We start from the raw sequence: 53,679 nt of genomic DNA, 5'->3' as shown, positions 1-53,679 counted from the left end.
AGGCGGTGCTCACCATGCCGTACCTGCACGTCAACTGCCCGGTGCCGGCGCAGTGGACGACCGCCGCACGGACCCGCGGCGCGGTCTACGTCATCCTCGCCAGCCGCCCCTGGCCGCAGGCGGCCCCCGGCGCCGCGCTCACCGAGGAGCAGCTGCGCGCGTTCGCCGCGGACGAGGAGGTGCTCGGCACCGCCGCGCACTGCCTGGTGCCGGTCAGCACGGTCCGCTAGCGGCGTGACCGCACATGCGCAGGGGCGCCCCCGCGGTGGGGGCGCCCTTCGTGCCGTACTGCGGACAGCAGGCGGTGGTCGGCAGGCGGTGGTCGGCGGGCGGCCGACGGCAGGAGTACGGCTCCGATCAGCCGTTGACGATCTGGTTGCCGGCGCTGACCGCGTCGGAACCTGCCTTCACGGCGTCCTTGACGGCGGCGACCTTCTGGCCGACGCCGGTCTCCTGGGCGACGCCGCTGGCGACCGGCGCCGCCTGCGAGCCCACCGCGGAGGCGGTCACGGCGGTGCTGGTCAGCGTGCTGCCCAGATCGGCGGCCTGTGCGGCGGTCGTCGCGGTGGCGGCCAGCAGGAAGGAGCCGGCGGCCGCGGTGGTGAGGATTCGGCATACATTCATGATCGATACAACGTCCGGGCCCCCCGGCAGGGCACGCTCCGCACGCCATCCGTCAGCCGCCGTCCAGCGGATTCACCCGCGCGCGGGACCCGGGCGGCGGCCTGTTGCCGTGCCGTGACAGCGGGCGCACGCGGCGGCGACCAACGCCGGGCACGCTCATGGACAGCGCTGCTCGCGCCACCGCATCCGCCGCACGTTCCTTGGGGGAACCGCCATGTCCGCTCCGACCCGCCGGCCGCACAACACCACCGCCGCCATCGTCCTGACCGCGGGCATCACCGCGGGCGCGACCCTGCTGCTGTCCGCCTGCGGCCCCGAGGACACCGCGGGCGCCGGCGCCTCGCCGTCGGCCTCGCACAGCGCGACCGGGACCGGGACGAGCAGCGGCACGAGCCACAGCGCCAACCTGACCGCCGGCAACGGCGGCTCCGGCTCCGGCAAGCCATCGGGCAAGGCGTCCGGCAGCGGCGCGAAGCCGGCCGCGAGCGTCCCCCCGGCGGCCGGCACCGCCCCCCGCAACGGCACCGCCCACAACGGGCTGACGATCAGCGACGGCAGCCGCTACGTCGTCATGAACGGCACCCGGGTGGACTTCGGCACCCAGGTCCGCGACCTGTCCTGGTCGCCCGACGGCCGCAGGGCGGCCTTCATCGACGGCGACGGCGACCTCGCGGTCAGCAACCCGGACGGCAGCGGCCGGATCACCGCCGCCCGCAACCCGGGCGGCCAGAACTGGTCGCACCCGACCTGGCTGGTCCGCCCCGCCGACCACAGCACCGGCTACCCGGCCGCCAGCGAGCTGATCTTCTCGGCCCGCACCGGCAGCACCTCACGGCTGGTCCACGTCCCGACCACCGCCCACGACGCCACCCCGAAGCCGCTGCAGCTGAACCACGAGTCGGGCGAGGACGTCGCGCCGCTGCCGCAGACCGGGAACCTGTGGCCCAGCGCGGCCGGCGTCCACGGCATGTCCGTCTACGCCAACGCGGCCACCGGGGACGTCTTCATCCGCGACGACTACCTGCGCCAGCAGGGGTCGGCGCTGACCGAGGGCTCGGAGCCCGCGCTGTCCTCGGGGCCCGACCAGGACATCGTCTTCGTCCGCTCGGTCGGCGGCCACGACCACCTCTTCGTCGAGCACTCCACCGACAGCGGCCCGACCTACCGGGACCTCACGCCGCACGCCACCACCGACTACACCGAGCCCGCCTGGTCCGCCGACGGCCGCACCATCGCGGCCCGCACCACGCAGGGCGTCGTGACGCTGCCGGCCGACGGCTCGCACGCACCCGTGGTGACCTCCGGCTACCACGGCCTGCCCGCCTACCGGGCCTCCTGACCGCCCGCCACGTCCTGGTCCTGCCCGCGAGCGGCCAGTTCGGCGCGCAGCTCGCCGAGGTGCGCGTCGGACGTGTCGTGCGGCAGGAACTCGACGACGTCCAGGAAGCGGAACAGCACCTGGTCGGCGGTGACCGCGAACTCGTAGTCCGCGAAGCCCACCACCGCGCCCGTCGCGCCGCGCACCGCGCCCCGTACGACGTGCTCGGTCATCGGGTCGGGGTGCTGCGCGTCCAGCCCGCGGCGGGCGTTGGGACGGGCCAGGTAGGGGCAGACCATCGACGCGTAGAGCATGCACGCCCGGTGGCCCGGGCCTTCCAGGGTGGGCGCGAGGTTGCGGTACGGACGGCCCGCCGCGAGCGCCTCGCCGATCGCACCGCTCTCGGTGGCGCCCACCACGCGCCAGACCGGACCGCGCGGCATCAGCTCGCCGCACACCGAACACCGCCGCCCCTGGGCGCAGTCGGCGCTGCGCCGGCGGTCGGTCAGCGCGAACTGCGGCAGCTCCCCGTCCCACGGGGTGATCGCCGGCACCGGGTAGCCGCGCGCGTCACGCGGCCGCGCCCCGACCGCGGGCGGCACCGGCACGGCCTCAAACCGCACGGCCGCCGTCCTCGTGCGCCGGGCCCTGCCGCTCCCGCCACTCGGCGACGGCCTGCTCGACGTCGAAGGGCGCGAGGTTCAGCGGCGGCCCGTCCAGCGGGCGGCGCAGCGCCGCCTCGATCTTCTCGTTGAGGTCCGCGACGATCTGCCGCACCTGCCGCTCCGTGCGCGCCCGCGCCGCCTCGGCCATCGCGTCCTCGGCCTCCTTGCGCAGCACCAGGGACGGCGGCAGGAAGGACAGGCCCTCGCGCTGCATCTTGCCCTTGATCCACCACAGTTCGTCGTAGGGAGCGCTCAGCGACGGCAGCGGCTTGCCCTTGCCGGTCAGCCCCTCGAACGCGCCGCGCTCCTCGGCCTCCCGGATCTGCTTGTCTGCCCAGGTCTCGAAGGAGACCCCCGGTGGCTTGCGTTCGGTCATGTCTCACTCCTCGGCTTCGAGCGGCACCTCCGAGGGTACTGGGCGGCGCGGCGCCGGACCCGTACGGGCCGGTCGGAGCCGGTACGGGCCGACCGGTGGCGCACGGACCCCGAGCGGGGCGCGCCACGTCGCCGGCTCCGGGGAGCGACAGCGGAAGCTCTCTCACGGCCGCCCCGCGCCACCGGCGCCACCGCCGTCACCCCTGTTGCCGCAGCCGTCCGGGGGACTTCCGACATCAGGACCACCGCTTGATGCGACTATGTCACTTTTGCCACGATCGCATCGGAGCGCCACTGCTGCGCCCGCACAAGCCGGGCCGGTAGGCTTTCCGTGTGATCTTCAAGCGCATCGGAAACGGGCGGCCGTACCCGGACCACGGCCGGGTCAGCACGCGCGAATGGGCGGACGTGGCCCCCCGTCCCGTGCGGCTGGACCAGTTGGTGACCACCAAGGGACAGCTCGACCTGGAGACGCTTCTGGCCGAGGACTCGACCTTCTACGGCGACCTCTTCGCCCATGTCGTGAAATGGCAGGGCGACCTCTATCTGGAGGACGGCCTGCACCGGGCGGTGCGCGCCGCGCTGCAGCAGCGTCAAGTGCTCCACGCCCGGGTCCTGGAGATGGACTGACAATCCGCTTACGCTGCGCTCATGAGCATGCTCACCCCCTCCGGAATGGGCGGGAAGTACCGGGTCACCGGTAACGCCTACCCGCGGATGCGCCGGCCCCGGCGGCGCGGCCGGATCTTCGCCTCGGTGATCGCCTCGGTCGTCGTCCTCGGCTTGTTCGGCTGGGGGGCCGTCCAGCTGTTCCACGTCTTCAAGGGCGACGACGGCGACACCAAGGCGAACGCCGCGCCCCAGAACCCCGCGTCCTGCAAACCCGCGCCGACCCCCACGGCCACCGGCAAGCCCGCGCCCATGCCTCAGCCGTCCGGGGTCACCCTGAACGTGCTCAACGCGACGGCGCGCGGCGGCCTGGCCAAGTCCACCGCCGACGAGCTGGCCAAACGCGGCTTCAAGGTCTCGCGGTTCGGCAACGCCGAGCCCCCGTACGACAAGAAGGTCACCCAGACGGCGCTGATCGTCGCCGGTCCCGCCGGTGAGGCGGCGGCCCGGGAGGCCGGCACGCAGGTGGTGGGCTCCTCGGTGCGGATCGATCCGGCCCGCAAGGGCGCAGGGGTCGACCTGCTGATCGGCAACGGCTTCGCGGCGCTGGCCTCACCCGCCGACGCCGCCAAGGCCCGCGTCGCCGCCGCGAACCCGCCGCCGCCGAAGCCGGTGTGCGCGCCGGCCACCCCGGCGTCCGCCGGCAAGGCCACGGGCAGGAGCCCCGCCAAGGGCGGGGCGAAGAGCGGCGCGAAGAGCGGGACCTCCGGCCACTGACCTCCGCCACCGCCACCGACGACGGCCTGCCGGTCGCATGACGTCGTGAGACCGCCCCCGGGCGCGCGAGCCGCGTCCGGGGGCGGACCGTGTCACCGGGAGGCGGTCAGGCGACCGTGCCGTACAGGCGGTCGCCGGCGTCGCCGAGGCCGGGGACGATGAAGCCGTGCTCGTTGAGGCGCTCGTCGACCGCGGCGGTGACCACCGTGACCGGCTTGCCCGCCAGCTCGCGCTCCATCACCTCGACGCCCTCGGGCGCGGCGAGCAGGCACAGCGCGGTCACGTCGTCGGCGCCGCGCTCGATGAGCAGCCGGATCGCGGCGACCAGGGTGCCGCCGGTGGCCAGCATCGGGTCGACCACGTAGACCTGGCGGCCGGAGAGGTCCTCCGGCATCCGGGTCGCGTACGTCTTGGCCTCCAGGGTCCGCTCGTCGCGGACCATGCCGAGGAAGCCGACCTCGGCGGTCGGCAGCAGCCGCACCATGCCGTCGAGCATGCCGAGCCCGGCCCGCAGGATCGGCACGACCAGCGGACGCGGGTGGGACAGCCGTACGCCCGTGGTGGGCGCGACCGGGGTGCGGATGTCGACCTGCTCGGTCCGCACGTCCCTGGTCGCCTCGTAGGCGAGCAGGGTGACCAGCTCGTCGGCGAGCCGCCGGAAGGTGGGGGAGTCGGTGCGCTCGTCGCGCAGGGTGGTGAGCTTGTGCGCGACCAGGGGATGGTCGACAACGTGGAGACGCATGAGGAGGACTGTATCCGGACCCCGCGGGGGTGCGCCCGGCCCCCGTCACCCGCCGCCTTCTGCGTCCGCTGTGGGGTAAACCGCTCATCCGAGGGAAGCTGAGCCCATACGCCCGGTGCGCCTCCCGGGTGAACCGAACCGGTGGGACGGTGATCGCGTATGGCGGGCACTCCTGACAGGCACCGTGACGAGCGCGACCTGGAGCGGCGCAGGAAGCGTGCGCTCTTCCTGCGGGAACTGAACGAGGCCAAGGCGCTGCGCGAGCGGGTGCAGCCGCGGCGCGCCCGGGCGAACCGGATGCGGCAGCAGATGCGGATGCGCACCTTCCGCTGGTGAGAGAGCGCCCTCACGCAGGCCGCCGACCGGGAGACGGGCCCCGCGGGAGGGCTCCTGGGGTCCGCCGGGATCGGGTATTTACCCGGAAGTGACGAAGAACTGGCACGTCGCGGTGGCGAAGACCTCTCGCAAAGCCCGGGTTTCTGCCACGATGCCGATGGGTGGGACCATCGTGAGGGCATCAGAACATCATCGAGGCCCTCACGGACCGCAAGCAGCCCGCCCGGTCCGGACAGCCTGAGACCTGTGGGAGAGTCACGGTGTACTTCGCCGCACTGCTCGCGCGCACCGAGGACGGTTGGCAAGCGAGCGAACCCGATCTCGACGATGTGGAAACCCTCGCCGATCTGAGTGAACTGGCCCGTGCGGCCGGCGACGAGGAGGAAACGGTTCTGGTCTTCATCGAGCAGGAGGACGCCTGGTTCGGCGTCATCCGGGTCGACGGTGAAGAGGACCCCAGGATCTACGTGTCCGACGCGGCAGCCGCCGCCCGCAGCTCGTACGGGGAGATCCTGCTCACCGACGAGGTGCTGGGCCGCGACCCGGAGGACCTCGACGACCTGGTCGACCTCGACGGCACCGAGGACGGCGAGGACAACGACGACGAGAGCGTGCCGGGTCCCTCGGACGACCATGTGCCGATCGGCCCGCTCGGCGACACCGACCTGCTGGCGGACCTCGGTATGAGCACCTCCGACCTGCTGGCGCTCAGTGGTGACGGGGCGCTGACCGGTGAGGCGCTCGGCGAGATCGCCGACGCGATCGGCGCGGCCGACGTGCTGGAGGCCGTGCGCTGACGCTCTCCTCCGATCTCCCCGGACCTCCCCCGGGCGACGCCCCGGGGGACCCGGTCCGCGATCCCTGGGCGCCCGCGATGCGGCTGGCCCTGGCGGAGGCCGAGCGCGCCCCGCTCACCGGCGACGTGCCGGTGGGCGCGGTCGTGCTGGGCCAGGACGGCGCGGTGCTGGCGCGAGCCTGCAACGAACGCGAGGCCACCGGCGATCCGACCGCGCACGCCGAGGTCCTCGCGGTCCGCCGCGCGGCCGCGGCGCTGGCGGCCGCGACCGGGGCGGGCGAGTGGCGGCTCACCGGCTGCACGCTGGTGGTCACGCTCGAGCCGTGCACGATGTGCGCGGGCGCGATCGTGCTGTCCCGCCTCGACCGGGTCGTCTACGGCGCCCCCGACCCCAAGGCCGGCGCCGCGGGCTCCCTGTGGGACCTGGTCCGCGACCGCCGCCTCAACCACCGCCCCGAGGTGATCGCCGGCGTCCTCCCCACCGAGTCCGCCGCCCTCCTCACCCGCTTCTTCCGCCCAACCGATTACTGACCACTGCCCCCGGTGGGCTAAGCTCTCTCTCGGTAGCGTGTCCGAGCGGCCTAAGGAGCACGCCTCGAAAGCGTGTGAGGGGGCAACTCCTCCGTGGGTTCAAATCCCACCGCTACCGCTCTGAGCAGGACAAAGAGCCGACCGGAGAAATTTCTCCGGTCGGCTCTTTGTCGTCCCGTCTCAGTTTCCGTCTCACTTAGCCGGTACGAGGGCTCCGGCCGCGCCGTCGTCGCCGTCGTCCGAACCGCCCCACAGGGTCCGTCCGAGCCGATCGGCGATGTTTTTCAACACGGGGTCGGTCAGGTGCTGGTAGCGGCGCCGCATCGCTCCCCCCGGCTCCCAGCCCATCACGCCGTCCACGGCGGTGTCCGGGATGCCGAGGATGAGCAGCACGGTCGCCGCGGTGTGGCGAGCGTCGTGCAGCCGCCCGTCCCGCACCTTTGCGGCCCGCAGGAGACGCTTCCACTCGTCGTAGTCGAACCGGGGATTGACCGGCTTGCCGAGGGCATCGGTGAACACCCAGTCGTCGTCTTCGTGTACGGCGGTCCAGAGCTGCCGAGCGTCCTTCTGGGCGATTCCCTGAGCCGTCCGGTGCTTCTCCAGCATGGCGGCGATCTGCGGAGGCAGGCCGATGGTGCGCTTTCCTGCCCGCGACTTGGTGCCCTTAGCGGCCGGCCGGATCGGCTGTCGCTCCGGGCAGTAGCCCCCGTGTTTCTTCCCGCAGGTCCCGCCGCAGCCGTGCGCGTACTTCGGCCGCAGTCGACTGCGGCGGATGCGCAGAACGGCATTCGGCAGGTCCACATCCGACCACCGCAGTCCCAGCGCCTCGCCCTGGCGGAGCCCCAGAGCGAGGGCGAGATACCAGCGCACCGGGTGCCGACGATCCGCTGCCGCATCGAGTAGGCGCGAGATCTCTTCGAGGGTGTAGGGCTCGACTTCCTCTTCATCGAGCGTCGGCGGCTTGGCGAGCCTGATGGGGTTCTCGGTGATGTGCCGGCGGCGCACTGCCTCGTTTAGGGCGGTCCGAAACGTTCGGTGGACCTGGTGGACGGTGGCGGGCTTGCTCCCTCCGGCCTTCATCTTCGCGTAGAAGCGTTCGACGTGTTCCGGCTCCAACTTGTCGAGCCGGTGTGCACCCAAACCCGGCGTCAGGTGGACCCGTACGGCCACGCGGTAACCCGCGATCGTGTTCACGCTGACCACCGGTTCGGCGATGTTCTCCACCCAGTGTTCGAGCCATGAGGCGACGGTCCAGCGCTTGCCGGGCTTGCGTACCTTTCCGCCATCCCGCTGCTTTTCCAGCTCGCGAACGGCCTTGATGACCCCCGCTTCCGTCTTGCGCTCTACGTGACGCCTGTCCGGCGTGCCGTCATCCTTGGCACCGACGGTGACCCTTCCGTGCCACTTGCCGTCTTTGCCCTCATAGATGGACGACGCGCCATTCGGTCGCCGGGTGCGCTTCGGGATTTCTTCCACAGGTCACTTCCAAGGTTGTGGACAGGCACCAAGACGCGGTGGCGGTGGCCCCTTTGGGAGCACCGCCACCGCAGGTGTGTAGCTGTAGGGGGTTCAGGCGGCTCGGTGCGTCTCGCGCAGCCGTGCGACGTATTCCGGGAGGGCTTCGGCCGGGACGCGGCGCAGCGAGCCGACCCGCACGGATTCCAGCGCTCCCGAGCGGATGAGGGCGAAGCACGTCGTACGGGCGATCCGGAGTCGCTGGGCTGCCTCTTCGACTGTGAGCAGAACAAACTCCGGGTGGGTGATGCTGGTCTCGCTGGGGAACTCGGTGATGGCGGTGGTCACTGCGGCTCCTTGGCGGTGGTGTCCGGCCGGCCCGTTCGAGGGCGCGCTTGTCCTAGGTGCGGATTTCTGCGTCATTGCGTCATGTGCGTCATGCGGGCTTGTGACCTGCGGGTTTGCATGACGCAGCGGTGGGGGTCTGCGTCATGGCTTCGTCATGGGCTGCGTCATGGATGTCGCAGGCCATGACGCACATGACGCAGCATGACGCAGGGCTTTCCGTCTGCGTCATGGTCGTTGCCGCAGGTGGGGGCCGGTTTTTCGGTCTGTATGACGCACATGACGCAGCGTTTCCCCTCTTAGGACAAACGAGGGGGGTGTCCTGTAGTGGTCGGGTGTGCCTTCGAGCGTGATGAAGGAGCCGCTGCGCGGCGCGACCTTTGGGCGGCCCGTGGGGCCGAACAGCAAGAGGAGCACCCGGGCGGCGCGGCTGGTGCTCTTCTTGCTTGTCCGCCCGTACGGCGGTCAGAACGCTTGCTGTTGCTCGGGCGGTGGCGGGCCGGCGGGGCGGGTCATTTCGAGGTAGCGGCCCTCGAAGGTCCGGCCGCTGTCGATGATGACGCCGCGGGCGGCGAGGGTGGGTTGTAGGCGCTTGAGGCGGTCTGAGAGGACTTTGCCGGTGGTCGGCCAGCCTTTGGGCAGGGGACGGGTTTCCTCGCCGCTGTGGAGGCGGCTGAGGGCGTGCAGCCACTCGGTGGACGTCATCCGCTCTGCGGTCCCCGGCGCGATCGTCTCGGCGTAGCCGAGGACGGTCTGCGCGAGGAGATCGCCCTCGATCACGTCATCGTTCAAGTCGTCCAGGGTGGCCCGGTATGCGGCCAGCGCTCCGAGACCGGTTGCGGCGTCGAGTTGGGCGCACAGGTGCGCGAAGTCCGCCATGCGCAGGTCCGTGGGAGTCTCCGCGGTGGCGGACCGGACTTTGACGGTCAGGTCGAGCAGCGAGCCGAGGACGACCGGCAGCACTTCCGCGTAGTCGGCCCACAACTCCGCTTCGGTCCGTCGGACGGTGGGTCGGTCCAACCGCAGGGGGAGGAGCCGTTCGGCGAGGTCGGGGCGGATGACTCCGACGTCGATTCCGGTCAGCAGCAGTGGCCGGCGGTAGCCGACGCGGAAGACGTCTCCGTCGGTGAACAGGGCGCGCTTGACGTTCTCCGCGCCGGTGACGATGCAGCACATGGCGTCGGAGAGGTCCGGCGTCATGTGGGACAGGTTGTCCAGCGCCGTCACCCACCCGGCGGCCACCGCGGCAATGAGGTTCTCCTCGTCCTTCGGGGCGCGGCGCAGGTCTCCGCTCATGCCCTCGATGATCCGGACGAGCATCCGGCCGCCGGTGGACTTGCCCGCGCCCTGCGGCCCGGTGAGGAACGGCGCGGGGACGGGCACGGACGGTCCGAGGCAGCCGATCAGCCACGCGATAGCGAGGCATTCGGTCTCCGGGGTGGCGAAGTTGCAGAGCCGGAGCAGCAGGTCGATTCCCTTGCTGTCGGTGTCCTTGGTGGGGACGGGGAGTTCCCCGGTGAGCTGGGTGCGCCGCCAGCACACTTCCCGGGGGTCGGGGGTGAGGATGTCCCACCCGGTGGGGTGGATGCGCACCGACTGTCCGTCATCGCGTCCCAGGTCAAGCCAGGTGGCCCCGTCGAAGCCGGGCGCCACGCGGATGTGCACGGCGTGCATGTCCTCATACAGAGCGAGGGCCTCGATCAGGTCCAGTGCCTCTTTCAGGGCGGTGCCGTTGAAGACGCCGCGCCCGTCGCGGAACAGACCGACCATGAGTTCCTGCCGGTGGCTGCCGGTGGTGCCCTGCGACCGGATCGGGCGGGCCACGGGGTGGCCGTTGCGCTGCGCGTAGACGGTGCCGTCGGCGGTGCGGAAGTACCGGAAGTGCGACTGCGCGTACTCGGCGATGACCTCGCGCGCGGGGTTCTTCTCGTCCTCGGACACGGCTACACCCCCAACCGTGCACGGGCGTTGGCCCACGCGTCGGTGCAGTGCCGGACGCTCTCGCCCTTGGCCTGCGCGGCGGCGAACAGCCGTGCCATGTGGGTCTCGGTGAGGCAGCCGCACCGGCCGTGCGCGGCCAGCACCGCGAGGAACGTCCGGTAGACCGTGGTGTGCACCCCGCCGGATGCCTCGGTGATGGTCTGCTCTGCCATCGTGATGCCCCGCTCCAAGTACGCGGGCGTGCGGTGCGGGCACACCCCGGCCCCGCCGGGCGCGGGCACGCACGCGGCGACCGGCAGCAATGGGACGGGGGTCTTCACGACCAGGGCCCGCACGGCATCCGGCAGGGCGGTGACGGTCCCGGTGCCGGGCCCCAGCCACCGGGAGTAGGCCATGGTCGACTTGAGGTCCACGCTGGGGCGCACCGCGTTGGCGGACGGCATGATGCCCCGGTAGAGCCAGTGCTCGCCGCGAGTCGTCGGCACGACCCGCGTGGCGGGCAGAGTCGCGCGTGCCCAGGCGATGGCTTCGGCGTTGTCGAGGTCCACTACGGTCAGGTCGGCGCCGCCGGGGTGGTAGGCAACGCGGATGGCGTGCCGCCATGCGTGCGTCCACGCCGGTGAGGTCAAGACGGCGGGGTCGGTGGTGGCGGCGGCCCAACCGTGGCAGGGGGCCGGGCAGGTGCAGGGGCCGGGGGTTTTCATGTTCGGCCGGCCACCGCACGCGTTGCGGGCGCAGGCGGGGCAGTTGCCGAACGGCAGTTTCCCGGCGCGCAGGGGCAGCACCGGGACGCCACCCGCGGCGAGCCGCAGGGCGGTGCGCTGGTGGTTGAGATGAGCCATGCTGGTGGTCTCCAGTTCCTTGACGAGGTGCTGGTGTTCTGTGGGCGGTGGCGTTCCTTGGCCGGGGGTCGCCGCCCACGGGTGCGTTCACTCCTCGGCCGGGGGACGGTCGCCGCAGGCTTGTTCGCCGCCCGTGGCGGACGAGTTGTGGCCGAGATCGCGTTCTACGCGCGATGCGGAGGGGGAGTTGCGCCTCCTCGCGATTTTTTTTCGTGCGGCTAGGCACCGATCCGGATGCGATCTGAGCCGCAGTGCTCACGTCGCTGGCACGGTGTGCATAGATGCGGGGATGGCTCTCCGCCAGCGTTTTTGCAGGCAGGCTGAAAAAGGCGCCCTGCGGCCCCAACGGCGTTGGCACCGGGTGCCGTTGGTCGCGGCGACTTGTCGATACGACAACGTGTGGGGCGTCCGCGTTGCTGCGGCGGCGCGGCCCGGTAGCATCAGCGGATACCGAACTCGGGATCGAGGATGCCGGCGATGCGCGGGCCACCCGGGGGCCCACGAACGCGGGTCTCATCCGTCCGATTACGAGAGAGGGGCCCTCGTGGCCACCGAGAAGATGGGTGCGGAGGGTCGCAAGAAGCAGAAGCGGTCGGGCGCCGCAGAGCAGGCGCGCGAGGCTGCGAGATACCTGATGACGGTCGTCAAGGTCGGTAAGGACCTGCTCGACCTGATCCAGTTCATCGACCGGCACCTGTAACCGCTGTGGCCCCCACCGGGGGTACCAGTGAGGGCCACTTCCAGCGACCGGAGACGTCTCGCCATCCAGGGCTTCCAAACCAACGGGCGGCGGGGCGTTCTCCTTTTTGTACGCGGCGACTGCGCCACGACAATTGTGTGTGATCTAGGTCACGTGGGCTGGAATGCTGCCCATGGTGCCCCATTTGGGCATGCATGGCCACCGAATCCCGCCGCCGAAAGCTGGGGCGAGGGCTGCACGTGCTGCGATCACCGCAGGCCGCAAGCACGGAATGTGACCGGAGTCACATGGCGTGGAAGGGCGTGGACCATGGAATCTCGCTCATTCGGACGGCATTCCGAACTGGCGAACACGGTTGGCGCCCCCCGTGTTGAGGCCAACGGTGTCACATCATGCCACCAACCTGTACGTCCGGCTAGACGGCCATTCCGTGGGTCGTGCTTTCCAACCTGCGCAAATGCCCTAGCAAACGACCGGCGGGCGCGGTCTGGAGGAGCGGTACCGGTCGGGCGTGGGAGCGCGCCCTTGCGTCGAATCCCTGGTCACAGGGGGCTTTTACCAGAGGACGCCGACAAAGCAAGCCTGTTGCTCCGGGTTGTGATCACGTGAACGATTCGCAGATGTGACACGGCCAACATGATCCCAACGTCGTGGAAATGACATTTTGCGACCAACGCGGCCCGCGTGGCAGGTGCGGCGAGACGGTATCGCGGTGCCCGGCACCCGGTGCCCGGCACCTGTCAACGGCCCTCGTTCATGCTGCGCGGTCGTCGCCGGTAACCGGCTGGTCGACAGTGGCGCGGTCGACCAGGACACGCAGCGCGTATGCGGCCTGCTGGGGGACGACGCCGTTGCCGAGTGCCTTGAGCTGTGCGGTGCGGGACAGGCCCGGGACGGCGGTGACGTGTCCTGCCGGGAGGCCCATGAGCCATTCCACGAGGGCGGGGCTCAGGCGTCCCAGAGGGTCAACTGCCCCGGGGGCGGGCCGTCCGATGACCGCTTCCCACCGCGCGATGGCGGGGGCGTAGCGGCCCCACTCGTGTGGTGCGCCGCTGAGGGCAGGGCCAAATCCCCCTTGCTCCCGCGCTGGTTCGGGCCGCCCTTCTCCCCGGCCGACGCACGTGGCGTCGGCAGGAGCTTGACCACCTCCGTCAACGCCAGGCCGTAGCCCTCGCCGTACGGCGTCCCGTCCGCCCGCACCGACCCGCCCTCCGCGGTCGCGCGCGGCGTCGGCAGCAGCGGCAGCACCACCTGCGACAGCGGCGGCCGGAAGCCCTGCGACGCGCGCCGCCCCGGTGTGCCGGTGTCCGTCGCCCGCGGGGTCGGCAGCAGTTCGCAGACCTCCGCGGCCAGCGACAGGCCGTGCGTTCCGGCCTCCTGCGAGGGGGTGCGGCGGGTCTGCCGGTTCTCCCTCTCCGATGCGCGCGGGGTCGGCAGCAGGGCCGCCACCGCCGGCAGCCCAGGTGCCGGGGCGGTGGGCGAGGAGGAACAGGCGCTTGCGCTGGTGAGCCGCGCCGATCGCGGACGCCGGTACAACCAGCCATTCCGCATCGAACCCGAGGTGGGCAAGGTCGGCGAGGACGTCGGCGAGTCCGAGGGAAAGGTGCCCTGCGACGTTCTCAAAGACCGCGTAGCGGGGTCGTAGTACGCCAAGGGCGGTGGCGATGTGGGGCCAGATGTGCCGGGCATCGGCGGTTCCCTTCCTCTTGCCGGCGGTGCTGAAGGGCTGGCAGGGGTATCCGGCGGTGAGCACGTCCACGGCGGGGAGGGTGCGCCAGTCCAGGGCGGTGATGTCGCCGAAGTTGGTCAGGCCGGGGTGGTGGTGGGTCAGGATGCGGGCGGCGCCGGGGTCGTTGTCCGCGACCCAGGCGAGTCGTCCGCCGATCGCGGACTGGACGGCGATGTCCAGTCCGCCGTAGCCGGTGCACACCGATCCGATGCGCAGTGCGGGAGGTGCGTGCATGGGCGTTGTTCCTCTCCCGAATGGTTACTTTGCGTGCAGGGAGGGAGGCAAAGGGATGCCCGGGGGCCCGTGTTTTCGGGGGTTTCCGCAGGTCCGAGAGGTGCGCCTACCTGACTCCCTGTGTGGGTATCTGGGCTGATCAGGTCGGGGAGGAGGGGGCAGGGAGGCGGGTAGGGAGTTCTCCCTGCCTCCCTGACCGACTCCCTTACTCTCCGTCACTCTCGGCGGTGTCCTCGGTCGCGTTGTCGCGGTGGTCGATCGCCTCGCGCACGAGGTTGGCGGACACGACCATGACGCCGCCGGACTTGTACGGCGCGGCCCCGGCGTCGGTGAGAACGGCGGTGAGGTCCTGCGCGGTCCAGTGCGCGTAGACGGCGGGGTTCAGCGTGGCCAGGCCGTGCCGGACTTCGTCGGTCCGCATCCGCTTGGCGTCACCCATCACCGTGAGGATGTCCGCGAGGTGGTCCACGGTTTCGGTCTCGCTGCTGTCGGCGGTGGTGCGGGTGTCGACGCCGGCGCGCCGGGCTTTGATCCGCTCCGCGAGTTCCTTGGCTTGGTCCTCGTCGATGTAGTGCGTCCGGACCGTGATCGAGGGCTGTCCGGGGGCGAGCTTGATGCCGTCGCCCGCGACCACGACGACGCCCTTGTCCAAGCCCTGGCGGAGCTTGTGCGGGGCGGCTCCGGCGTCGATGGCGTTGTCTCCCAGCGCCATCCTGGCCTGCGACTCCGTGCCCAGGACCAGCGAGGCGCGGATGTGGTTGCCCTCGCGGGAGCGCTTGGGCAGGTTCTCGTTCGTCGGGTCTTGCGTGCCTTCCCAGATGGTGACGTTGACCGCGCGGCCCTGGTCGTGGATCTTCTTCACGGCCTGGAAGTACCGCGAGGTGGCCTTGCTCCCGCCATACGGGCGCTTGTCGGCTCCGATCGCGCCGGAGCCGTAGGCGACCTGCGCCTCGTCCACGATGATGACCAGCGGCGGGAACGTGCTACCGGCAGGGGCGAGCAGGCGACGGTTCATCTCCTGGACCCCTGCTTCGGCCATCTCGGTCACGTCGATGACGTGGTCGTCGGTCGGTCCCTCGATCAGGACTTCCGCGATCCCGGTGAACATGCGCCAGTCGCCGATGCCCTTGAGGTCGCCGATCCAGAACCGCACCGCCACGTCGTGCGCCAGCCACAGGGCCAGCGCGCGAAGCGAAGCGGTCTTGCCCTGGTTCGACAGGCCCGTGATGAGCAGCATCCGCTGATAGAGGCTGATCAGCGCGGTGTCCCCGCGCAGGTCAACACCCCACGGAGCGCGGCCCTTGATGTAGTCCGCGGTGATGTCGGGGTCCATGACCAGCGGGGACGGGCCGATCGGCTCATCCAGTGCCCCACTGTCGGCGATCCACGCGCGGACCGTGCGGGCGGCCGGCGCGATCGACAGGTGCACCTCGTGCTCATGGCGGCCGAGGTTCTCCGCGAGCTTCCGCCGCCGGTTCAGGACTTCCTCCGTGGACGATCCGGAGGGAAGCGTGATGTCCACCTCGACACCGCATCCGGCGAGCACGATCGGGGAGAGCATGCCCGCGCCGTTGTCCTCCATCGACTTGATGGCGTTCCGCAGAGGGGCGATGCCCAGGTCCCGCAGCGCCTTGACCACGATCGAGGGGGTGACCGGCTCCCCGTCGCCCCGCTCACGTGCGGGAAGCGCCCACTGCGGTGCCGCGCCGCGCAGGCGGCCGACGTTCCACAGGCCGAGGAAAGCGGCCCAGGGGGCGAGGAAGAGTGCAGGGCCCCACACGATCGTCACGATCGCCACGGCCCAGCGGATCGCGTCGATCGTGACCATGATCGGTGCGAGTACCAGGCCCGGGTCCTTCTCCGCGGTAGCGAGCAGCATGCCCAAGCCGAGGAGGCCGCCTGCGGTGGTGGCGGTGCCGACGACGAGGGCTTTGGCGGCGCGGCCGGGCATGGTCAGCAGGTCCATGCGCCGCTGGTGGCGCGCGGCCCGGAACTGTCGTCCGCGCTCCTCCCATTCCTTGGCTTCCTCGCTGTTGCCGGCGGCTTCCGCGATCCGCATCATCCGCTCATAGCGCGCGGCGGATCGGCCGTCCCAGGTCCGCTTGGCGAGCACGCCCGCGCCGCCGGCCACGTAGGAGCCGTGTCGGGCGACCAGGCGGGCACCGGTCTTGGTTCGCTCATGGGTGATGACGTGCCGCGTCACACCCACGGCACGCCGCACCCGCGCCCCACGCTCCGGCCGGACAGCGGTCTCGCCGGTCGCCGGGGCGGGGGTGCCGCCCGGGATGACGACGCCTTCGAGCACCTCGCGTGGCTGGTCGCCGCTGTCGTGGGCGGTGTCGGTTTTGGTCAGGTCGGGTATGGGTCGCGCCCTGCGCGCGTCCAGGTCGATGATCTCGGTCATGCTGGGGTCTCCTGCTTCCTGCAATGGGGAGTGGGGTGGCCCGGACCGGCCGGTTGTCTTGGCGGATTGGCGGTCGGTCCGGGGCGAAGCTACGTGCGGTTCGCGGCCCGGTCGGCGCGCTTGCGGGCGCCGACCAAGACGCGGTCCAACTTGGCCTGCAAGTCGGCGAGGTCGACGTCCTCACCGGCGACGCCGCGCTTGGCCATCCGGGCGACCAGCCACGCCACCCGGGCGGCTTCCCTGCCGGTCAGGGGCGGGTCGTCGCGGTGGGTGCGGATCACCGCGCACCACCGTTCTGCGGTGTCTGGTAGCCGTTGACGCGGTAGCTGGGCAGCACGTCCGGCGCCGTTCCCTTGCCGGTGACGGTGACGTCGGTGTCGGTGAACAGGTAGTAGCCGGTCAGCCGTTCCACGCCGGTCAGGTCGGCGAGCAGTTTCATGCCGTACCGGTGGTCGGCCACCACGGCGCTGCGGCCGATCAGATGGCGCGGCGGGTAGCCGAAGCCAAGGTGATCGACGGATTTCACGGTCACGCGCGTTCCGATGGGCAGCACGAAGGCACTCCGTGGGGTGTGAGGTCAGAGGTTGCGCAGTTCCTCGGTGGTGTACAGCACCGGGCCGATCAGCGGGCCGATCCGGTGCACGGTCCACCGCCCGCCGGTCAACGGGCCGGGCGGCACGGCGTCGACAATCCGGCCGGTGCGGCCGGCGGCGCGCGGATCGTCCGCGCACGCCACGATCAGCACGCGGTCGCCCGCGGCGAACGGCACGTCAGCGCTTCCGGATGTCGCGGTAGATGCCGTAGACGACCAGCACCACCACCGCGATGCACGCACACGCGATGGCGAGTGCCACCGCTGCGAACGCGACCGTGATCATGAGCATCGAGCCGCCCGCACAGATCGCCAGCCACTTCCCCGCCGTCCCCGCGCCCGAGGGCTGCACGGTCACCGGTGCCGGCGGGATCGGCTGCTGCTGCGCCTGGATCATGGCTTGGGCTTGCAGCGCGGCGAGGATCAGGGCGAACTGATCGCCCTGCTTCGCCGCTTCGACCGCTTCGGCCGACGCCTTGCCGATGTCGGTCATGACGAGGTGCCTCCGCTCTGCTGCTCGCCTATGGCGGTGACGCGCTTCCACGCGGCCCGCAGGCGGACCTCCGCGGCGGTGTGGCCGGCGGCGCGGAAGCGGGCGGCGCACTCGCGGTAGGACGGCGGGGGCGTACTCGCGGCCAGCAGTGCGGCCACGATCCCGTCAAGGTCCGCGTCGGTCAGGGCGGGCGCTTCCAGCGCGGCAACCGGCTCGACCGGGCCCCACACCGGCAGCTCCCACCGCGGGTGTGACTGCGGCGTGACCGGGGTCGTCACACTGGCCAAAGCCGCCGCGGTGTCCTCCCCGCTGCGCGCCTTGTCCAGCACACCCCACGCCTCCGACAAGGCGGCGGCGGTAGCGGCCTGCACGCGTGCGACACGCGCACCGGCCTGCGTCACGGCCAGCAGCCGCGTCTCCTCCGTCGTCGCGTCCGCCCGCAGCCGGGCCCGCGCCACCGCAGCGGTATCGCGGGCGTCCTGCTGAATGGTGCGGATCGCTTCCAACGCGGTCGTGGTGAGGGCGGTGCGCTCCCACAGGCCGTGCACCAGCCACAGCGCCTTCGCCGCGATCGGCAGCCACGCCACCGCCAGCCACGCACCCGCCGAACCCTCGGCGAGCAGCGCGTGCGCCACCAGGACACCGGTCGCCACGGCGCCGAAGCACCAACCCACCAGCGTGACGGGGCGGGAGTGGTCGCCCTGCGCGGCAAGACGCCGCTCATAGGCCAGGGTGGCAAGCCAACCGCCGTCCAGCCCCAGACCGACGACCAGCGCGACCGGCCACGGCATCGCCGCGCCCAGCCACATCACCACCACCGCCAGCGTCAGCACCATCGACACCAGCGTCATGGCCACGGCCGGCGCCACAGTCAACGCACGGCGCAGGTTCCTGCGGGTGCGGGTCATCGCCGCTCACCCCCGCCAAGGGCCTGGTAGTGGGCGTAGGTGGTGGGCGGCTTCTTCGCGAGCTGCTCGCGCAGGTACGCGATGTACCAGTCGTTCCCGAGGCTGCCGGCGAAGGAGTCGTCCAACACGCCGCGCAGGAACACGACGAGGTCCACCACCCGGTCTTCCAGCAGCCGGGCGTAAACCTCGCCGTCGCCGACCGTGGCCGGGTAGGGGATCTCGACTGCTTCTCGCACCGCTTCCAGCAGTGCGCGCGTCTCAGGGCTCATGCCTGCCACCACCGCTTCTTCTGCTGCGGCTGCCGGGCGTTTGCCTCCTGGCGCTCGGCGTCCGCCTCGTGGCGGGCCGCGCGATCGAAGTGCTGGTCACGGCTGACGGCGTGAGCGGCGGCGGCCTGCGGGTCGTAACCGCGCCGCCCCTCCCGACCGATGGCCCACACAGCGTTGTCGTCGCGGACGCCCTCGTCGTACTCCTCGGCAGCGGCCTGACGGGACTGCCGTGCCGACGCGGCGGCCTGCTCACGCAGGTACGCAGCCTCCGGCGACTCCATGTCGCGGAACTTCCGGCTCATGCCGCCACCTGCTTCCCCCGCGGCCGGCGGCGCGCCGGAACCATGGGGCGGGCCGGGGCGAGCGTCAGCAGCTCCGGCATCGTGAGGCCGATCGTCTCCACGGCCAGCGCGGTCGTGCGGTCGAACAGGGACGGGTCATCCGCGAGGATGTCGCGCGCCGCAGCCTGACGCGCCGCGCGCTCCTCCTCGCTCTCACCCTCCACACCCAGCCACAACTCCAGCGGGGTACCAAGAGCCAGCTCAACGAACTCCGTGGCGGTGACAGCCACGTGACCAGCGACGATACTTCTCATGGGTCGTGCACTCTCCTCGAAAGATCGCGGAAACGGCCCGAACAAGACCGCCCCGGAGTTCCAGCTCCGGGGCGGCCCTCTTGCTACGGCTGTCGGTTCGAGCAGCCACGGACCCGGACCGCGACGCCAACGGCGTGCGGTACAGGCCCGTGCGGGCTCGACACGCACTCGCGGTGCCGGCGGCTATCCCGCCTCGATCGGCACCGCGCAACGACGCGCAGGGCAGTACCGCGACGGCTGGTCAAAACCGGCGGCGCCCGATGGTCTTAAGCGACTCATCAGCGGATCTCCTCTCACTGGCACGGACATGCGTGAAGCACTGCAAGGGGGACCGCAGTCCCCACACGCCGGCCGTTGCTCGCGGTCGCCGGGCCACCTCGCCAGTACGGGCCGAAACCCTGTTTCACCTGGCCTTTAGCGGGATTGCAGCGTCCCCGCCCTCCGCAACTGGCAGCCCAAAGAAGGGCCCGCCGTTGTAACTATTGTCCGTACAATGTCTACAACGAGGATGTTGGCAGGACGGGCCCATGACGTCAAGGGCAATGCCCGCATTGACTGGACAATGCCTACAACCTGCGGCTTTGATTGAGGGGTGACCGTGAACCGACTCGGGCGAAACCCGATGTATCAGCAGATTGCGGACGTCATCCGCGGTCAGATCGATACGGGACAGCTGGCTTCCGGCGCGAAGTTGCCGACAGAGGCCGAGCTACGAGACCAGTACGGCGTCTCGCGAGAGACCGTGCGCAAGGCGCTGGGCCTTCTCGTCAACGAGGGTCTTGTCGTCTCAGCCCGTCCGCAGGGGCACTTCGTGCGCCAGCGTCAGCCGATGGTCTTCCGGCCACAGGCGGAGTTCCGGAAGCGGCCGTACACGCCGGAGATGGACGCCTTCGTGACGGAATACAGCGCGGAAGGCCGTGAGCCGCGCCAGGAGATCGAAGTGGCCATCGTTGAGCCGCCGGCCGATGTGGCCAAGCGGCTACGGCTGAAGGCGGGCGACCTGGTCGCAGTACGCAGGCGCATCCGGTACCTAGACGGGGAGCCGTTCAACACGAACGACAGCTACTTCCCGCTGTCCATCGTCCGCGACTCCGAGATCATGCGACCGGAGAACATAACGCGTGGGGCGAACGAGGTGCTGTCGGACCTCGGGTTCCGCCAGGTGCGGGCGCTGGACGAGTTGTACGTCCGGATGCCGGTCCCGGACGAGGTGCACCGGCTGGACTTGGGGCCCGGAAGCCCAGTCGCTATCCACATGACGACGGGGTTCACCACCGACGGCAAGCCCGTGCGCGTGGCGGTCACAACTCTGCCGGGGGACCGGCACGTAGTGTCGTACGAACGGCGCTGGGAAGCTCCGGACGAGGAAGCATGACCGACCTGCACATCCGGCCCGCCCGACTCGATGAACTCGCAACCGTCGAGAGCCTGCTCATAGAGGTGAGCGAATGGCTCGCCTCTCGGGGCATCGACCAGTGGCAGTTTCCCCCGCACCGCGACCGGATCACGACCGCACTCCGCCGCGGCGAAGTCTTCCTGGCTGAGGTCGACGGCCGCCCCGTCGCCACATTGCAGGTCGACGACCACGCCGACCCGGAGTTCTGGACACCGGAGGACGAACCGGGAGACGCCCTCTATGTGCATCGCATGGCTGTCACCCGCAAGTTCTCCGGGGCTGGCATAGGAGGCACACTCCTGGATTGGGCATCAGCGCGTGCCGTCGAGGAAGGTAAGGCGTGGCTGCGGCTCGACGCATGGAAAAACAACCCTGGCCTGCATCAATATTACCAGGATCAGGGATTCAGGATGATCCGTTTGATTGACCTACCGCATAGGGGATCAGGCGCCCTATTCCAGCGGCCATCGTCCCTATTTCGCGAATAACCGCGCAATGCCGGACTAGCCGTGCGACTGCCGGCTTCGCTTACTGGCAACGGCCAAGACGCCAACCAGAGCAGAGACCGAACTACTCGGATTGGGTGGATCGTGCCTCTGCCGAATTTCAGCACACCTCTCGGCGCGAACCTTAGCCTTAGAGTATTCGGCGTAGGGGAAAGATTCGGGTAGATTCTTATCGGTGAATCCGAATTTCTTTAGCTTTTCGGAAAGTGACTGAGACGTAATCCATCCCGCATGTTCCTGGAAATGCCATAGTAGCCACACTTCGAAGCATGGGCTACTGACGGCTATCTCTAACCCATTGCGCTTGGCGTGGTGACATGCTGGTTCGAGTGTTGCGTGTTGATCGACGTCGACAACGCACCATACCGCATCGTACGGGTCACCCTCTTTTTCCTCCACGTCGCGCAGCTTCAAAGCCGCATTGACCACGCGGAGGGGATCGCGTCCCAGCCCAACGGATTCTAGACGAATTATCTGAACCGCTTGCGCATTCAGATGCAACGAGAGTCCCTCGAAGTATTGAGGTTCCGTCTTCTCCCCCTCAGCCACAACCAATATTTTTGTGGCTTCCCGCCTTCCCCCATGAGACTTCTTGATCTTCTGCGACCCTCTGATCTGCCGTCGACTCACTCATGAACTCCAGCCACCAAGGAAGCCCGTAGATCTTCCCAGGAGACAGCCGGAACGGCACCGTAGCGCCCACTAAGGTAGCGTCGTTCCAGGTTGTGGTCTGCCTTCACAGGGAAGTCAGTCAGAGGATAGTACTCAGATGCTCCGTCCGCAGCCTTCTCAGCGAACCACACATCCTCCTTCTCCAGGGCGCCCCCGGCCAGATGCCCCATGAGCGATGTGTCGTGGGAGGCAAAGATCAGTTGTGCGCCTAGGACATTTATTTCTGGGTCCTTGAAGAGGGAAATGAATGCGGCCGTCAGCCGCGGATGGAGACTCGCATCGATCTCGTCTACGACGAATGTCAACCCGTTTTCGATTGCCCGCATCGCCGGAAGCGCTAGCGAGAGCCATGCGACAGTTCCACTACTTTCATTCTCAATTTCAAGCACGAAACCGTCATTCCGGCCGTCCCCTTTGTGCCAAAACTTGATCCGGCGACGCTGATCATCCGCGACTTCTTCCACTAGTTCGTCAGCAGTTTTTCCCGATGCGGCTGACTGCTGCGGCAAATTCTCGGTCAACATCTTTGTGATGCTTGCGATAATTCGCAGCTTCTCCTCGTCCATAGGTACATCTTCCACGGACAGACGGGAGATTCCGAGATCGGCGAACTTAAGGAGACTTTCGGCTCGCCGCCTGATCTTATCGGTTTCCATCCAACGCTTGATAAATCGGATGCGATTTTGTTGCTGCGATTCCGAATAGGCAGCATATTCAATATGCCGGTCGAGATAGTAGTGTACCCGCCGAAGCTCTTTGTGACCAGATTCCGCCGCGATCGAGAGATATAGGTTCATCGCTCCCATCCGGCGGGCAATTCTAACGTTCTCACCCTTCAGGTTCCGACCGAAGGTGATGCTCTCAAAAGACGGACCAGTCCTCTCAAAGAGAACACGCCTGCGCCCCTCCGGGAAGGAGTGGAGCCACTCCCCCTGGATACCCGTGGAATTACTTTCAAACCCGTAGATATACCGAGTGCCACCCATGATGAAGTCGAACTCATATGCCGAAGTTTCAGAAGGCGAGTGGCCATCAAGAACAAACGGACGATAGGGGAATTTCGTCCTATCGCCCCATTCCGCAGAAGAATTAATAGCTTTCTGCGCAAAACTTGCCGCGTTGAGGAGATTTGTCTTACCTGACGCGTTTGACCCAAAAATCCCAACTACCCGATTAGTCACAGATTTCCAGTTACCGTCCGAAGGTTTCGCTCCCTCGAACGTCGACTTGGCCAACACGAGTTCGACGGTGTCCCGGATCGATCGGTGGTTGGTGACGCGGAAGCGAAGCAGCATGATCACACCGCCCAAGGTGTAGTTTCATCGGCTGTGTGGATGATTTTCAACAGATAGACTACTCAAACTGTACCCCTACGCGCAGGGGGTTCAAGCGACCGACAGGCTGTGTTCGCAATAGGCACACATGCTCGCGCCTGCGGCTGCTCTCGATGCCCACCGCCTCCGCGCCCTACCACCGGCCGCGTCCACGCAGGAGTTAGATGGGGTGCCACTTAAAGCCCGTCGATATCTGGCGGACGCTCGGACGCGTTCCTGGTCGCCACCGCGCTTGATGCTCTCGCAGGAGTCAGCAGGCCGCAGTACAGGAGAGCGTCCCCGATCGACAACCAAGGCCGTAGGGGGCCGACTCGGCCTAGTCGGGCGTACGCATGCCGAGGCTCCGTCTCAGTTCCCGTCTCGTTCACCGACGGTCCCCACCGTTCGCGAGGGACCGCCAATCGTGGTCCACTCCAGGTGAGACTTCCACGAACCGCCTCGAACGGCCGTTCACAGACCTCGAAAGCGTGTGAGGGGGCAACTCCTCCGTGGGTTCAAATCCCACCGCTACCGCTCTGAGCAGCACGAACGCCCCGCCCGCGCACCTGAGCAGGCGGGGCGTTCGCGTGCCCGGACCGGTTTCCGTCCGGGTTTCCGGCCCGGTCCCCGTGACGTCCCCGCCCTCCCTCGCGCCCCCGCCCCCGGCCCCGTACCGGTCACCGTCGCGGGGGGCGACGGCACGTCGCCGCTCGGTGGCGGCGGCAGCGTGGAAGTGTCCCGATGACTCCGACGGAGTCGATATGTCCGATGTGGCCGCCCCTGCCGAGCCTCCGGGAGGGGCGGGCCCGAGACAAGGGGAACCACCATGCACCTCGCCCCCCGCTCCCGCAGACGGCGGCTGCCCGCCGCGCTGGCGGCCACCGCGCTGGCCGCGGCGGCGGCGCTCGGCGTTCCGGCCGGGGCGGTCGCCGCGCCGGCCGGGCACGGGCCCGCGCGGACCGCGTCGCCGATCAGGCACATCGTCGTCCTGTTCGACGAGAACATCTCCTTCGACCACTACTTCGGCACCTACCCGAAAGCCGCGAACACCGACGGCACCCGGTTCACCGCCGGGCCCGGCACGCCGGCCCCGGTCAACCTGCTCAGCCACGGCGGCCGGCTGCTCACGCACAACCCGAACCAGTACCAGCCGCACCGGCTCTCCCCGAGCCAGGCGCTGACATGCGACCAGAACCACAGCTACACGCCGGAGCAGAAGGCGTACCACGACGGCGCGATGGACCGGTTCGTCCAGAACACCGGCAACGACCGCTGCTCGGGGCAGTACGGGAGCCCCGGGCTCACCATGGACTACTTCGACGGCAACACCGTCACGGCGCTGTGGAACTACGCGCAGAACTACGCGCTGAGCGACAACAGCTTCGACGACGTCTTCGGCCCGTCCACGCCGGGCGCTCTCGACCTGGTCTCGGGCAACACCCACGGCGGCGTCACCGTGGACTCCACCACCGGCAGGCAGCTGCCGCCCGACGCGTCGAACACGGTGGGCAGCCCCGACCCGGTCACCGGCGTCGGCACCGTCCACGCCGACTCCGACCCGGCCTACGACGACTGCTCGGACGGCAACCACACCGCGACCGACCACCTCACCGCGATGAAGGGCCGCACCATCGGCGACCTGCTCGACGCCAGGGGCGTCAGCTGGGGCTGGTTCCAGGGCGGCTTCGCGCCGACCTCGCGCGGCGCCGGCGGCGCGGCGGTGTGCGGGGCCACGCACGCCAACATCGGCGGCGCCGCCTCCGTCGACTACTCGCCGCACCACGAGCCGTTCCAGTACTACCGGTCCACCGCCAACCCGCACCACCTGCCGCCGACCTCGACCGCGATGATCGGCCACCAGGACCGGGCCAACCACCAGTACGACCTCGCGGACTTCGACCGGGCGCTGGCCGCGGGCGCCCTGCCCGCGGTGTCGTACCTGAAGGCCGCGTCGTACCAGGACGGCCACGCGGGCTACTCCGACCCGCTGGACGAGCAGGACTTCCTGACCACGCACATCAACGCGATCGAGAAGTCCGCGCAGTGGCCGAGCACCGCGATCGTGGTCGCCTACGACGACTCCGACGGCTGGTACGACCAGGTGATGGCGCCGATCGGCAACGGCTCGACGGACGCCGGCGCGGACACCGCGATGTGCCGGCGCGGCCCCGCGGCGGCGGGCGGCTACCTGGACCGCTGCGGGCCGGGGCCGCGGCTGCCGCTGCTGGTGATCTCGCCCTACGCGCGGGCCGGCCGGGTGGACCACACCAGGACCGGCCAGTCGTCGGTGCTGCGGTTCATCGAGGACAACTGGGGGACCGGCCGGATCGGCGACGCCTCCTTCGACGCGGACGCCGGCTCGCTCGCGGGCATGTTCGACTTCGCCAGGCCGCAGCAGCGCGCGGTGCTGCTCGCCGCGGACGGGTCGGTCGCGGCGACCGTGCCGGTGCGGGTGCCGCCGGGGCGGATGACCGTGCCCGGCACGGCGGCCCCGACCGGCAGGGCGCCGGCGGACGCCGCGGCGCCGATGGAGGGGGCGGCGGAGGGAGCGGTGGACGCGGCGGCCGACGCGGCGAAGAACGGGAGCGCGCAGGGCTCCGCGCTGCCCGACCGGCGGCCCGCCGTCCGGTCCTCCGCGGGCGACGGCCCCGCGCTGAGCGCCGCACGGCTCGCGGCGGTCTCGGTGCCCGGTGCGCTGCTGGTCGCGGGGGCCGGCGCATGGGTGCTGCGGCGCACCGGACGGCTCGGTCGTTTTAACCGATGATGATCCTGATCGGTCGTCTGATTACGCTGTTCGGTGGATAGACTCCATCGATTGCACACTTGTGACCGATGGTGCGCAGGCGCGGCTGGGGAGGGCAAGGGAGCATGGCACAGGCCAAGAAGGTCACCATGTACGTCCTGGTGATCTTCGTGCTGTACACGATCATCGACCAGCCGGCCCGCGCCGCCGACCTCGTCCAGGTCGGCTTCGAGGGCATCTCCAACGCGGCCAAGAGCATCGGCAAGTTCATGCACGACCTGGCCAACTGACCGGTTCCGCGGACCGGCAGGGCCGTACGACGCCGAGGAGGCGGAACATCCCGTGATCAGGCATCTGGTGCTGTTCAAGCTCAACGAGGGCGTCTCCCGGGACGAACCCCGGGTGGCGGCCGGAGCGCGGGGCTTCGCCGAACTCGGCGCGCTGGTGCCCGAGGTCGCCTCCTGGGAGTGCGGCTGGAACGTCACCGACCGGCCGATCGCCTACGACTACGCGATCAACTCCTCGGTCGCCGACACCGCCGCGCTGGGCCGCTACCTGGAGCATCCCGCGCACCGGGCGGCGGTCGCGCCGTGGGCGGAGTTCGCCACCTGGGTGATCGCCGACTACGAGTTCTGACGGTTCCTCCCGGCCTCCCGCCGCTTTCCGGCGCACTCCGAAGCCCCTGGCGCAGCTCCCGCGCCGGGGGCTCCGCCGTGCCCGCGACGGCGCGGCCGCGGGCGGCCGACCCCGGCCGCGGGCGCGCGCGGCCCGCGAGGCGTACCCCTGTTCGTACAACACGGCAATATGCGGTGCTTGCACAAAGCACACATGAATTGTGATGCTATGACCGCTTTTGCGACCGCTGTTCGCGGACCTGAGGACCGATCAAGGGGTGTGGTGTGCCGGTGTCGGCCCGTACGGCGTCAACGTCCACGACAACGTCCACGACAACGCCTACGACACCACCGCCGCCATCGGCGTCGCCGGCATCCGTGCCGGCGCCCGTGCCGACGCCCGCGGCCGCGCCGGCGCCCACGACTGCCGTGCCCACGACACCGCCGTCCATGACACCGGCGGGCGCGCCCGCCGCGCCGGCGGCCCCCGCGGGGCCCTACCCGCGGGGCAGGACCAGGCCGCCCAGCACCAACGCGGCCGACGCCCGCGCACTGACCCAGGTGCTGTTCGAGCAGATCTCCGGACTGGAGGCGGGCACACCCGAGCACACCCGGGTGCGCGCCGCGCTGATCGAGGTCAACCTGCCGCTGGTGCGGTACGCGGCGGCCCGCTTCCGCAGCCGCAACGAGCCGATGGAGGACGTGGTCCAGGTCGGCACCATCGGCCTGATCAACGCGATCGACCGGTTCGACCCGGAGCGCGGGGTGCAGTTCCCGACCTTCGCGATGCCGACCGTGGTCGGCGAGATCAAGCGCTACTTCCGGGACAACGTGCGGACCGTCCACGTGCCCCGGCGGCTGCACGAGCTGTGGGTCCAGGTCAGCGGCGCCATCGAGGACCTGACGGTGCTGCACGGCCGCTCCCCGACCACCGTGGAGATCGCCGAGCGGCTGAAGCTCTCCGAGGACGAGGTGCTCGCCTGCCTGGAGGCCGGCCGCGCCTACCACGCGACCTCGCTGGAGGCCGCCCAGGAGGGCGACGGCGCCCCGGGCCTGCTGGACCGGCTCGGCTACGAGGACCCGGCGCTCAGCGGCGTCGAACACCGCGACCTGGTCCGCCATCTGCTGGTCCAACTCCCCGAGCGGGAGCGGCGCATCCTGCTGCTGCGCTACTTCGGCAACCTGACGCAGTCACAGATCAGCGCGGAACTCGGCGTCTCCCAGATGCACGTGTCACGGCTGCTGTCCCGCAGCTTCGCCCGGCTCAGGTCCGCAAACCAGCTCGAAGCGTAACCCCATGGGATGAGGCCGCCTGCACTGATATGTCGACATGACGCTACAGCGTGTTGCCGACATGTGACATTCTGCGGATACCGCGTTTGTCGCGGGCGGCCCTCCGGTATTCCAGAGGAGGAACAACCGTCGCTCGCGACACCCGTCCGCGACCTCAAGGGGGTGGCATGTCCGTACAGGTGGGCAGTCCCAAGGTGCTACGTGCTGACATCAGCGCACCGAACGTTGCTCCGCACGGCATTCACAGCGAGGCCATCGACACCCGCACGCTGTCCCGTTCGCTCTTCCTGCGGCTGGCCGAACTGCCGGTGGAGAGCCCGGAGCGCACCTACGTCCGTGACACGCTGATCGAGCTGAACCTGCCCCTGGTGCGGTATGCCGCCGCCCGCTTCCGCAGCCGCAACGAGCCGATGGAGGACATCGTCCAGGTCGGCACCATCGGCCTGATCAAGGCGATCGACCGGTTCGACTGCGAGCGCGGCGTGGAGTTCCCGACCTTCGCGATGCCGACCATCGTCGGCGAGGTGAAGCGGTTCTTCCGCGACACGTCCTGGTCGGTGCGGGTCCCCCGCCGCCTCCAGGAGCTGCGGCTGGCGCTGACCAAGGCGAGCGACGAGCTGTCCCAGCGGCTCGACCGCTCCCCGACCGTCGCCGAACTCGCCGTCTGCCTCGGCGTCTCCGAGGACGACGTGGTCGACGGCCTCGCGGTGGGCAACGCGTACACCGCCAGCTCGCTCGACTCCCCGCCGCCCGAGGACGACGGCGGCGAGGGCACCCTCGCGGACCGCCTCGGCTACGAGGACACCGCCCTGGAGGGCGTGGAGTACCGCGAGTCGCTCAAGCCGCTGCTGGCCCAACTGCCGCCGCGCGAGCGCCAGATCATCATGCTCAGGTTCTTCGCGAACATGACGCAGTCGCAGATCGGCGAAGAGGTGGGCATCTCGCAGATGCACGTCTCCCGACTGCTGACCCGCACGCTGGCACAGCTGCGCGAGGGGCTCACGGCAGAGGTGTGAGGACGGGACGGAGTGGTCGGCCGCCGACGCCTCACTTGAGCGCGAGGGCGACCACTCCGACGATCACCAGCAGGACGACGACCGCACCGACGACCACCCCGGCGCGGATGCGGCTCTGCGCCTGCTGCACCTGCGCGGCCGGCGGCTGCTCGTCGACGAAGGCGCGGAACATCTGCGTGCTGCCCGCCGGGTCGTAGTTGTTGTCGGGCTGAGGCGTGTGGTTCGACATGCCGCCTGACCTTAGCGTGTCGGCGGAATACCCGGCACCCCCCAGCCGTTGCCGCCACACATGGCACGCATCGGCAACTCCGAACTCACCGTTCATCCGCTGTCACTCGGTGGCAACGTCTTCGGCTGGACCGCGGACGAGGCCCAGTCCTTCGCCGTCCTGGACGCCTACGCGGCGGCCGGCGGGGACTTCGTGGACACCGCGGACGTCTACTCCGCCTGGCTCGACGGCAACTCCGGCGGGGAGTCCGAGACGATCATCGGACGATGGCTGGCCCGGCGCGGCCGCCGCGACGACATCGTGGTCGCCACGAAGGTCGGCGGGCACCCCGACTTCACGGGGCTGAAGGCCGACACGATCAAGGGCGCCGCCGAAGCCTCGCTGCGCCGCCTGGGCACCGACCACATCGACCTCTACTACGCGCACTTCGACGACCCCGACACCCCGGTCGAGGAGACCGTCACCGCGCTGGACGCGCTGGTGAAGGAGGGCAAGGTGCGGGCGCTGGGCGCGTCCAACTTCTCGCCCGAGCGGCTCGCCGCGTCGCTGGACTTCGCCGAGCGCGAGGGCCTGGCCCGCTACGAGATCCTGCAGCCGCACTACAACCTGGTCGAGCGCGAGCAGTACGAGGGACCGCTCGCCGACCTGGTGGCCGCGCGCGGCCTGTCCGCCGCCCCCTACTTCGCGCTGGCGGCCGGCTTCCTCACCGGCAAGTACCGGCCGGGCGGCGCGAGCGTCGGCAGCGCCCGTGAGGGCAAGGCGGCGGCGTACCTCGCGCAGGAGCGCGGGCCGCGCGTGCTCGCCGCCCTGGACGAGGTCGCCGCGGCGCACCAGGCCGAGGTGGCGAGCGTCGCCCTGGCGTGGCTGCGCGCGCAGCCGACCGTGGTCGCCCCGATCGCCAGCGCCCGCACCCCGGAGCAGCTCCCGGCGCTGCTGGCGTCGGCGGCCCTCACCCTCACCGACGCGGAGGTCGCGGCGCTGAGCGCCGCCGCCGCGTAGCACGCCCCCACGGCGCCGCGCTCCCCGTCACGGGGGGCGCGGCGCCGTCGTGTGGGAAAGGTCTCAGCGGACGCACAGCAGGTGCACTATGCAACCATATGGGGCTACGGTTGCTCCAGGCAACCAAAAGGAAGGTGCGCGAGGCTCGTGGCGTCGACATCCACCCAGAGCGGGACGGCCGCAGCGGCGGCGCAGGCGGAAGGAGCAGGCGTGGCGGACGCGGCGGGCGGCGACCAGCCGCCGATGTCCCACCGCCAGATCATGGAGGCGCTGTCCGGCCTGCTGATCGGCCTGTTCGTGGCGATCCTGTCCTCGACGATCGTCTCCAACGCCCTGCCCCGCATCCTCGCCGACATCGGCGGCGGCCAGAGCGCGTACACCTGGGTCGTCACCGCCTCGCTGCTCGCGGTCACCGCGACCACCCCGATCTGGGGCAAGCTCTCCGACCTGTTCAGCAAGAAGCTGCTGATCCAGCTGGCGATCGTGATCTACGTGCTGGGCTCGGTGGTGGCCGGCTTCTCCACCAGCCCCGGGATGCTGATCGGCTGCCGCCTGATCCAGGGCGTCGGCGCGGGCGGCCTGTCGGCGCTCACCCAGGTGATCATGGCCGCGATGATCTCGCCGCGGCAGCGCGGCCGCTACAGCGGCTACCTCGGCGCCACCTTCGCGGTGGCGACCGTGGGCGGCCCGCTGATCGGCGGCGTCATCGTGGACTCCGCGCTCGGCTGGCGCTGGTGCTTCTACGTCGGCGTGCCGTTCGCCGTCCTCGCGCTGGTCGTGCTGCAGAAGACGCTGCACCTGCCGGTGGTCAAGCGCACCGTGAAGATCGACTGGACCGGCGCCTTCTTCATCACCGCGGCCGTCTCACTGCTGATGGTCTGGGTCTCGCTCGGCGGCCAGAGCTACCCGTGGCTGTCCTGGCAGAGCTGTGTGATGGTGCCGGCCGCCGTGCTGCTCGGCCTGGTCTTCCTGCTCGTCGAGTCGCGCGCCGCGCAGCCGATCGTGCCGCTGCGGCTGTTCCGCAACGCCACGATCACCCTGACCTCGCTCGCCAGCCTCTTCGTCGGCGTCGCGATGTTCGCCGGCACGGTCTTCCTGAGCCAGTACTTCCAGCTCGCCCGCGGCAAGACCCCGACGATGTCCGGGCTGATGACGATCCCGCTGATCGCCGGCCTGTTCGTGTCGTCGATGGCCAGCGGCCGGATCATCACCCGCACCGGGCGGTGGAAGGGCTTCCTGGTGGCCGGCGGCCTGCTGGTGACCGCGGGCTGCGCGACGCTCGGCCTGATCCGCGCCGACACCCCGTACCCGCAGGTGGCCGTCTACATGGCGCTGCTGGGCCTCGGCGTCGGCATGATGATGCAGAACCTGGTGCTGGCGGTGCAGAACCAGGTCACCACGGCCGACCTCGGCGCGGCCAGCTCGCTGGTCACCTTCTTCCGCTCGCTCGGCGGCGCGATCGGCGTCACGGCGCTCGGCGCGGTGCTCGGCAACCGCGTCACCCACTTCGTCTCCGACGGCCTGGCCGCGCTGCACGCCGAGGCGGGCACCGGGGACGGCGGCGGCATCCCGGACGTGGCCACGCTGCCCGCCCCGGTGCGCGGCGTGGTCGAGGGCGCCTACGGGCACGCGGTCGGCGACGTGTTCCTCTACACCGCGCCGCTGGCCCTGGTCTCCTTCCTGCTCGTGCTCTTCGTGAAGGAAGTTGCCTTGCGCAACCGAAGCGGTTTGCAGCAGGCTGCGGCGGGTACAGCCCGTTCGGCGGACGCGGAGAGCGACCGCCCGGCGGACGTGAACGAAAGGTAGGCTCCCGGCCGCCCTGCCTGTTCCCGCAGCGGAGAGGTCCAGGCAGGCGGTACGGGAAACGGGTCCTGGCGGCAGCCGAGGCAGGGGACGGCCGAGGCCGGTCCGCCGGGACCCGAAACAGTGGCGGCCGCCGCGACCAGGGACGGACACGGCGGTCCGCCACCCAGCACGCCCCCCGGACGTAGGGTGCGGTCATGGCTCCCAACATCGCCACGAACACGTCCGTCTCGCTCGAGGAGCTGCTGGACTTCGTCCGGCCGCGGCACCGGGCGATCCTGCTCACCACCCGTTCCGACGGCCGCCCGCAGGCCTCGCCGCTCACCTGCGGCGTGGACGACGCCGGGCGGATCGTCGTCTCCACCTATCCCGAGCGCGCCAAGACCCGCAACGCCAAGCGCGACCCACGCGCGAGCGTCGTCGTGCTGTCGGACGCGTGGGACGGGCCGTGGGTGCAGGTCGACGGCACCGCCGAGGTGATCGACGCGCCCGAGTCCGTCGAGCCGCTCGTCGAGTACTTCCGCAACATCTCCGGGGAGCACCCCGACTGGGACGAGTACCGCGAGGCGATGATCCGGCAGGGCAAGTCCCTGATCCGCGTCACCCCCACGCGGTGGAGCCCGATCGCCACCGGCGGCTTCCCCGCCCGGCTGGCCTGACCCCGTACGCGAGCGGGCCGGCGCCCACCGGGAGGTGGACGCCGGCCCGCAGGCCGTGCGCTCGGGGCTCAGTGCCTCAGGGCCTCAGGGCCTCAGGACCTCAGGACCTCAGGACGTGGGTGACGTCAGGTCGTACACGGTCGTGGACCCCACCGTCTTGGCGGTGTAGTGCGCCTGCACCCAGGAGGTGATCCCGGTGGCGGTGCCGCTGCCGCCCATACCGCCGCCGCCCATGCCGCCGCCGCCGATGAAGTAGTGGATCCTCCCCTCGGTGACGTCCTTCTGGAACTGCGCGAGCGTCGGGGACGGGTCGCTGCCGTTGAAGCCGCCGACGGACATCACCGGCTTCTGGGTGGCCAGTTGGTAGCTCGCCTGGTTCTGCGATCCGACCGCCGCGGCGACCCAGGTGTACCGGCCCGCGTCCTTCAGCAGCAGCGCCTTCATCGCCGCGCTGACCTGGGCGCCGTCGAGCAGGCCGCCCATGCCGCCGGCGCCGCCCCGGCCGCCGCCGCCGGGGAAGCCGCCCCGCCCGGTGGCCCCTCCGGTCGCACCGCCGGGCGCGGCGCCGGTGCCGCCGGGGAAGCCGCCCTGGGCTCCGCCGGGCGCTCCCGCACCGCCCGCGGCTCCGGTGCCGCCCTGGGCGCCGGGGAAGCCGCCGGCCGGCATCCGGCCGGTGCCGCCGCCGAAGCCGCCACGCGGGCCGCCACCGCCGCCGGGGAAGCCGCCCTGGCCGCCCTGGACCGCGGGTCCCGCGGTCACGATCGACCCCTGGTGGCCGGTGGCCACGGTGTCGAGCGTGTACGCGACCGGGCCGCCGAGCGCCGCGGCGATGCCGACGACCGCGGTGACCACGCCGAGCCGCGCCCGGGTGCGCGCCCCCGACGCCGTCGGTGCGGGCGCGCCGTCCTCGCCGTCCTCGCCGTCCGCGCCGTCCGCGCCCTCGGCGGTGCCGGCCGTGCCGGTCCGCCAGGGCAGCGCCCCGGCGAGCAGGCCGACCGCGGCCAGCAGGCCGGCGACCACGATCGTGGTGCGCAGCCACGGGTGCCAGTCCGCCGAGCGGTGCAGCAGGGCGTACGACCACAGGCCGGTGCCCGCGACGGTCGCGGCCAGCGCGCCGGCCGCGGCGAGGTGGTGGCGGCGCTGCCACAGCACCGAGGTGCCCATGCCGACCAGGGCCGCGATGTAGGGCGCGAGAGCGATGTTGTAGTACTGGTGGAAGATCCCGGACATGAAGCTGAAGGTCGCGAAGGTCATCAGCAGCGCGCCGCCCCACACCAGGAACGCCGCCCGCGCGGTGTCCGCGCGGCGGGCCCTGCGGGTCACCCACAGGCCGGCCGCCAGCAGCGCGAACGCCGCGGGCAGCAGCCACGCGATCTGGCCGCCCATGTCGCTGCCGAACAGCCGCCCGATGCCGGTGGCGCCCCAGCGGCCGCCCTGCCCGGCGGGGCCGCCGCCGACGCTGCCGGTCTCGTTGCCGGTGATCCGGCCGAAGCCGTTGTAGCCGAAGGTCAGGCCCAGGAAGCTGTTGTCCTGCGAACCTCCGATGTACGGGCGCGAGGACGCCGGCCACAGTTCGACGACGGCCACCCACCAGCCGCCGGAGAGCAGCATCGCGCCGCCCGCGCAGCCGAGTTGGGCCAGCCGCCGGCGCAGCCCGACCGGCGCGCACACCGCGTAGACGAGCGCGAGCGGCGGCAGGATCAGCCACGCCTGGAGCGTCTTGGTGAGGAACGCCAGGCCGAAGGCGGCGCCGGCCAGCAGCAGCCACCTGGTGCGGGCGTCCTCCAGCGCGCGCAGCACGCAGTAGACGGCCGCGACCATGAGCAGCGCCAGCAGCGCGTCGGGGTTGTTGAAGCGGAACATCAGCGCCGCGACCGGGGTGACCGCGAGCACCGCGCCCGCGATCAGCCCCGCGCCGGCGCTGAAGCGGCGGCGGACCGCGGCGTACAGCAGGCCGACGGCGGCGACGCCCATCAGCGCCTCGGGTGCCAGGATCTGCCACGAGCCGAGGCCGAGGACCCGCACCGAGAGCGCCATCGGCCACAGCGCCGCAGGCGGCTTGTCGACGGTGATGGAGTTCGCCGCGTCCGAGGAGCCGAAGAAGAACGCCTTCCAGCTCTCGCTGCCGGCCTGCACGGCCGCGGAGTAGAAGGAGTTGGCGTAGCCGGAGGCGCTCAGGTCCCACAGGTAGAGCACCAGCGTGCCCAGCAGCAGCGCGAGGAACGCCGGCCTGGCCCATGCCGGGTCCTGCGGCCTGCCCCGCCACAGCCGCGCCGCGCGGGACGCCCCGGCGGGCCGCGGCGCGGCGTCGGGCGCCGCGTCGGGGTCGGCGAGCGGGGTGCGGAAGGTGTCCGCCGGGACGTACCCGGCGGGCGGGGTGTTGCTCGGCGCGGTCATCGCGCACTCCTCGGGTCGGGGACGGGTTCTGCGTACGCCGCGGGCTGTTCGCACCCGGCGGGAGGGCGGTCGGGGAACAGCCAGGCGCGGAAGAGCAGGAAGCGCAGCACGGTGGCGGCGAGGTTCGCGGCGATCAGCGCGGCCAGTTCGGTGCTGTGGCCCGGGTGCGGTCCCGCCGCGTGCACGGCGGCCAGCGAACCGCTGGTCAGCGCCAGGCCGATGGCGAACACCACCAGCCCCTGGGCCTGGTGGCGCACCGCCCGGTCGCGGCCGCGGACCCCGAAGGTGAGGCGGCGGTTGGCCGAGGTGTTGCCGAGCGCGGACAGCAGCAGCGCCAGCGCGTTGGCGGGCTGGGCGCCGAGTCCGAGCCGGAACAGGGAGTACAGCGCCAGGTACACCAGGGTGCTGAGCGCGCCGACCACGCCGAAGCCGACCAACTGCCGGGCCAGGCCCGCGGGCACGCCGCTCAGCTCGCGGTCGCGCGGGTCGTCGCCGAACGGCCTGCGCAGCCGGTCGAGCGCCAACTGCGCGGTGGTCAGGGCGCGTCCGACCCGCCACACGCCGCGCAGGTCGTCCGCGGCGGTGCGCACGACGTCCACGCTGCTGTCCGGGTCGTCGACCCAGTCGACGGGCACCTCGTGGATGCGCAGTCCGGCCCGCTCGGCGAGCACCAGCATCTCGGTGTCGAAGAACCAGCCGAAGTCCTCGACCATCGGCAGCAGCCGCTGCGCGACGTCGCCGCGTATCGCCTTGAAGCCGCACTGCGCGTCGGTGAAGCGCGCGGCGAGCGAGCCGCGCAGGATCAGGTTGTAGGCGCGGGAGACGAACTCCCGCCTGGCGCCGCGCACCACCCGCGAGGAGCGCGCCAGCCGCGACCCGATGGCCAGGTCGGAGTGGCCGGAGATGAGCGGCGCGACCAGCGGCAGCAGTGCGTTGAGGTCGGTGGACAGGTCGACGTCCATGTACGCCAGCACCGGCGCGTCGGAGGCCGTCCACACGGTGCGCAGCGCGCGGCCGCGGCCCTTCTGCTCCAGCCGGAAGGACTCGACCTCGGGCAGCTCGGCGGCGAGCGCCCTGGCCACCGCTGGCGTCAGGTCGGTGCTGGCGTTGTCCGCGACGGTGATCCGGAAGGGATAGGGGAAGGTGCCCGACAGGTGGGCGTGCAGGCGCCGGACGCAGGGCTCCAGGTCGTCCTCCTCGTTGTACACGGGGATGACCACGTCCAGCACCGGGGTGCCGGGCCTGACCGCTGCGGCCGTGACCGGCAGGTGCTGCCGGGCGGGCAGATCGCCGAGAGGGGTTCGCATGCCCCGACTCTCGGCAACCGCGCTGTCACGACGTTGTGCTGAGACTGGGCAGGGCCTGTGAGTGCGCGGCCGGCAGGGTGACGGTGAACACCGTGCGGCCCGGGGCGCTGTCCAGCGTCACGTCGCCGCCGTGCGCGGCCACCACCGAGTGCACGATGGCCAGGCCCAGGCCGGTGCTGCCCGACGCGCGGGAGCGGGAGGCGTCGCCGCGCGCGAAGCGCTCGAAGACGTGCCGCTGGAGGTCCTGCGGGATGCCGGGCCCGTCGTCCTCGACCTGCAGCCGCACCCCGGGCCCCGAGGGCAGCACCCGGGCGGTGACGGTGGTGCCGGGCGGGGTGTGCGCGCGGGCGTTGCCCAGCAGGTTGGTGAGCACCTGGTGCAGCCGCTGGGCGTCGCCGTGCACGGTGGCCGGCCGGTCCGGCAGGTCGAGCCGCCAGTTGTGGTCGTGCCCCGCCGCGCGGGCGTCGCTGACCGCGTCCACCACCAGCGGCGACACGTCGGTCTCGGCGAGGCTCAGCGGGCGTCCCGCGTCCAGCCGGGCGAGCAGCAGCAGGTCCTCCACCAGGGTCGTCATCCGGGCCGCCTCGGACTCGATGCGGCCGAGCGCGTGCCGGGTGTCGGGGCCGGGGAACTCCTTGCCCCGGCGGGTGAGTTCGGCGTAGCCGCGGATGGAGGCGAGCGGGGTGCGCAGCTCGTGGCTGGCGTCGGCGACGAACTGCCGGACCCGCGTCTCGGACTCCTGGCGGGCGTGCAGCGCCGAACCGACGTGGCCCAGCATCCGGTTGAGCGCCGAGCCGACCTGGCCGACCTCGGTGCGCGGGTCGGTGAAGGAGTCGGGGACGCGTTCGAGCAGCGCCACCTCGCCGCGGTCCAGGGGCAGTTCGGAGACCCGGGTGGCGGTCGCGGCGACCCGGCGCAGCGGTTCGAGGGAGATCCGCATCAAGGTGGCGCCGGCCAGTCCGGCGGCGACCAGTCCCGCGGCGGTCACCGAGACCTCCACCCACCGGAGGGTGGACAGGGTGTCCTCGACGCCGCCGGTGCTCATGCCGACCAGCACGGTGCTGCCGTCGGGCGCAGGCCGGGCGGACTCGACGCGGTAGGAGCCGAGACCGGCCAGGTGCGCGGTGTGCGGCTGACCGTCGCGGGGCACCGCGGCGAAGGCCCGCGCCTGCGCCGCGGTGAGCGGGTCGGCGACCAGCTGGCCGTCGTCCGAGCTGGCGGCGCTGACCGCGGCCCGGGTGACGGCGCCGCTCGCGGAGACGCTCGCGCCGACGGTCTCGCCGGGCTGCCCGCCGCCGACGAGGAAGACGAAGGGGATGCCGGAGCCGTCGCCGGGTCGGTCGCGCGGGTACGCGCCGTTCTGGCCGGCGCGGTTCTGCCCGGCGGGCGGCCCGCCGGCGCGCATCGCGGTGTCGTGCACCTTGGCGTCCAGCTGCCCGTACAGGAAGTCGTGCAGGGCGAAGATCGTGACGCCGCCGATGACCGCGCACACCGCGGCGACCAGCACGACGCAGGAGACGACCAGCCGGCGGCGCAGCGACCAGGCGGCCCGGCGGCGGCGCGGCCCGGCGCGGGGCGCGGGCTGCGCGGTCACGCCGGGTCGCCGGGCTTGATCAGGTAGCCGGCGCCGCGGCGGGTGTGGATCATCGGCGGGTGGCCGACGTCGATCTTGCGCCGCAGGTAGGAGATGTACAGCTCGACGACGTTGGCCTGGCCGCCGAAGTCGTACGACCAGACGCGGTCGAGTATCTGCGCCTTGCTGAGCACCCGGCGCGGGTTGCGCATCAGGTAGCGCAGCAGCTCGAACTCGGTGGCGGTCAGGTGGATGTTGGCGCCGCCGCGGCTGACCTCGTGGCTGTCCTCGTTGAGCACCAGGTCGCCGACGACGAGCAGCGACTCGTTGCGCACCGCGGCGGCGCCGGAGCGGCGCAGCAGGCCGCGCAGCCGGGCCACGACCTCCTCCAGGCTGAACGGCTTGGTGACGTAGTCGTCGCCGCCCGCGGTCAGGCCGGCGATGCGGTCCTCGACGGCGTCCTTGGCGGTGAGGAACAGCACCGGCACGTCCGGGGTCTCGCGGCGCAGCCTGGCCAGCACCTCCAGACCGTCCATGTCGGGCAGCATCACGTCGAGCACGACGGCGTCGGGACGGGACTCGCGGGCCGCGCGCAGCGCGCTCGCGCCGTCGGCCTCGGTGCGCACCTGCCAGCCCTCGTAGCGCAGCGCCATGGACAGCAGGTCGGCCAGCGGGGTCTCGTCGTCCACGACCAGGACGCGGACCGGGCTGCCGTCGGGGCGCGCCAGGTCGGCCGCCGGGGCCTGGGCTGCCGCGCCCGCGGTCGCCGCGGTGGGGGGCTGGGGTGCGGATGCGGTCGCGGCGGACGCGGCCTGAGAGGTGGTTGCCATGGTGGCCACCCTGTGCGCTCGCTATGAAAGGATTCTTGGCCGTTTCTGTGAAACGTCTGAGAATCTCACCGAGTCCGCGCGCCGGGTCCACCCGCGTCCACGCGGGGAGACCGGGCGTCGCGGGCCCGCGCGGCTGCGGCCGGCCGGTCACGGGGAGTCCGCGCGCGGCCCTTTCCGGTCACCGGTGATCGGGACCGGTCACGGGTGGGGGAGATGTGGTCGGGATGGCCGGGTCGGCGGCGGCCCGGCGTACGTTCGTCGGCATGGCTGAGCGGGCCTGCGCCGAGCGGACCCCGCGGACGGTCGCCGTGGAGCGGCTGTCCCCGGGCGATCACGCCTGCCTGGCCTTCACCGGGCCCGACGACCGCTGGGCGCTGCGGGCCGCCTTCACCACCGCGGGGCTGGCCCGCGGCGAACGCGTGATGATCTTCGGCTCGGGCGTCGCCGCCGCGCTGGAGCGGCTCTCCTCCTACGGCGTGCCCGCGCGGCAGGCCGCCGCGGAGGGCCGGCTGGCGGCGCTGCCCGACTCCCCCGGCTGGGACCCGGTGCGCGGCTTCGACGCGGCCGCCAGGGTCGGCTACTGGGTGGCGGCCACCGACGACGCGCTGACCCGGGGCTTCACCGGCCTGCGGGTGGCGGGCGACATGAGCTGGGTGTGCGAGAGGGGCGTGGCGGGCGAGGAGCTGACCGCGTACGAGCGGGAGCTGACGCCGCTGTTCGCCCGGCTCGGCTTCACCGCGCTGTGCGAGTACGACCGCGGGCTCTTCCCGCCGGCGCTGCTGGAACAGGCGCTGGCCGCGCACCCGTTGGCGGTCCTGCCGGCGCCGGGCGCGCTGCACGCCGAGCGCACGGGCGACGCGCTGCGGCTCGCGGGGGACGCGGATCTGGCCACCCGGGCGGCCTTCGAGTGGGCGGTCGCCGACTCGGGCCTGACCGAGATCGACCTGACCGGGCTGGCCTTCATCGACGCCTCCTGCGCGCGGGCACTGCTGAGGCTGAGCGGGGGCGTGGTGCTGGAGTGCACGGCGGCACAGTTGAGAGTGCTGCTGCTGTGCGGGCTGCGTCAGGTGGAGGGGGTACTGGTACGCGTGCGCTGAGCTGCGGCGAAAGCGTCTCCGGAGCCTTGTGAGCCGGGCCGGATGAATGTGCGCGTGGCATTCAACTCGTCTTATGTGCAAGGCTGTTGCCCGCGCACGCTCGATCCCCGCGAGTTGTGGGGGATGCTCGCGAACCGCAAGGTCCGGTATCTCCGTACATGCATAATCGGTTACCAGTGTGACGGTTGATGCCAGCCAGTCACCCATTGTGCTGAGGACGTTGATGACCACACTCTCATCCGGCCGACACGGTTCAGGGTCAGCCGTCCCCCATCTCCAGCGCGTGGTCCTGCTCCCCGGTGCGGTGCTCACCCTGCTCGGCGGCGGCTGCGTCGCCTGGCTGCTGGCCGCCGACCCGTCGGGGAGCCGGCGCGCCCTCGTCCTCGGCGCGGCCGTGGTCGTCGCGCTCGCGGTGCTCGCCGCGGGGGCCGCCGCGGCCCGCTCCGCGCAGCGCCGCCTCGCCGGCTCGACGGCCGAACTCGACCGCGCCGCCGCGGACATCGCCGCCAGCGTCTCCTTCGGCGACGCGCAGCTGCGCCGGGCGCTGGAGGAGCTGCGGCAGGGCCGCACCCCCGACAAGCCCGCCGCGCCCAGCGAACTGCGGGACGCCACCGGCCGGTTCAAGCCGCTGCTCGAACAGCTGGAGTACAGCAGGCTCACCGCCTTCACCGCGCTCACCGAGGCGGCCGACCTGCCCGCGCCCAACGGCGCCGCCTCCCAGCAGGTCACCGTCCTGGTCAACCTGGCCCGCCGGCTGCAGTCCCTGGTCCACCAGGGCATCCGCATCCTGGACGAGCTGGAGCAGCAGGTGGAGGACCCGGACCTGCTGCGCGGCCTGTTCGAGGTCGACCACATCGCCACCCGTATCCGCCGCTACGTGGAGAACGTCGCGGTGCTCGGCGGCGAGGTCACCCGCCGCCAGTGGCGCAAGCCGGTGCCGCTGGCCTCGGTGGTCCGGTCCGCGATCGGCGAGGTCGAGCGCTACTCCCGGGTCAAGCCGGTGCCGCCGATCGACGGCCGCCTCGACGGCGCCGCCGTCGCCGACGTCGTGCACCTGCTGGCCGAGCTGATCGAGAACGCCACCGCCTTCTCCCCGCCCGGCACCCAGGTCTACGTGCGCACCCAGCAGGTCACCACCGGCATGGTCATCGAGATCGAGGACCGCGGCCTCGGCCAGCAGCCCGACGACGAGCGGCTGCGCAACACCCTGCTCGCCAACCCCGAGCGGGTCGAGCTCGGCGCGCTCCTCAAGGACGGCCGCGTCGGCCTCTACGTGGTCGCGGTGCTGGCCCGCCAGCACCAGATCAGGGTCGAGCTGCGCCGGAACCTGTTCGGCGGCGTGACCAGCCTGGTGCTGCTGCCCAACCCGCTGCTCAGCTCCGAGAACGACGACGCGGGCGACCGCGGCGCCAGCCCCGCGGAGGACGCGCACGGCAGGGCCGCCGAGCCGGCCGTGGACCGCGGCGACGCGAGCGGCTACGCCCTGGCCGCCGCCCCCGTCCACCTGCCGCAGGACGCGCCCGCACCCGCCGGCCGCACGGCGCGCCAGGGCGGCGGCCGCCACACCCAGGCGCCGGCCGCGCCGCTGCCCGTCCAGCCGCCGGCCCCGGCTCCCGCGCAGGCCGCGGCCCCGCAGCCGTACCCGCAGGACCTGGCCGCGGCGCCCGCACCGCAGGAGTACGCGATGCCCCGTGACTACGCCGCGCAGCAACTGCGCGCCCCCGCACCGCCTCTCCAGCAGCCGCCCGTCCAGCAGCATCCGGTCCAGCCGCAGCTTCAGCCCCTGCCGCAGTCGCAGTCGCAGTTCCCGTCGCTGCCGCAGGACCGGATGCCGTCGCAGCCGGCGCCGCAGGGGTACGGCCTGCCGCAGGCGCGGGGCGGCGGTGAGGACGCCGCCGCGTTCGGCCGGCCGCCGCTGCCGCAGCGCACGCAGCAGACCCACATGGCGCCGCAGCTGCAGCGGTCGCAGGAGTCCTCGCTGGGCGGCTCCGCCGGCTACCGGCAGCCCGACGAGACCGAGTTCACCCCGGCCAACCCCGGTCTGATGGCCACCTACCGTCAAGGGGTCCGCGCCGCCGAGGAGCAGTCCGGGTCGGCCGACGGGTGAGCCTCACGCCGTATCTCCCCTCATCTCGCGTTATGTCCTTAGGAGTTCCACAGATGGCGAGCGACACCACCGGCAGCGACCTCGGGTGGCTGCTTGAGGATCTCGTCGGCCGGGTCCCCTATACCCGCGCCGCCGTCCTGCTGTCGTCCGACGGCATCAAGCGGGCCGTGCACGGGCTGGACGTGGAGGGCGCCGACCACCTGTCGGCGGTGGCCTCCGGGCTGTGGTCGATCGTCCGCAGCGCCGGCAAGCACTTCGGCAACGGCCCGCTCGCCCGGCAGGTCGTCGCCGAGCTGGACGGCGCGCTCATGTTCGTCTCCGCGGCCGGCAAGGGCAGCGTGCTCGCGGTGCTCGCCGGACCCGAGGCGGACGCGGGCGTCCTCGGCTTCGAGATGAGCCGGATGATCCAGCAGGTGACCAAGAGCCTTGAGACACCTGCCCGCAACGCGGCGTCCGTGGCGCGGTGAGCCGGGCGGAGGGCAGGGACCGCTCCGGCGGTTCCGGCCGCGACGGCCGCTTCGGCCGGGACGGCTTACTCGGCGGGCGGGACGCGCTGTCCGGACGGGAGGGACTGTCCGGACGGGACGCCCTGCTCGGCCGCGAGCGGCGTTCCGCCCAGGAGCGCCGCGACGGCCGCAGCGACCACGACTGGCTCGACGCCGACGCCGGGCGGATGGTGCGCCCGTACACCGTCAGCGGCGGCCGCACCAAGCCCACGGTGGCCCTCGACCTGCTGTCGATGGTGCGGGCCACCGGGCGGGCGCTCAAGGTCGACCTGAGCCCCGAGCACTCCCTGGCGCTGGACCTCAGCCGCGCCCCGGTGACCGTCGCCGAGATCGGCGCCCATCTCAAGCTGCCCGTCGCGGTGGCGAAGATCCTGCTGTCCGACCTGATCGACCAAGGGGCCGTGACGGCCCGTCCACCCGACCCGGCCGCCGACCCAGCGGACCGGGACATCCTGCAGAGAGTGCTCGATGGCCTACACAAACGACTACTGCAGTGACGACGCCTACCCGCAGCCGCTGAAGATCCTGGTGGCGGGCGGGTTCGGGGTCGGCAAGACCACCTTCGTGGGCGCCGCCAGCGAGATCGAGCCGCTGAGCACCGAGGAGACGGTCACGGTGGCCAGCGCCGGCACCGACCGCCTCGACGGCGTGTCCAACAAGACGACCACGACCGTCGCGATGGACTTCGGCCGGATCACCCTGGACGAGCAGTACATCCTCTACCTCTTCGGCACCCCCGGGCAGGATCGTTTCTGGTTCATGTGGGACGAGCTGTCCAACGGCGCGCTCGGCGCCGTGGTGCTGGCCGACACCCGCCGGCTCGTGGACTGCTTCGACGCGGTCGACTTCTTCGAGAGCCGCGGCATACGTTTCCTGGTCGCCGTCAACGAGTTCGACGGCGCCTACGCCTACTCCGCCGACGAGGTGCGCGGCGCCCTCGCGCTGGCCCCGCACGTGCCGGTCGTGCTCTGCGACGCCCGGCAGGCCAGCTCCTCCACCCGCGTGCTGATCGACCTCGTCACCCACCTCCTCCAGGCCACCGCCGTGGCACAACCCGCCCACTGACCGGAAGCGCCGCTATGACATTCGACCCGGCCAACCGCATGGCCACCCCGGAAGAAGACCCGTCGAGGACCGACCTGCGCAACGAGCGCCTGCGCGCGATGGGCGTCACCGACCAGCCGTTCCCCGAGCTGGACGCGATCGCCGAGAAGATGCGGGAGATCACCGGCGCCGCGTACGCCATGGTCAACTTCGTGATCGACGGCCGGCAGTACTTCGCCGGCCTGTCCACGCCCAACGGGCCGCAGACCATCGAGTCCGGCGCGGAGCCCGGCCGCGAGATGGAGCTGGACCAGGGCTTCTGCCCGCACGTGGTCAGCCGGGGCACCGCCCTGCCGCTCGCCGACGTGTGCGCGTACCCGCGGTTCGCGGGCAACCGGGTCGTCGACGAGCTGGGCGTGCGGACCTACCTGGGCGCGCCGGTCAAGGACCCGGCGTCGGGCGTCACGCTGGGCACGGTGTGCGTGATCGACACCGAGCCGATCCCGTGGACCAAGCAGGACGTGGAGAACATCAAGGGTCTCGCCGAGCAGGTCACCACGGTGCTGCAGCGGCACGAGCGCGGACAGGCGTGAACCCCGCGGGGGCCGTGCCCCCGCGGGCTCCTCGGGCGTGCACCGGCGGCCGCCGCGCGGGCCGGTGCACGGGTCGGTGCGCCGTGCCGGTCACAGCGGTCGCGGCGGTCAGACCACGGCCTCGACCGTGTCGTCGAGCCGCACGAGGTCGGACAGCCGCTGGGACCACTCGCCCTTGCTCAGCCCCAGCGCCACCTCGCCGAGCCGCAGCAGCTGGACGTCCGAGGTGCCGGCCGGGGCGAAGATGTGGTGGGCGTCGCGCAGATAGCGCTCGACCGGGGTGTCGGTGAACAGGCCGCTGGCCGCGTGCACCTCCATCGCCGCGCGGGCCGAGTCCAGCGCCAGCTCCACGTTGATCAGCTTGGCGTTCATCAGCTCCGCGTCGCACGGCTCGCCCTCGTCCAGCAGATGCGCGGCGTGGTAGGCGGCCAGCCGGGCGGTCATCAGCCGCGACTGCATCTTGCCGATCTTCAGCTTCACCGGCGACACCTCGTACAGCGGCTTGCCGTAGCGGTGCCGCTCGGTGGCGAAGTGCGCGGTCTCCTCCACCAGGGCCTGGTGGATGCCGAGCGAGACCGCGGTCAGGTTCGGCCGCCCGTACAGCACGCTGGAGGAGTACGCCACCGGCAGGCCGTCGCCTTCCGCGCCCAGCAGGTTCGCGGCCGGAACACGGCAGTTGTCGAAGACCAGTTCGCCGAAGCTGAAGCCGTGCAGGCCCATGGCCGGTTTGTGCTCCCCGAGCGAGAAACCGGGCCGGTCGGACTCCACCAGGAACGCCGAGAGTCCCTTGGACCCGGGACCGGTTCTGACCACCACGCCGTGCAGGTCCCCGACGTGGCTGTTGCCGACGAAGACCTTGCTGCCGTTGAGCACGTACTCGTCGCCGTCGCGCACCGCGGACGCCGTCATCCCCAGCACGTGCCCGCCGGAGCCGGTCTCGGTGACCGCGATCGTGGGCAGGCAGTCGCCTGAGGCGATCCGCGGCAGCCACTGCCATTTCTGCGCCTCGGAGCCGAAGTGCACGATCTTCGCCACGCCCAGCTGCGAGGCCTGCACCATGGCGCCCATCGCGGCGCTGACCCGCGACAACTCCTCGATGATGATGGTCTTGGCGAGGTGCCCCATCCCCATCCCGCCGTACTTGCGGGCGACGGTGACGCCGATCCATCCCTGCCGGGCGATCCGCCGCGACAGCTCGTACTCGACCGCGCGCGCGGCTTCCATCTGCGGGATGAGCGGGCGGACCTCGTTCTCGGCGAAGACCCTGACTTCCTGCCGGAGTCGTTCGTGACGCTTCGTGGTGAAGTAGCCGCTCACACCGATCCCTCCCTTGAAGTCCACCTGCCCGCCACGGGTTCTGCGAGCAGTCAGCCACCCCCGTAGCCGCGCACGCCTGCCTTGGCTGGAACAGGTCGACCCACTCATGGTGGGGACTTCAACAAGTCGATACAAGATCGCTCAACGGATTGGCTGGATCTGGGCGAATCCAAGCGTGAATAAGCTCAACTTCTGTCCGCAGAAAGCATTTTGCCCATTGCGCAGGAGAGGTCGCAGCGACTGCGGTAAAGCAGCCTACGCGACCGCGGCGCGGGGAATCGCGGTGGGGATCGGGGCGGGCCCGGGGCGCTCCCGGGCGGGTCACCTGACGGCGAAGCGCACCAGGCGGCGGGCGCGGTCGTGGAGCCTGCCGCGGCGCAGGAGCCGCCTGGTGTCGGCGGCGGTCGGCTCGTTGTAGAGGACGAAGTCCTCGTGGCGGTACACGCCGGGACGCCCCGCGACGGCGGCCGCGGCGTCGCGGATCGCGGTGAGGCGCTCGGGGGCGAGCGCCAACTCCCTTTCGTTCGGCTGGTAGCGCGCGCCGATCGGATAGTCGCGTCCGGCCCGCCGGGTCATCTCGACGTGGCAGCCGAGGACCTGCGTGACGTGGTGGGCGGCCGCGAAGTCCACGAGGCGGTCGAGCGAGGCGCTGAAGGCCGCGCGGTCCGCGACGTAGAGCCGCCCGGGCAGGACGGTGTCGCCGGTGAGCAGGAAGCCGGTCCTGGGGTCGTGGACGGTGATCGCCGCGTCGTGGTGGCCGGGCGAGCCGAGCACGCCCAGCACCCGGCCGCCGAGGTCGAAGGAGGCGGTCGCGGTGGGCCAGCCGTCGCCGAAGCCGAAGAAGGCGCGCACCGCGTCCAGGTCCCGGCCGACCACGGTGGTCGCCGGGCGGTCGGCGAACTGCCCGTCGCCCGCGACGTGGTCGCCGTGCGGGTGGCTGTGCGCGACGACGAGTGCGTACGGTTCGGGGGTGGTTCGCGGGTGCCGGGCCAGCCAGCCGGAGACCAGCGCGTCGACGGTGTCGCGCAGCGGGAAGCGCTCCGGGTCCTCGGTCGCGCCGGTGTCCAGCAGCAGCGCGCGCTCCTCGCCGAAGAGCAGGAAGAGGAACGGCGCCTCGTGGTCCAGGGTCTTGCTCTGGCGCAGCACGACGGTGTGCGCGTCGTGGTGGTGCACCTGGATCGGCTCCTCGGCCGCCGCCGCGCGCCGCGTCCGCCGCCAGGCGGGCACGCCGTGGCGCCAGCGCACGTCGAGCGGTGCGGTGTCCGTGCCGTGCGGTCCTTCAGTCGTCGGTGTCATCGCCGTGGTCCCCCCGGTCGAGTGCGGTGAGCGGCGTCGCCGCCATGAAGTACCTGATGTGGCGCTGTTCCCGCCCGGCCGCCTCGGCCGCGCTCCCGCCGCCCGCCCTGGCCCTGGCGATGTACGGCTCGAGGAGCGCCTTCCAGCGCTCCTTCAGCTCGGCCGCCTCGGCGGGCGTGACGCTGGCGACCGCGGACACGATGCTCTGCGCGTCGCGCCACCGCGGCGCCTCGGCGTCCCTGCGTTCCGCGTGGTCGAGGATCGCCTGCATCTCGCGTTCGACCACCACCCGCTCCAACTGCCGCCGTACGAGCGGGTCGTCGTCCGCGCCGATTCGCAGCACCGGCTGCCCGGCCGGCACCCGCCAGGTCCGCTCGCGCCGGTCCCGGCCGGGGCCGGCGTCCTCCACGAAGCCGTACTTCGCCAACTGGCGCAGGTGGAAAGAGCAGTTGGCCTGCGGCACGCCGAGCGCCCGCCCGCACCGCGCGGCGGTGGCCGGCCCGATCGCCGTGAGCAGTTCCAGCAGGTCGAGCCGCAGGGGGTGGGCCAGGGCCCTGATCGCCTTGGGGTCGCTGATCCGCATATCCCAAAGAATACTTTGATACTTCGAGTTGTCAACGCTTCCTTTGGCTTCTTGTCCGCACCCCGCGCACCCGCCGGTCGCGCGGCCGGATCACGGCGCGGGCGGACCGGTGGGACGGCACACCTCGTGGACCCCGCCGTCCGGTGGAGAAGGAGTCACCGGGGCACGCGGTCCCGGCCAACTGCACCCGGTTGCCTGGAATATGCCCCCGGCCCGGCGTTCCTTCTGCTGTGATGGCTCCCCGTAGCCCCGTCATCGGTGGAGCTGGAGGAGCCCCCCTCATGGACCGGGAAGACGAACCCCGCCTCACCGCCCTCGCCCCGCAGATCTCCCGGGTCACCGTCGACCTGCTGCGCAGGACCGTCGGCCTCGAACCCGCCGAGTGCATACCGCAGCGGGCCCTCGCGACCGCCGACTCCGTCCTCGCCACGCACGGCACCGACGGCCTGCGCGTCCTCGCCATCAGCCTGGCCGGCTGGACCGCCGTGCTGATCGAGCAGAACGCGGCGCTGTCCGGCCGCACCCAGGAGGCCCTCCTCGACGACATCGACCTGACCTGCCTGGAGGCCAACTCCGAGGATTAGCCGGCTGCTTGGAGCGGCTGGGGGACGTGCGGGACGGCGGCGTTCGGGTCCGTGCCGGACATCGCCAGGGCGATGACGAAGCCCGCGACCTCCTCCAGCTGGCGCGCCCTGGCCAGGCCGCCCAGCGTGGCCGGATGGGCGCCGGCGTCCCGTACCAGCCGCGCCACCGTGTCCAGCGCCGACGCGTCGTCGCCCGCCAGCGCGACGGTGACCGGGGCCCGGCCCGGCTCCCACTGGCCGGCGGGGAACAGATGGAAGCCCTTGACCACCTGGGCGCCCGGCGCGAGGTCCGCGATGTGCTCGGCGGCGGCCCGGCCGTCCGGCGGGAGCAGCACGCCGACGCCGTGCTCCACGGCGTTCACCGGGTCGATCAGCGGGACGCCGGCCAGTGCGCCGTCCGCCGCGCCCGCCGCCCGCAGCGCGTCGGGCACCCCCTCCCACGCCACCGCGAGGAGCACCGCGTCGCGCCCGGCGACGACCTCCCGCGGCGCCGCCGCCTCCGCGCCCCCGCCGATCCGCGCGGCCGCGGCGAGCGCCCTGTCGTGCGAGCGGCCCCCGATCCGTATCGCGTGGCCCGCCCGCGCCCACGCCGCGCCCAGCCCGACGGCCAGCTGGCCCGTGCCCAGAATCCCGATCCGCAGGGTTCCCTCGGTTCCGCCTGCCATGTCCCGCTCCGCTCCCGCACCGCCCGGCGGCCGGTCCGCCGGGACGGCCGCCACCGTAGGGGATCCGACGCGCACCGATCGGTAGGAGCCGGATCGGCGAAGATGGCGGTGCAAGGTGCGGCGGAGCCGGACGGGCGGAGCCGGACCGGCGGGCGACGGGGAGGGACCGATGGCGGCGGACGGCGTACGGGACGTGGTGTGCGAACGCGCCCTGGTGGACTGCCGGTTGCGCGCCGCGACCGAGCTGCTCGCGCACACCTGGGACCCGTTGGTGCTGGCCGCGCTCAGCCCGGGGCCGCTGCGCCGCAGCGCCCTGCTCGCCTCCACCGGCGGCATGAGCGACAAGGTCCTCACCGAGGCGCTGCGCCGCCTGCTCGCCAACGGTCTGGTGGAGCGCCGCACTTACCCGGCCGCGCCGCCCCGCGTCGAGTACGGCCTGACGCCGCTCGGCGCGAGCCTGACCGAAGGGCCGCTGCGCGCGCTCGCCGACTGGGCGCTCGACCACGGGGAGCAGCTGCTCGACGCGCAGGAGCGAGCGGCGGCCGCCGCGGTCGAGCGCCGGGCGGTGGCGGCGGGCGGAGCAGTGGCCGGGGCGGCGGGCGGGGCGGTCAGTCCCGCAGACGCAGCGTGACGAACGGGATCGTGTCGCCCGGCAGCACGTAGCGCTCGAACTCCACGAAGCCCCGCGCCTCGGCGAAGCGCAGCCCGTCGGCGTTGGACGCGAGCACGACGGTCTCGATGGTCCGCGCGCCCCGGGCGCGGGCCTGTGCGACGCCGCGGGCGCACAGCGCGGCCCCGACGCCCCTGCCGCGGTGGGCCGGCAGCACCCGGGCGATCACCGTGGCGGTAGCCGCCGGGTCGTCGGGCGGCGGCGGGCGCAGGGTCGTGCAGCCCACGAGGGCGCCGCCGCGGTAGACGACCTCCAGGTGGTTGCGCCGGACGCGCTCGCGCACCTCGTCCAGGGAGAGCGGCGCGGTCGGGATGACCGCGTTGTGGACATGCCGCCAGTCGCGCAGGGCGGCCTCGTCCTCGGGCGTTTCGATGCGGAGGTCGTCGGACACGGAAGCCAGGTAAGCGGGCGGCGCGGGGGCGCGTCAACGCGATTCGGGGCCGCCGGCCGGATCGGCGGCCGGGTCGGCGGCCTGGTCGGCGGCCTGGTCGGCGGCCGGGTCGCCGGCCGGGTCGAGCAGCGCGAGGACCTGCGCGGGAGTCCAGTGGCCCGCGGCGCCCGGGCGCGAGGCGAGGTAGCGCGCGATCTCCGGCGCGCTCAGCCGCCCCGCCTCGTACAGGCCCCGCGCGATCTGGCGGAGGTACGGCGGCGAGGGCGCGGTGTGCGCGACGTCCTCCACCCCCCAGGGCGCGGTGAGGGTGAGCAGCGGCACGCCCTCCCAGCGCCCCGGGCACACCAGCGTCTCGTAGCGGCCGGGCCCCAGCCGCAGCCGTCCCGAGCGGACGGCGGCGCCGAGATCGAGCGCGCCGCCGTGCGGGTCGGGCCGGTCCGCGCCGTCCGGCCGCCGCCCCGGCGGCCGCGCGTACATCTCCTGCGCCGCGATGTCCCGCAGCTGACCGGACGTCACGAGGTAGGCCCGCCCCCACACGACGCCCGGCGCGTCCGGGTCGTAGAACGCGCGCCCGCCGCCCCACACGGGCGAGTGCGTGGCGAAGTACACCGCCCCCGGCAGCGCGACCGCCGTGTCCCGCGCGGGCATCCGCCGGTCCCGGCAGCCCGGGTACGTCCGCGCGCCGCCCTGCGCGCCGCCCGCGCCGCCGGCCACGTAACGGCGCAGCCGTTCGCGGCGCGTGTTGGGCCGTACGCCGCGTACCAGACGGGGTCGCCGTCCCCGTCACCGTCACCGTCGCCGCCGCCCCTGCCGTCCCGCCGTCCCGCGTCCACTCCGCGAGTATCCGCGCCGCGGGACCGTCCCGCAGCTCCACGGGGCCGCCGGGGCCACCGCCGCCGCCCAGGGCGGGCGCCGGCCCGCAGGGCCCCGCCCAGGCGGCTCCCGGCGAAAGAAGCACCGGCACGGCTCGGCGCCCGAGTGCTAGCCTCCCTGCCATGCGCATCTCCGGACCCCACTGACGGATCAGGCGGCCGACCGCCCCGGGCCGACACGAGCCGACACGAGCCGCGACGGCTCGACCCGGCTCCCACGGGCCCGGCCCGGCCCGGGTTTCCGCATCCCGCGGCCGTTCTGACGATCCGTCATATCCGTGCGCTTCCTTCCGCCTGCGGGCGCGCCCGCACGCGCGGTGAATCCGGAGATTCCGATGTCCTCCCCCGCCGGGGCGGGCGCGTCCTATCGCGCCGCCCTCACGCTCCCCCATGCCCGCGGCCCCTTCGGCGCCGCGATGCTCGCCCGCCTCTCGTACGGGCTGCTCTCCCTGCCCCTGCTGCTGTCGCTGCGGCAGGCCACCGGTTCGTACGGCGTCGCCGGCGCGGCCGCCGGGCTCTTCGGCCTGCTGAGCGCGGTGCTGGGGCCGGCCAGGGCGCGTATGGTCGCTCGCCGTCCGCGGACGCTGCTGCCGCTCGCGACCTGCTACGGCGCGCTGCTCGCGGCGATCGCGGCGGCCGGCGCGACGGGCGCCGCGCGCTGGCTCGCGCTCGTCCTGGCCGTCGCCGCCGGGGCCTGCCCGCCGCCGGTCGGCCCCCTGATGCGCACCCTCTGGGGCGTGCTCGCCCCCGACGACGAGCTGCGCCAACGCGCCCTGAGCCTCGACACGGTCGCCGAGTCGACGGTCTTCGCGGTCGGCCCGGTCCTCGGCGGCCTGCTGATCGGCGGCGGCTCCGCCCCGCTGGCGCTCGCCGTCTGCGCGGCGCTGGTGGTCGTCGGGTTCGCGGCGTTCTCCCGGGCGCTGCGCCTCCTTCCTTCGCCGGCGCGCGGCCCGGTCGAGTCCGGGCCCGCGGCAGCGGCGGGCAGTCCGCTGCGCCACCCGGGTTTCGCCGCGCTGCTGCTGGTCGTGCTCGGCACCGGCGGCGCGCTCGCACTGGAGGAGGTCGCGGCGGTCGCCGCGTGGGGCGCGAGCGCGACGGGGTCGCTGATGGCGCTGTTCTCCGTCGGCGGGGTGCTCGGCGGCCTGCTGTACGGGCGGCGCACCTGGCGGGCCGGTCCGGTCCGGCGGCTGGGGGCGCTGAGCGCCGCGGGCGCCGTCAGCTTCGCGGCGCCCGCCGTCCTGCACGCCGTCCCCGCCGCGGGCGTGGCCCTGCTGTGCGCGGGGGCCTGCGTCGACACCCTGCTGATCACGTCCTACCTGCTGGTGAACGTGCTCGTCCCGGCGAACTCCCACACCGTCGCGGGCGCTTGGGTGAACACCGCCTTCAATCTGGGCGTGGCCCTCGGCACCGGCGCCGCCGGCCTGCTCACGGACCGCCTCGGCGCGAGCGCGGTGTTCACCGCGGCGGCACTCACCGCGGCCGCCGCGGCCGCGACCGCCGCACCGGCAGCAGCCGCACGCCGCCCCGCGTCCCCCACCCCCGAGCGGCTTGCGACCGACGCCCCCTCGACGAAGTGACCGCGGCCCCGCCGCCATAACCTGTGGCCCCACCGGCGAATGGCCGCCACGCCGAGCCCAGCCCACGCGCAGGAGAAGAGAACCCTCGGCGCCAGCCGCGAGCCATCGGTTCACCCGCTCAGCATGAGCGACCCGCAGGAGCACGGACAGGGCCCGTCCACGCGTCGCTTCCTCCGAGCCCGTTCGGCCCTTCTCCTCACCAGGACTCCGCTCGCAGGAACAGCGCGATCACCTCCGCGACGAACCAGATGACGAACGCCAGACACGCAAGCCACAGCCCCCATAGGAGCACCCGTTGTACGCGCATGAGCGGATCATCTCGCCCCGCGGTACGACCCTGGAGGCCGCGGCGGGCGACGCCGCCCCGGAAGCCGCTGCCTGATGTGAGCGCGCGGTGCACGTCAGGGTCAGCCGGAGATGGCAGAGGCCCCCGGACGATGTCCGGGGGCCTCTCACCTGCTGTGCACTCGGCAGGATTCGAACCTGCAACCTTCTGATCCGTAGGCGCGTGCAGCGCTGTGACTGGCGATCCGGACCGGGAGATCAGCGTGGAGCACACGGCGACCAGGAGACCGAGGGGTCCGCTGGCGTGTGCCGTTGAACGCCTGCGTTGATGTCAGCAATCGATGTCAGGCCGTGAGCGTGAACAGGGGCAAAGTGCTGGTGCCCCAGCCCGCAGCGCGGTAGATTCAAGTCGGCAATAGCTCACATGTTCGATTTTCCTGGGAGTTCAACTCTTCGCGCATGGTTTATTTCCACACGCTACTTACTGGAATGAGGTACAGTCATGCGGCATGAGCGAACAGCAGGATGCGCTTGAGGACCTTGAGTCCAGCGGTGTTCTCGCGGCCCTGGCGTGGGCCGACGCGTCGGCGTACCGGCGCACCATGGAGGACTACGACCCCGACACGGGGCATGATCAGGGCTGGGTTGGATCTACCGCCCACAAGCTCCTCGTTGACCGACTGCATCGGGCATTCTCTACGGGCAAGCACAGCGTGGATTCGCCCGAGTCTGCCTCGGCGGGTCTGGACCTCGTGGCGGCCGGCCTGGCCCCCGGCGAACATCGGAAGATGCCGCTCATCGCCCCGGGTGTGGTCGCCTGGTCCGACCTCAACCAGTCGCCGGGCTGGCGATGTGGAGAGTGGCGCATCCTGCTCACGTCGTTCGCCTACGGCGAGAGCAACCGCATCCCCTGGCCTCAAAAGAGTCCCACCAAGCAGCGCGTCGCGTCTCAGGGGAAGCCAGCGGGGTGGCTGGACCCCCACCCCACGCTGTTCGGCGACGAGCCTGATTCCCTCGCCGCTGTCATCCAGGCGCTAAGAGAAGAGGACGCAGACCTCAACGCGACAACGCTCATCGCCGCCCACAGCATCGAACGAGAGCTGGGCATCCGAGAACTTTACTTGGGGCGCTCTCGTTTGAATCGCGGGGGCGGAGATGCCTGGTACTGGAAGCATGATCTACTTGCCACCGACCCGGGAACTCCCACCGTGGGACCGATTCCAGCTTCGCCCGATCCGCTCCCTGGATCGCCCAGCGTCCAGGATGCGCCCGTTCGCCTCCGCCGGCAGTCGTTGGAAGGGAGCCGGGAACGTCGCCAGGCGTCGGGAGAGAACGACAAGTGACGAAACGAGTGGATGGTCATGGATTCCTCAGACCGTACGAATGTGCAGGTTGGTGACGCCTCTCGCCTGTTTGACGGACGTCGCTTGACGCTTGCACGGCAGTTGATTGGCCTGAGGAA

Annotated in this window: 61 protein-coding genes, 1 tRNA gene and 1 pseudogene (2 of these 63 cut by a window edge); 30 read left to right on the top strand and 33 right to left on the bottom strand. The window is 71.8% G+C overall.

Annotation, left to right across the window (positions count from 1 at the left end; genetic code table 11):
• Nucleotides 1-230: the final stretch of a DUF5949 family protein gene (locus V2S66_RS04550; protein WP_330793111.1), read on the top strand. The gene continues 280 nt to the left of window position 1, outside the view; 230 of the gene's 510 nt are visible here — the last part of the coding sequence; its start codon lies off the left edge, out of view; its stop codon occupies nucleotides 228-230.
• Between the two features lie 127 nt (nucleotides 231-357).
• Here the strand turns inward: V2S66_RS04550 and V2S66_RS04545 are convergent, their stop codons facing one another.
• Nucleotides 358-624 (bottom strand): hypothetical protein, encoded by a 267-nt coding sequence (locus V2S66_RS04545; protein ID WP_330793110.1) that lies wholly within the window; start codon nucleotides 622-624, stop codon nucleotides 358-360.
• Nucleotides 625-838: 214 nt separating this feature from the next.
• On the opposite strand from V2S66_RS04545, the gene V2S66_RS04540 reads away from it, so the two are divergent.
• A complete protein-coding gene (locus tag V2S66_RS04540; RefSeq protein ID WP_330793109.1) occupies nucleotides 839-1,963 on the top strand; it encodes a TolB-like translocation protein in 1,125 nt (374 codons plus the stop codon).
• Here the strand turns inward: V2S66_RS04540 and V2S66_RS04535 are convergent.
• Nucleotides 1,948-2,565 (bottom strand): hypothetical protein, encoded by a 618-nt coding sequence (locus V2S66_RS04535; protein ID WP_330793108.1) that lies wholly within the window; start codon nucleotides 2,563-2,565, stop codon nucleotides 1,948-1,950. The genes V2S66_RS04540 and V2S66_RS04535 overlap by 16 nt on opposite strands.
• Complete coding sequence (locus V2S66_RS04530) at nucleotides 2,555-2,983, bottom strand: DnaJ family domain-containing protein (RefSeq protein WP_330793107.1); 429 nt, start codon at nucleotides 2,981-2,983, stop codon at nucleotides 2,555-2,557. The genes V2S66_RS04535 and V2S66_RS04530 overlap by 11 nt, the downstream gene beginning before the upstream one ends.
• A 332-nt stretch (nucleotides 2,984-3,315) precedes the next feature.
• Between V2S66_RS04530 and V2S66_RS04525 the strand changes: the two genes are divergently transcribed.
• Together V2S66_RS04525 and V2S66_RS04520 are read left to right on the top strand one after the other, a co-directional pair.
• Nucleotides 3,316-3,612, top strand: a complete 297-nt coding sequence (locus tag V2S66_RS04525) for a type II toxin-antitoxin system VapB family antitoxin (protein WP_093712089.1) — start codon at nucleotides 3,316-3,318, stop codon at nucleotides 3,610-3,612.
• Between the two features lie 21 nt (nucleotides 3,613-3,633).
• Complete coding sequence (locus V2S66_RS04520; RefSeq protein WP_330793106.1) at nucleotides 3,634-4,368, top strand: LytR C-terminal domain-containing protein; 735 nt, start codon at nucleotides 3,634-3,636, stop codon at nucleotides 4,366-4,368.
• A 106-nt stretch (nucleotides 4,369-4,474) separates the two neighbouring features.
• Here the strand turns inward: V2S66_RS04520 and upp are convergent, their stop codons facing one another.
• Nucleotides 4,475-5,110, bottom strand: a complete 636-nt coding sequence (gene upp / locus V2S66_RS04515; RefSeq protein ID WP_330793105.1) for a uracil phosphoribosyltransferase — start codon at nucleotides 5,108-5,110, stop codon at nucleotides 4,475-4,477.
• A 159-nt stretch (nucleotides 5,111-5,269) separates the two neighbouring features.
• On the opposite strand from upp, the gene V2S66_RS04510 reads away from it, so the two are divergent.
• The 4 genes from V2S66_RS04510 (at nucleotide 5,270) to V2S66_RS04495 (ending at nucleotide 6,891) form a co-directional block, all read left to right on the top strand.
• Nucleotides 5,270-5,446, top strand: a complete 177-nt coding sequence (locus tag V2S66_RS04510) for a hypothetical protein (protein WP_330793104.1) — start codon at nucleotides 5,270-5,272, stop codon at nucleotides 5,444-5,446.
• A gap of 260 nt (nucleotides 5,447-5,706) precedes the next feature.
• Entirely contained in the window at nucleotides 5,707-6,243 is a 537-nt protein-coding gene (locus V2S66_RS04505) for a tRNA adenosine deaminase-associated protein (protein WP_330793103.1), read from the top strand.
• Nucleotides 6,240-6,773, top strand: coding sequence for a nucleoside deaminase (locus V2S66_RS04500; protein ID WP_413966292.1), 534 nt, complete (start codon nucleotides 6,240-6,242; stop codon nucleotides 6,771-6,773). Before V2S66_RS04505 ends, V2S66_RS04500 begins: the two co-directional genes overlap by 4 nt.
• A gap of 31 nt (nucleotides 6,774-6,804) precedes the next feature.
• Nucleotides 6,805-6,891: transfer RNA gene (locus tag V2S66_RS04495), tRNA-Ser, on the top strand.
• 74 nt (nucleotides 6,892-6,965) lie between these two features.
• On the opposite strand, the gene V2S66_RS04490 is transcribed toward V2S66_RS04495, so the two are convergent.
• The 4 genes from V2S66_RS04490 to V2S66_RS04475 form a co-directional block, all read right to left on the bottom strand.
• Nucleotides 6,966-8,249, bottom strand: coding sequence for a tyrosine-type recombinase/integrase (locus tag V2S66_RS04490; protein ID WP_330793101.1), 1,284 nt, complete (start codon nucleotides 8,247-8,249; stop codon nucleotides 6,966-6,968).
• A gap of 93 nt (nucleotides 8,250-8,342) precedes the next feature.
• A complete protein-coding gene (locus V2S66_RS04485) occupies nucleotides 8,343-8,576 on the bottom strand; it encodes an excisionase family DNA-binding protein (protein WP_330793100.1) in 234 nt (77 codons plus the stop codon).
• 462 nt (nucleotides 8,577-9,038) lie between these two features.
• Nucleotides 9,039-10,514 carry an ATP-binding protein gene (locus V2S66_RS04480; protein ID WP_330793099.1) on the bottom strand — a complete coding sequence of 492 codons (1,476 nt, stop codon included), beginning with the start codon at nucleotides 10,512-10,514 and terminating at the stop codon, nucleotides 9,039-9,041.
• A 2-nt stretch (nucleotides 10,515-10,516) separates the two neighbouring features.
• Nucleotides 10,517-11,356: a bifunctional DNA primase/polymerase gene (locus tag V2S66_RS04475; RefSeq protein ID WP_330793098.1), complete on the bottom strand. Its 840-nt coding sequence runs from the start codon at nucleotides 11,354-11,356 to the stop codon at nucleotides 10,517-10,519.
• A 544-nt stretch (nucleotides 11,357-11,900) separates the two neighbouring features.
• Here V2S66_RS04475 and V2S66_RS04470 point away from each other — a divergent pair.
• Nucleotides 11,901-12,056, top strand: a complete 156-nt coding sequence (locus V2S66_RS04470) for a hypothetical protein (protein WP_330793097.1) — start codon at nucleotides 11,901-11,903, stop codon at nucleotides 12,054-12,056.
• Nucleotides 12,057-12,810: 754 nt separating this feature from the next.
• Here the strand turns inward: V2S66_RS04470 and V2S66_RS04465 are convergent.
• The 12 genes and pseudogenes from V2S66_RS04465 to V2S66_RS04410 form a co-directional block, all read right to left on the bottom strand.
• The gene (locus tag V2S66_RS04465; protein ID WP_330793248.1) at nucleotides 12,811-12,981 is read right to left on the bottom strand and encodes a hypothetical protein; all 171 of its coding nucleotides are present in this window, start codon (nucleotides 12,979-12,981) and stop codon (nucleotides 12,811-12,813) included.
• A 23-nt stretch (nucleotides 12,982-13,004) separates the two neighbouring features.
• A complete protein-coding gene (locus V2S66_RS04460; protein ID WP_330793247.1) occupies nucleotides 13,005-13,505 on the bottom strand; it encodes a hypothetical protein in 501 nt (166 codons plus the stop codon).
• Nucleotides 13,506-13,581: 76 nt separating this feature from the next.
• Nucleotides 13,582-14,019: pseudogene (locus tag V2S66_RS04455) on the bottom strand (DNA cytosine methyltransferase); the annotation flags it as partial.
• A gap of 205 nt (nucleotides 14,020-14,224) precedes the next feature.
• The gene (locus V2S66_RS04450) at nucleotides 14,225-16,423 is read right to left on the bottom strand and encodes an ATP-binding protein (protein WP_330793096.1); all 2,199 of its coding nucleotides are present in this window, start codon (nucleotides 16,421-16,423) and stop codon (nucleotides 14,225-14,227) included.
• Nucleotides 16,424-16,512: 89 nt separating this feature from the next.
• Nucleotides 16,513-16,704, bottom strand: coding sequence for a DUF6257 family protein (locus V2S66_RS04445; protein WP_330793095.1), 192 nt, complete (start codon nucleotides 16,702-16,704; stop codon nucleotides 16,513-16,515).
• Complete coding sequence (locus V2S66_RS04440) at nucleotides 16,701-16,955, bottom strand: hypothetical protein (protein WP_330793094.1); 255 nt, start codon at nucleotides 16,953-16,955, stop codon at nucleotides 16,701-16,703. Before V2S66_RS04440 ends, V2S66_RS04445 begins: the two co-directional genes overlap by 4 nt.
• Before the next feature lie 45 nt (nucleotides 16,956-17,000).
• Nucleotides 17,001-17,192 (bottom strand): hypothetical protein, encoded by a 192-nt coding sequence (locus V2S66_RS04435; RefSeq protein WP_330793093.1) that lies wholly within the window; start codon nucleotides 17,190-17,192, stop codon nucleotides 17,001-17,003.
• 1 nt (nucleotide 17,193) lies between these two features.
• Nucleotides 17,194-17,508: a hypothetical protein gene (locus V2S66_RS04430; RefSeq protein ID WP_330793092.1), complete on the bottom strand. Its 315-nt coding sequence runs from the start codon at nucleotides 17,506-17,508 to the stop codon at nucleotides 17,194-17,196.
• Complete coding sequence (locus V2S66_RS04425) at nucleotides 17,505-18,416, bottom strand: protein spdB (protein ID WP_330793091.1); 912 nt, start codon at nucleotides 18,414-18,416, stop codon at nucleotides 17,505-17,507. Before V2S66_RS04425 ends, V2S66_RS04430 begins: the two co-directional genes overlap by 4 nt.
• Nucleotides 18,413-18,685 (bottom strand): hypothetical protein, encoded by a 273-nt coding sequence (locus V2S66_RS04420; protein WP_330793090.1) that lies wholly within the window; start codon nucleotides 18,683-18,685, stop codon nucleotides 18,413-18,415. Before V2S66_RS04420 ends, V2S66_RS04425 begins: the two co-directional genes overlap by 4 nt.
• A complete protein-coding gene (locus tag V2S66_RS04415) occupies nucleotides 18,682-18,987 on the bottom strand; it encodes a hypothetical protein (protein ID WP_330793089.1) in 306 nt (101 codons plus the stop codon). The genes V2S66_RS04420 and V2S66_RS04415 overlap by 4 nt, the downstream gene beginning before the upstream one ends.
• Nucleotides 18,984-19,280: a hypothetical protein gene (locus tag V2S66_RS04410; RefSeq protein WP_330793088.1), complete on the bottom strand. Its 297-nt coding sequence runs from the start codon at nucleotides 19,278-19,280 to the stop codon at nucleotides 18,984-18,986. The genes V2S66_RS04415 and V2S66_RS04410 overlap by 4 nt, the downstream gene beginning before the upstream one ends.
• A gap of 592 nt (nucleotides 19,281-19,872) precedes the next feature.
• On the opposite strand from V2S66_RS04410, the gene V2S66_RS04405 reads away from it, so the two are divergent.
• Both V2S66_RS04405 and V2S66_RS04400 read left to right on the top strand, forming a co-directional pair.
• The gene (locus V2S66_RS04405; RefSeq protein ID WP_330793087.1) at nucleotides 19,873-20,655 is read left to right on the top strand and encodes a GntR family transcriptional regulator; all 783 of its coding nucleotides are present in this window, start codon (nucleotides 19,873-19,875) and stop codon (nucleotides 20,653-20,655) included.
• On the top strand, nucleotides 20,652-21,164 hold the full coding sequence (locus V2S66_RS04400) for a GNAT family N-acetyltransferase (RefSeq protein ID WP_330793086.1): 513 nt from the start codon (nucleotides 20,652-20,654) through the stop codon (nucleotides 21,162-21,164). The genes V2S66_RS04405 and V2S66_RS04400 overlap by 4 nt, the downstream gene beginning before the upstream one ends.
• Nucleotides 21,165-21,179: 15 nt before the next feature.
• Here the strand turns inward: V2S66_RS04400 and V2S66_RS34470 are convergent, their stop codons facing one another.
• Together V2S66_RS34470 and V2S66_RS04395 are read right to left on the bottom strand one after the other, a co-directional pair.
• Nucleotides 21,180-21,731: an RloB family protein gene (locus tag V2S66_RS34470; protein WP_413966282.1), complete on the bottom strand. Its 552-nt coding sequence runs from the start codon at nucleotides 21,729-21,731 to the stop codon at nucleotides 21,180-21,182.
• Between the two features lie 77 nt (nucleotides 21,732-21,808).
• Nucleotides 21,809-23,149: an AAA family ATPase gene (locus V2S66_RS04395; protein WP_330793237.1), complete on the bottom strand. Its 1,341-nt coding sequence runs from the start codon at nucleotides 23,147-23,149 to the stop codon at nucleotides 21,809-21,811.
• An 844-nt stretch (nucleotides 23,150-23,993) separates the two neighbouring features.
• Here V2S66_RS04395 and V2S66_RS04390 point away from each other — a divergent pair.
• From V2S66_RS04390 to V2S66_RS04370, 5 genes are all read left to right on the top strand, one after another.
• Nucleotides 23,994-25,931, top strand: coding sequence for a phospholipase C (locus V2S66_RS04390; protein ID WP_330793085.1), 1,938 nt, complete (start codon nucleotides 23,994-23,996; stop codon nucleotides 25,929-25,931).
• A 104-nt stretch (nucleotides 25,932-26,035) separates the two neighbouring features.
• Nucleotides 26,036-26,200 (top strand): hypothetical protein, encoded by a 165-nt coding sequence (locus tag V2S66_RS04385; protein WP_330793084.1) that lies wholly within the window; start codon nucleotides 26,036-26,038, stop codon nucleotides 26,198-26,200.
• A gap of 52 nt (nucleotides 26,201-26,252) precedes the next feature.
• Nucleotides 26,253-26,546, top strand: coding sequence for a Dabb family protein (locus V2S66_RS04380; RefSeq protein ID WP_330793083.1), 294 nt, complete (start codon nucleotides 26,253-26,255; stop codon nucleotides 26,544-26,546).
• 263 nt (nucleotides 26,547-26,809) lie between these two features.
• Nucleotides 26,810-27,817, top strand: coding sequence for an RNA polymerase sigma factor SigF (locus V2S66_RS04375; protein WP_413966281.1), 1,008 nt, complete (start codon nucleotides 26,810-26,812; stop codon nucleotides 27,815-27,817).
• A 167-nt stretch (nucleotides 27,818-27,984) separates the two neighbouring features.
• Entirely contained in the window at nucleotides 27,985-28,833 is an 849-nt protein-coding gene (locus V2S66_RS04370) for an RNA polymerase sigma factor SigF (protein WP_330793081.1), read from the top strand.
• A 31-nt stretch (nucleotides 28,834-28,864) separates the two neighbouring features.
• On the opposite strand, the gene V2S66_RS04365 is transcribed toward V2S66_RS04370, so the two are convergent.
• Nucleotides 28,865-29,062 (bottom strand): hypothetical protein, encoded by a 198-nt coding sequence (locus tag V2S66_RS04365; protein ID WP_330793080.1) that lies wholly within the window; start codon nucleotides 29,060-29,062, stop codon nucleotides 28,865-28,867.
• 60 nt (nucleotides 29,063-29,122) lie between these two features.
• On the opposite strand from V2S66_RS04365, the gene V2S66_RS04360 reads away from it, so the two are divergent.
• The 3 genes from V2S66_RS04360 to V2S66_RS04350 all read left to right on the top strand — a co-directional run bounded on the left by V2S66_RS04360 (nucleotide 29,123) and on the right by V2S66_RS04350 (nucleotide 32,523).
• A complete protein-coding gene (locus V2S66_RS04360; protein ID WP_330793079.1) occupies nucleotides 29,123-30,061 on the top strand; it encodes an aldo/keto reductase in 939 nt (312 codons plus the stop codon).
• 243 nt (nucleotides 30,062-30,304) lie between these two features.
• Entirely contained in the window at nucleotides 30,305-31,867 is a 1,563-nt protein-coding gene (locus tag V2S66_RS04355; protein ID WP_330793236.1) for an MDR family MFS transporter, read from the top strand.
• A gap of 194 nt (nucleotides 31,868-32,061) precedes the next feature.
• A complete protein-coding gene (locus tag V2S66_RS04350) occupies nucleotides 32,062-32,523 on the top strand; it encodes a PPOX class F420-dependent oxidoreductase (protein WP_330793078.1) in 462 nt (153 codons plus the stop codon).
• Nucleotides 32,524-32,631: 108 nt separating this feature from the next.
• Here V2S66_RS04350 and V2S66_RS04345 read toward each other — a convergent pair whose 3' ends face one another.
• Genes V2S66_RS04345 through V2S66_RS04330 form a run of 4 tightly spaced genes read right to left on the bottom strand, consistent with a single transcriptional unit; the run spans nucleotide 32,632 to nucleotide 38,630 of the window.
• Nucleotides 32,632-34,920, bottom strand: coding sequence for a glycosyltransferase family 39 protein (locus V2S66_RS04345; protein WP_330793077.1), 2,289 nt, complete (start codon nucleotides 34,918-34,920; stop codon nucleotides 32,632-32,634).
• Nucleotides 34,917-36,227, bottom strand: coding sequence for a bifunctional glycosyltransferase family 2/GtrA family protein (locus tag V2S66_RS04340; protein WP_330793076.1), 1,311 nt, complete (start codon nucleotides 36,225-36,227; stop codon nucleotides 34,917-34,919). The genes V2S66_RS04345 and V2S66_RS04340 overlap by 4 nt, the downstream gene beginning before the upstream one ends.
• 25 nt (nucleotides 36,228-36,252) lie before the next feature.
• Nucleotides 36,253-37,821: a sensor histidine kinase gene (locus tag V2S66_RS04335; RefSeq protein WP_330793075.1), complete on the bottom strand. Its 1,569-nt coding sequence runs from the start codon at nucleotides 37,819-37,821 to the stop codon at nucleotides 36,253-36,255.
• Nucleotides 37,818-38,630, bottom strand: a complete 813-nt coding sequence (locus tag V2S66_RS04330) for a response regulator transcription factor (RefSeq protein WP_330793074.1) — start codon at nucleotides 38,628-38,630, stop codon at nucleotides 37,818-37,820. The genes V2S66_RS04335 and V2S66_RS04330 overlap by 4 nt, the downstream gene beginning before the upstream one ends.
• A gap of 263 nt (nucleotides 38,631-38,893) precedes the next feature.
• On the opposite strand from V2S66_RS04330, the gene V2S66_RS04325 reads away from it, so the two are divergent.
• The 6 genes from V2S66_RS04325 to V2S66_RS04300 all read left to right on the top strand — a co-directional run bounded on the left by V2S66_RS04325 (nucleotide 38,894) and on the right by V2S66_RS04300 (nucleotide 43,977).
• Nucleotides 38,894-39,727, top strand: coding sequence for an MEDS domain-containing protein (locus V2S66_RS04325; RefSeq protein ID WP_330793073.1), 834 nt, complete (start codon nucleotides 38,894-38,896; stop codon nucleotides 39,725-39,727).
• A 283-nt stretch (nucleotides 39,728-40,010) separates the two neighbouring features.
• Nucleotides 40,011-41,834, top strand: coding sequence for a sensor histidine kinase (locus tag V2S66_RS04320; RefSeq protein ID WP_330793072.1), 1,824 nt, complete (start codon nucleotides 40,011-40,013; stop codon nucleotides 41,832-41,834).
• Nucleotides 41,835-41,887: 53 nt separating this feature from the next.
• A complete protein-coding gene (locus V2S66_RS04315; protein WP_330793071.1) occupies nucleotides 41,888-42,301 on the top strand; it encodes a roadblock/LC7 domain-containing protein in 414 nt (137 codons plus the stop codon).
• A gap of 206 nt (nucleotides 42,302-42,507) precedes the next feature.
• Nucleotides 42,508-42,837, top strand: coding sequence for a DUF742 domain-containing protein (locus V2S66_RS04310; protein WP_326453711.1), 330 nt, complete (start codon nucleotides 42,508-42,510; stop codon nucleotides 42,835-42,837).
• Nucleotides 42,809-43,405, top strand: coding sequence for a GTP-binding protein (locus V2S66_RS04305; protein WP_330793070.1), 597 nt, complete (start codon nucleotides 42,809-42,811; stop codon nucleotides 43,403-43,405). Before V2S66_RS04310 ends, V2S66_RS04305 begins: the two co-directional genes overlap by 29 nt.
• Before the next feature lie 14 nt (nucleotides 43,406-43,419).
• Nucleotides 43,420-43,977 carry a GAF domain-containing protein gene (locus tag V2S66_RS04300; RefSeq protein WP_330793069.1) on the top strand — a complete coding sequence of 186 codons (558 nt, stop codon included), beginning with the start codon at nucleotides 43,420-43,422 and terminating at the stop codon, nucleotides 43,975-43,977.
• Nucleotides 43,978-44,085: 108 nt separating this feature from the next.
• Here V2S66_RS04300 and V2S66_RS04295 read toward each other — a convergent pair whose 3' ends face one another.
• From V2S66_RS04295 to V2S66_RS04285, 3 genes are all read right to left on the bottom strand, one after another.
• Nucleotides 44,086-45,294: an acyl-CoA dehydrogenase family protein gene (locus V2S66_RS04295; RefSeq protein ID WP_330793068.1), complete on the bottom strand. Its 1,209-nt coding sequence runs from the start codon at nucleotides 45,292-45,294 to the stop codon at nucleotides 44,086-44,088.
• A 321-nt stretch (nucleotides 45,295-45,615) separates the two neighbouring features.
• The gene (locus tag V2S66_RS04290; RefSeq protein WP_330793067.1) at nucleotides 45,616-46,590 is read right to left on the bottom strand and encodes an MBL fold metallo-hydrolase; all 975 of its coding nucleotides are present in this window, start codon (nucleotides 46,588-46,590) and stop codon (nucleotides 45,616-45,618) included.
• Complete coding sequence (locus V2S66_RS04285; protein ID WP_330793066.1) at nucleotides 46,574-47,173, bottom strand: winged helix-turn-helix domain-containing protein; 600 nt, start codon at nucleotides 47,171-47,173, stop codon at nucleotides 46,574-46,576. The genes V2S66_RS04290 and V2S66_RS04285 overlap by 17 nt, the downstream gene beginning before the upstream one ends.
• A gap of 281 nt (nucleotides 47,174-47,454) precedes the next feature.
• Here V2S66_RS04285 and V2S66_RS04280 point away from each other — a divergent pair, with 281 nt between their 5' ends.
• Nucleotides 47,455-47,757, top strand: coding sequence for a hypothetical protein (locus tag V2S66_RS04280; protein ID WP_330793065.1), 303 nt, complete (start codon nucleotides 47,455-47,457; stop codon nucleotides 47,755-47,757).
• On the opposite strand, the gene V2S66_RS04275 is transcribed toward V2S66_RS04280, so the two are convergent.
• Nucleotides 47,754-48,422, bottom strand: coding sequence for an NADPH-dependent F420 reductase (locus V2S66_RS04275; RefSeq protein ID WP_330793064.1), 669 nt, complete (start codon nucleotides 48,420-48,422; stop codon nucleotides 47,754-47,756). The two genes, V2S66_RS04280 and V2S66_RS04275, sit on opposite strands and share 4 nt — an antisense overlap.
• Before the next feature lie 169 nt (nucleotides 48,423-48,591).
• On the opposite strand from V2S66_RS04275, the gene V2S66_RS04270 reads away from it, so the two are divergent.
• Complete coding sequence (locus V2S66_RS04270; RefSeq protein WP_330793063.1) at nucleotides 48,592-49,053, top strand: winged helix-turn-helix transcriptional regulator; 462 nt, start codon at nucleotides 48,592-48,594, stop codon at nucleotides 49,051-49,053.
• Here V2S66_RS04270 and V2S66_RS04265 read toward each other — a convergent pair.
• A complete protein-coding gene (locus V2S66_RS04265; RefSeq protein WP_330793062.1) occupies nucleotides 49,031-49,483 on the bottom strand; it encodes a GNAT family N-acetyltransferase in 453 nt (150 codons plus the stop codon). The genes V2S66_RS04270 and V2S66_RS04265 overlap by 23 nt on opposite strands.
• 33 nt (nucleotides 49,484-49,516) lie before the next feature.
• Nucleotides 49,517-50,131: a histone deacetylase gene (locus V2S66_RS04260; protein WP_330793061.1), complete on the bottom strand. Its 615-nt coding sequence runs from the start codon at nucleotides 50,129-50,131 to the stop codon at nucleotides 49,517-49,519.
• A gap of 559 nt (nucleotides 50,132-50,690) precedes the next feature.
• On the opposite strand from V2S66_RS04260, the gene V2S66_RS04255 reads away from it, so the two are divergent.
• From V2S66_RS04255 to V2S66_RS04245, 3 genes are all read left to right on the top strand, one after another.
• On the top strand, nucleotides 50,691-51,932 hold the full coding sequence (locus tag V2S66_RS04255) for an MFS transporter (RefSeq protein ID WP_330793060.1): 1,242 nt from the start codon (nucleotides 50,691-50,693) through the stop codon (nucleotides 51,930-51,932).
• 794 nt (nucleotides 51,933-52,726) lie between these two features.
• Nucleotides 52,727-53,560 carry a hypothetical protein gene (locus V2S66_RS04250; protein ID WP_330793059.1) on the top strand — a complete coding sequence of 278 codons (834 nt, stop codon included), beginning with the start codon at nucleotides 52,727-52,729 and terminating at the stop codon, nucleotides 53,558-53,560.
• Between the two features lie 18 nt (nucleotides 53,561-53,578).
• Nucleotides 53,579-53,679 carry the start of a helix-turn-helix domain-containing protein gene (locus tag V2S66_RS04245; protein WP_330793058.1) on the top strand. Its footprint extends 1,084 nt past the window's final position, so only the first 101 of its 1,185 coding nucleotides appear in the window; the start codon lies at nucleotides 53,579-53,581; its stop codon lies off the right edge, out of view.

It is taken from the genome of Actinacidiphila polyblastidii, from assembly GCF_036353415.1.
Lineage (GTDB): Bacteria > Actinomycetota > Actinomycetes > Streptomycetales > Streptomycetaceae > Actinacidiphila > Actinacidiphila polyblastidii.
The sequence above is the reverse complement of the archived record's forward strand: the minus strand, read 5'-3'. Positions and strand labels throughout refer to the sequence as shown.

Bases quoted from the DNA above. Each gene is read 5' to 3' on its own strand.
- V2S66_RS04545 (WP_330793110.1), bottom strand. From the start codon at position 624: ATGAATGTATGCCGAATCCTCACCACCGCGGCCGCCGGCTCCTTCCTG.
- V2S66_RS04540 (WP_330793109.1), top strand. From the start codon at position 839: ATGTCCGCTCCGACCCGCCGGCCGCACAACACCACCGCCGCCATCGTC.
- V2S66_RS04530 (WP_330793107.1), bottom strand. From the start codon at position 2,983: ATGACCGAACGCAAGCCACCGGGGGTCTCCTTCGAGACCTGGGCAGAC.
- V2S66_RS04520 (WP_330793106.1), top strand. From the start codon at position 3,634: ATGAGCATGCTCACCCCCTCCGGAATGGGCGGGAAGTACCGGGTCACC.
- upp (WP_330793105.1), bottom strand. From the start codon at position 5,110: ATGCGTCTCCACGTTGTCGACCATCCCCTGGTCGCGCACAAGCTCACC.
- V2S66_RS04510 (WP_330793104.1), top strand. From the start codon at position 5,270: ATGGCGGGCACTCCTGACAGGCACCGTGACGAGCGCGACCTGGAGCGG.
- V2S66_RS04475 (WP_330793098.1), bottom strand. From the start codon at position 11,356: ATGGCTCATCTCAACCACCAGCGCACCGCCCTGCGGCTCGCCGCGGGT.
- V2S66_RS04465 (WP_330793248.1), bottom strand. From the start codon at position 12,981: ATGGGCCTCCCGGCAGGACACGTCACCGCCGTCCCGGGCCTGTCCCGC.
- V2S66_RS04450 (WP_330793096.1), bottom strand. From the start codon at position 16,423: ATGACCGAGATCATCGACCTGGACGCGCGCAGGGCGCGACCCATACCC.
- V2S66_RS04430 (WP_330793092.1), bottom strand. From the start codon at position 17,508: ATGACCGACATCGGCAAGGCGTCGGCCGAAGCGGTCGAAGCGGCGAAG.
- V2S66_RS04425 (WP_330793091.1), bottom strand. From the start codon at position 18,416: ATGACCCGCACCCGCAGGAACCTGCGCCGTGCGTTGACTGTGGCGCCG.
- V2S66_RS04420 (WP_330793090.1), bottom strand. From the start codon at position 18,685: ATGAGCCCTGAGACGCGCGCACTGCTGGAAGCGGTGCGAGAAGCAGTC.
- V2S66_RS04415 (WP_330793089.1), bottom strand. From the start codon at position 18,987: ATGAGCCGGAAGTTCCGCGACATGGAGTCGCCGGAGGCTGCGTACCTG.
- V2S66_RS04410 (WP_330793088.1), bottom strand. From the start codon at position 19,280: ATGAGAAGTATCGTCGCTGGTCACGTGGCTGTCACCGCCACGGAGTTC.
- V2S66_RS04400 (WP_330793086.1), top strand. From the start codon at position 20,652: ATGACCGACCTGCACATCCGGCCCGCCCGACTCGATGAACTCGCAACC.
- V2S66_RS04395 (WP_330793237.1), bottom strand. From the start codon at position 23,149: ATGCTGCTTCGCTTCCGCGTCACCAACCACCGATCGATCCGGGACACC.
- V2S66_RS04390 (WP_330793085.1), top strand. From the start codon at position 23,994: ATGCACCTCGCCCCCCGCTCCCGCAGACGGCGGCTGCCCGCCGCGCTG.
- V2S66_RS04385 (WP_330793084.1), top strand. From the start codon at position 26,036: ATGGCACAGGCCAAGAAGGTCACCATGTACGTCCTGGTGATCTTCGTG.
- V2S66_RS04370 (WP_330793081.1), top strand. From the start codon at position 27,985: ATGTCCGTACAGGTGGGCAGTCCCAAGGTGCTACGTGCTGACATCAGC.
- V2S66_RS04365 (WP_330793080.1), bottom strand. From the start codon at position 29,062: ATGTCGAACCACACGCCTCAGCCCGACAACAACTACGACCCGGCGGGC.
- V2S66_RS04360 (WP_330793079.1), top strand. From the start codon at position 29,123: ATGGCACGCATCGGCAACTCCGAACTCACCGTTCATCCGCTGTCACTC.
- V2S66_RS04355 (WP_330793236.1), top strand. From the start codon at position 30,305: ATGTCCCACCGCCAGATCATGGAGGCGCTGTCCGGCCTGCTGATCGGC.
- V2S66_RS04350 (WP_330793078.1), top strand. From the start codon at position 32,062: ATGGCTCCCAACATCGCCACGAACACGTCCGTCTCGCTCGAGGAGCTG.
- V2S66_RS04345 (WP_330793077.1), bottom strand. From the start codon at position 34,920: ATGACCGCGCCGAGCAACACCCCGCCCGCCGGGTACGTCCCGGCGGAC.
- V2S66_RS04340 (WP_330793076.1), bottom strand. From the start codon at position 36,227: ATGCGAACCCCTCTCGGCGATCTGCCCGCCCGGCAGCACCTGCCGGTC.
- V2S66_RS04330 (WP_330793074.1), bottom strand. From the start codon at position 38,630: ATGGCAACCACCTCTCAGGCCGCGTCCGCCGCGACCGCATCCGCACCC.
- V2S66_RS04325 (WP_330793073.1), top strand. From the start codon at position 38,894: ATGGCTGAGCGGGCCTGCGCCGAGCGGACCCCGCGGACGGTCGCCGTG.
- V2S66_RS04315 (WP_330793071.1), top strand. From the start codon at position 41,888: ATGGCGAGCGACACCACCGGCAGCGACCTCGGGTGGCTGCTTGAGGAT.
- V2S66_RS04310 (WP_326453711.1), top strand. From the start codon at position 42,508: ATGGTGCGCCCGTACACCGTCAGCGGCGGCCGCACCAAGCCCACGGTG.
- V2S66_RS04305 (WP_330793070.1), top strand. From the start codon at position 42,809: ATGGCCTACACAAACGACTACTGCAGTGACGACGCCTACCCGCAGCCG.
- V2S66_RS04300 (WP_330793069.1), top strand. From the start codon at position 43,420: ATGACATTCGACCCGGCCAACCGCATGGCCACCCCGGAAGAAGACCCG.
- V2S66_RS04290 (WP_330793067.1), bottom strand. From the start codon at position 46,590: ATGACACCGACGACTGAAGGACCGCACGGCACGGACACCGCACCGCTC.
- V2S66_RS04285 (WP_330793066.1), bottom strand. From the start codon at position 47,173: ATGCGGATCAGCGACCCCAAGGCGATCAGGGCCCTGGCCCACCCCCTG.
- V2S66_RS04280 (WP_330793065.1), top strand. From the start codon at position 47,455: ATGGACCGGGAAGACGAACCCCGCCTCACCGCCCTCGCCCCGCAGATC.
- V2S66_RS04275 (WP_330793064.1), bottom strand. From the start codon at position 48,422: ATGGCAGGCGGAACCGAGGGAACCCTGCGGATCGGGATTCTGGGCACG.
- V2S66_RS04270 (WP_330793063.1), top strand. From the start codon at position 48,592: ATGGCGGCGGACGGCGTACGGGACGTGGTGTGCGAACGCGCCCTGGTG.
- V2S66_RS04260 (WP_330793061.1), bottom strand. From the start codon at position 50,131: ATGCCCGCGCGGGACACGGCGGTCGCGCTGCCGGGGGCGGTGTACTTC.
- V2S66_RS04255 (WP_330793060.1), top strand. From the start codon at position 50,691: ATGTCCTCCCCCGCCGGGGCGGGCGCGTCCTATCGCGCCGCCCTCACG.
- V2S66_RS04250 (WP_330793059.1), top strand. From the start codon at position 52,727: ATGAGCGAACAGCAGGATGCGCTTGAGGACCTTGAGTCCAGCGGTGTT.